The sequence below is a fragment of the Pseudomonas sp. NCHU5216 genome, assembly GCF_052156495.1.
GTDB lineage: Bacteria > Pseudomonadota > Gammaproteobacteria > Pseudomonadales > Pseudomonadaceae > Aquipseudomonas.
This window is the reverse complement of sequence record NZ_JBQLIX010000002.1, coordinates 1-54,674: the sequence shown is the minus strand read 5'-3', so window position 1 is coordinate 54,674 and position 54,674 is coordinate 1. Positions and strand designations below refer to the sequence as shown.

Annotated in this window: 65 protein-coding genes; 54 read left to right on the top strand and 11 right to left on the bottom strand. The window is 56.4% G+C overall.

Annotation, left to right across the window (positions count from 1 at the left end; translation table 11 throughout):
* The first annotated feature begins 85 nt into the window (after window positions 1-85).
* The 12 genes from ACSVIK_RS01780 to ACSVIK_RS01725 all read left to right on the top strand — a co-directional run bounded on the left by ACSVIK_RS01780 (window position 86) and on the right by ACSVIK_RS01725 (window position 6,886).
* Complete coding sequence (locus ACSVIK_RS01780; protein ID WP_442442655.1) at window positions 86-265, top strand: hypothetical protein; 180 nt, start codon at window positions 86-88, stop codon at window positions 263-265.
* 34 nt (window positions 266-299) lie between these two features.
* On the top strand, window positions 300-683 hold the full coding sequence (locus ACSVIK_RS01775; RefSeq protein WP_442442654.1) for a hypothetical protein: 384 nt from the start codon (window positions 300-302) through the stop codon (window positions 681-683).
* Window positions 684-749: 66 nt separating this feature from the next.
* Window positions 750-938 carry a hypothetical protein gene (locus ACSVIK_RS01770; RefSeq protein WP_442442653.1) on the top strand — a complete coding sequence of 63 codons (189 nt, stop codon included), beginning with the start codon at window positions 750-752 and terminating at the stop codon, window positions 936-938.
* The gene (locus ACSVIK_RS01765) at window positions 935-1,339 is read left to right on the top strand and encodes a hypothetical protein (protein WP_442442652.1); all 405 of its coding nucleotides are present in this window, start codon (window positions 935-937) and stop codon (window positions 1,337-1,339) included. The genes ACSVIK_RS01770 and ACSVIK_RS01765 overlap by 4 nt, the downstream gene beginning before the upstream one ends.
* The gene (locus ACSVIK_RS01760) at window positions 1,323-1,634 is read left to right on the top strand and encodes a hypothetical protein (protein WP_442442651.1); all 312 of its coding nucleotides are present in this window, start codon (window positions 1,323-1,325) and stop codon (window positions 1,632-1,634) included. The genes ACSVIK_RS01765 and ACSVIK_RS01760 overlap by 17 nt, the downstream gene beginning before the upstream one ends.
* Before the next feature lie 138 nt (window positions 1,635-1,772).
* Window positions 1,773-2,423 carry a hypothetical protein gene (locus ACSVIK_RS01755; protein ID WP_442442650.1) on the top strand — a complete coding sequence of 217 codons (651 nt, stop codon included), beginning with the start codon at window positions 1,773-1,775 and terminating at the stop codon, window positions 2,421-2,423.
* Window positions 2,424-2,490: 67 nt separating this feature from the next.
* Window positions 2,491-2,721 carry a hypothetical protein gene (locus ACSVIK_RS01750; protein WP_442442649.1) on the top strand — a complete coding sequence of 77 codons (231 nt, stop codon included), beginning with the start codon at window positions 2,491-2,493 and terminating at the stop codon, window positions 2,719-2,721.
* Between the two features lie 3 nt (window positions 2,722-2,724).
* A complete protein-coding gene (locus ACSVIK_RS01745) occupies window positions 2,725-3,078 on the top strand; it encodes a hypothetical protein (protein ID WP_442442648.1) in 354 nt (117 codons plus the stop codon).
* 30 nt (window positions 3,079-3,108) lie between these two features.
* On the top strand, window positions 3,109-3,810 hold the full coding sequence (locus ACSVIK_RS01740; protein ID WP_442442647.1) for a GNAT family N-acetyltransferase: 702 nt from the start codon (window positions 3,109-3,111) through the stop codon (window positions 3,808-3,810).
* A 216-nt stretch (window positions 3,811-4,026) separates the two neighbouring features.
* Window positions 4,027-4,581 carry a helix-turn-helix domain-containing protein gene (locus tag ACSVIK_RS01735; RefSeq protein WP_442442646.1) on the top strand — a complete coding sequence of 185 codons (555 nt, stop codon included), beginning with the start codon at window positions 4,027-4,029 and terminating at the stop codon, window positions 4,579-4,581.
* Between the two features lie 224 nt (window positions 4,582-4,805).
* The gene (locus tag ACSVIK_RS01730) at window positions 4,806-5,684 is read left to right on the top strand and encodes a hypothetical protein (RefSeq protein WP_442442645.1); all 879 of its coding nucleotides are present in this window, start codon (window positions 4,806-4,808) and stop codon (window positions 5,682-5,684) included.
* Between the two features lie 107 nt (window positions 5,685-5,791).
* Window positions 5,792-6,886 (top strand): hypothetical protein, encoded by a 1,095-nt coding sequence (locus ACSVIK_RS01725; protein ID WP_442442644.1) that lies wholly within the window; start codon window positions 5,792-5,794, stop codon window positions 6,884-6,886.
* A 58-nt stretch (window positions 6,887-6,944) separates the two neighbouring features.
* Here the strand turns inward: ACSVIK_RS01725 and ACSVIK_RS01720 are convergent, their stop codons facing one another.
* Both ACSVIK_RS01720 and ACSVIK_RS01715 read right to left on the bottom strand, forming a co-directional pair.
* The gene (locus ACSVIK_RS01720; protein WP_442442643.1) at window positions 6,945-7,379 is read right to left on the bottom strand and encodes a hypothetical protein; all 435 of its coding nucleotides are present in this window, start codon (window positions 7,377-7,379) and stop codon (window positions 6,945-6,947) included.
* Between the two features lie 25 nt (window positions 7,380-7,404).
* A complete protein-coding gene (locus ACSVIK_RS01715; protein WP_442442642.1) occupies window positions 7,405-7,683 on the bottom strand; it encodes a hypothetical protein in 279 nt (92 codons plus the stop codon).
* A 214-nt stretch (window positions 7,684-7,897) separates the two neighbouring features.
* Between ACSVIK_RS01715 and ACSVIK_RS01710 the strand changes: the two genes are divergently transcribed.
* Window positions 7,898-8,947, top strand: a complete 1,050-nt coding sequence (locus ACSVIK_RS01710) for a hypothetical protein (RefSeq protein WP_442442641.1) — start codon at window positions 7,898-7,900, stop codon at window positions 8,945-8,947.
* Between the two features lie 413 nt (window positions 8,948-9,360).
* On the opposite strand, the gene ACSVIK_RS01705 is transcribed toward ACSVIK_RS01710, so the two are convergent.
* From ACSVIK_RS01705 to ACSVIK_RS01690, 4 genes are all read right to left on the bottom strand, one after another.
* A complete protein-coding gene (locus ACSVIK_RS01705; RefSeq protein WP_442442640.1) occupies window positions 9,361-10,128 on the bottom strand; it encodes an abortive infection family protein in 768 nt (255 codons plus the stop codon).
* A 502-nt stretch (window positions 10,129-10,630) separates the two neighbouring features.
* The gene (locus ACSVIK_RS01700) at window positions 10,631-11,089 is read right to left on the bottom strand and encodes an RES family NAD+ phosphorylase (protein WP_442442639.1); all 459 of its coding nucleotides are present in this window, start codon (window positions 11,087-11,089) and stop codon (window positions 10,631-10,633) included.
* Window positions 11,089-11,565 carry a type II RES/Xre toxin-antitoxin system antitoxin gene (gene parS, locus ACSVIK_RS01695; protein ID WP_442442638.1) on the bottom strand — a complete coding sequence of 159 codons (477 nt, stop codon included), beginning with the start codon at window positions 11,563-11,565 and terminating at the stop codon, window positions 11,089-11,091. Before parS ends, ACSVIK_RS01700 begins: the two co-directional genes overlap by 1 nt.
* Before the next feature lie 122 nt (window positions 11,566-11,687).
* Complete coding sequence (locus tag ACSVIK_RS01690; RefSeq protein WP_442442637.1) at window positions 11,688-12,179, bottom strand: hypothetical protein; 492 nt, start codon at window positions 12,177-12,179, stop codon at window positions 11,688-11,690.
* Window positions 12,180-12,817: 638 nt separating this feature from the next.
* Here ACSVIK_RS01690 and ACSVIK_RS01685 point away from each other — a divergent pair.
* From ACSVIK_RS01685 to ACSVIK_RS01605, 17 genes are all read left to right on the top strand, one after another.
* A complete protein-coding gene (locus ACSVIK_RS01685; protein ID WP_442442636.1) occupies window positions 12,818-13,288 on the top strand; it encodes a DUF7688 family protein in 471 nt (156 codons plus the stop codon).
* A gap of 63 nt (window positions 13,289-13,351) precedes the next feature.
* Window positions 13,352-13,591 (top strand): hypothetical protein, encoded by a 240-nt coding sequence (locus ACSVIK_RS01680; protein ID WP_442442635.1) that lies wholly within the window; start codon window positions 13,352-13,354, stop codon window positions 13,589-13,591.
* Between the two features lie 222 nt (window positions 13,592-13,813).
* Window positions 13,814-14,098: a hypothetical protein gene (locus ACSVIK_RS01675; RefSeq protein ID WP_442442634.1), complete on the top strand. Its 285-nt coding sequence runs from the start codon at window positions 13,814-13,816 to the stop codon at window positions 14,096-14,098.
* Window positions 14,067-14,930 carry a GNAT family N-acetyltransferase gene (locus ACSVIK_RS01670; protein WP_442442633.1) on the top strand — a complete coding sequence of 288 codons (864 nt, stop codon included), beginning with the start codon at window positions 14,067-14,069 and terminating at the stop codon, window positions 14,928-14,930. The genes ACSVIK_RS01675 and ACSVIK_RS01670 overlap by 32 nt, the downstream gene beginning before the upstream one ends.
* A gap of 204 nt (window positions 14,931-15,134) precedes the next feature.
* Window positions 15,135-15,500 carry a hypothetical protein gene (locus ACSVIK_RS01665; protein WP_442442632.1) on the top strand — a complete coding sequence of 122 codons (366 nt, stop codon included), beginning with the start codon at window positions 15,135-15,137 and terminating at the stop codon, window positions 15,498-15,500.
* An 87-nt stretch (window positions 15,501-15,587) separates the two neighbouring features.
* Window positions 15,588-16,460 carry a hypothetical protein gene (locus ACSVIK_RS01660; protein WP_442442631.1) on the top strand — a complete coding sequence of 291 codons (873 nt, stop codon included), beginning with the start codon at window positions 15,588-15,590 and terminating at the stop codon, window positions 16,458-16,460.
* Window positions 16,461-17,705, top strand: coding sequence for a DUF5131 family protein (locus tag ACSVIK_RS01655; protein WP_442442630.1), 1,245 nt, complete (start codon window positions 16,461-16,463; stop codon window positions 17,703-17,705).
* The gene (locus ACSVIK_RS01650; protein WP_442442629.1) at window positions 17,702-18,322 is read left to right on the top strand and encodes a hypothetical protein; all 621 of its coding nucleotides are present in this window, start codon (window positions 17,702-17,704) and stop codon (window positions 18,320-18,322) included. The genes ACSVIK_RS01655 and ACSVIK_RS01650 overlap by 4 nt, the downstream gene beginning before the upstream one ends.
* Before the next feature lie 406 nt (window positions 18,323-18,728).
* Window positions 18,729-19,004, top strand: a complete 276-nt coding sequence (locus ACSVIK_RS01645) for a hypothetical protein (RefSeq protein ID WP_442442628.1) — start codon at window positions 18,729-18,731, stop codon at window positions 19,002-19,004.
* Window positions 19,005-19,054: 50 nt separating this feature from the next.
* Window positions 19,055-19,555, top strand: a complete 501-nt coding sequence (locus ACSVIK_RS01640; protein WP_442442627.1) for a hypothetical protein — start codon at window positions 19,055-19,057, stop codon at window positions 19,553-19,555.
* A gap of 118 nt (window positions 19,556-19,673) precedes the next feature.
* Window positions 19,674-20,369, top strand: coding sequence for a hypothetical protein (locus ACSVIK_RS01635; protein ID WP_442442626.1), 696 nt, complete (start codon window positions 19,674-19,676; stop codon window positions 20,367-20,369).
* 39 nt (window positions 20,370-20,408) lie between these two features.
* On the top strand, window positions 20,409-21,101 hold the full coding sequence (locus tag ACSVIK_RS01630; RefSeq protein WP_442442625.1) for a hypothetical protein: 693 nt from the start codon (window positions 20,409-20,411) through the stop codon (window positions 21,099-21,101).
* Between the two features lie 125 nt (window positions 21,102-21,226).
* Complete coding sequence (locus ACSVIK_RS01625) at window positions 21,227-22,600, top strand: hypothetical protein (protein ID WP_442442624.1); 1,374 nt, start codon at window positions 21,227-21,229, stop codon at window positions 22,598-22,600.
* 147 nt (window positions 22,601-22,747) lie between these two features.
* Complete coding sequence (locus tag ACSVIK_RS01620; RefSeq protein ID WP_442442623.1) at window positions 22,748-24,037, top strand: hypothetical protein; 1,290 nt, start codon at window positions 22,748-22,750, stop codon at window positions 24,035-24,037.
* A 149-nt stretch (window positions 24,038-24,186) separates the two neighbouring features.
* Entirely contained in the window at window positions 24,187-24,681 is a 495-nt protein-coding gene (locus ACSVIK_RS01615) for a hypothetical protein (RefSeq protein ID WP_442442622.1), read from the top strand.
* Window positions 24,682-24,959: 278 nt separating this feature from the next.
* Window positions 24,960-25,346: a DUF5983 family protein gene (locus ACSVIK_RS01610; RefSeq protein ID WP_442442621.1), complete on the top strand. Its 387-nt coding sequence runs from the start codon at window positions 24,960-24,962 to the stop codon at window positions 25,344-25,346.
* A gap of 183 nt (window positions 25,347-25,529) precedes the next feature.
* Window positions 25,530-26,114 carry a glutathione S-transferase family protein gene (locus ACSVIK_RS01605; protein ID WP_442442620.1) on the top strand — a complete coding sequence of 195 codons (585 nt, stop codon included), beginning with the start codon at window positions 25,530-25,532 and terminating at the stop codon, window positions 26,112-26,114.
* Between the two features lie 69 nt (window positions 26,115-26,183).
* On the opposite strand, the gene ACSVIK_RS01600 is transcribed toward ACSVIK_RS01605, so the two are convergent.
* Window positions 26,184-26,462: a hypothetical protein gene (locus tag ACSVIK_RS01600; RefSeq protein ID WP_442442619.1), complete on the bottom strand. Its 279-nt coding sequence runs from the start codon at window positions 26,460-26,462 to the stop codon at window positions 26,184-26,186.
* A gap of 138 nt (window positions 26,463-26,600) precedes the next feature.
* On the opposite strand from ACSVIK_RS01600, the gene ACSVIK_RS01595 reads away from it, so the two are divergent.
* Complete coding sequence (locus ACSVIK_RS01595) at window positions 26,601-26,987, top strand: helix-turn-helix domain-containing protein (RefSeq protein WP_442442618.1); 387 nt, start codon at window positions 26,601-26,603, stop codon at window positions 26,985-26,987.
* On the top strand, window positions 26,962-28,128 hold the full coding sequence (locus tag ACSVIK_RS01590) for a site-specific integrase (RefSeq protein WP_442442617.1): 1,167 nt from the start codon (window positions 26,962-26,964) through the stop codon (window positions 28,126-28,128). Before ACSVIK_RS01595 ends, ACSVIK_RS01590 begins: the two co-directional genes overlap by 26 nt.
* Window positions 28,129-31,268: 3,140 nt before the next feature.
* Here ACSVIK_RS01590 and ACSVIK_RS01585 read toward each other — a convergent pair.
* A complete protein-coding gene (locus ACSVIK_RS01585) occupies window positions 31,269-32,387 on the bottom strand; it encodes a prepilin-type N-terminal cleavage/methylation domain-containing protein (protein ID WP_442442616.1) in 1,119 nt (372 codons plus the stop codon).
* Between the two features lie 221 nt (window positions 32,388-32,608).
* Here ACSVIK_RS01585 and ACSVIK_RS01580 point away from each other — a divergent pair, with 221 nt between their 5' ends.
* From ACSVIK_RS01580 to ACSVIK_RS01515, 14 genes are all read left to right on the top strand, one after another.
* A complete protein-coding gene (locus ACSVIK_RS01580) occupies window positions 32,609-33,361 on the top strand; it encodes a hypothetical protein (protein WP_442442615.1) in 753 nt (250 codons plus the stop codon).
* Window positions 33,362-33,455: 94 nt separating this feature from the next.
* A complete protein-coding gene (locus ACSVIK_RS01575) occupies window positions 33,456-33,962 on the top strand; it encodes a hypothetical protein (RefSeq protein ID WP_442442614.1) in 507 nt (168 codons plus the stop codon).
* A gap of 28 nt (window positions 33,963-33,990) precedes the next feature.
* Window positions 33,991-34,296 (top strand): hypothetical protein, encoded by a 306-nt coding sequence (locus ACSVIK_RS01570; RefSeq protein WP_442442613.1) that lies wholly within the window; start codon window positions 33,991-33,993, stop codon window positions 34,294-34,296.
* A gap of 89 nt (window positions 34,297-34,385) precedes the next feature.
* Window positions 34,386-34,736 (top strand): hypothetical protein, encoded by a 351-nt coding sequence (locus tag ACSVIK_RS01565; RefSeq protein WP_442442612.1) that lies wholly within the window; start codon window positions 34,386-34,388, stop codon window positions 34,734-34,736.
* Between the two features lie 160 nt (window positions 34,737-34,896).
* Window positions 34,897-35,229 carry an Arc family DNA-binding protein gene (locus tag ACSVIK_RS01560; protein ID WP_442442611.1) on the top strand — a complete coding sequence of 111 codons (333 nt, stop codon included), beginning with the start codon at window positions 34,897-34,899 and terminating at the stop codon, window positions 35,227-35,229.
* A gap of 190 nt (window positions 35,230-35,419) precedes the next feature.
* On the top strand, window positions 35,420-36,271 hold the full coding sequence (rpoH, locus tag ACSVIK_RS01555) for an RNA polymerase sigma factor RpoH (RefSeq protein ID WP_442442921.1): 852 nt from the start codon (window positions 35,420-35,422) through the stop codon (window positions 36,269-36,271).
* 242 nt (window positions 36,272-36,513) lie between these two features.
* Window positions 36,514-37,092 (top strand): hypothetical protein, encoded by a 579-nt coding sequence (locus ACSVIK_RS01550; RefSeq protein WP_442442610.1) that lies wholly within the window; start codon window positions 36,514-36,516, stop codon window positions 37,090-37,092.
* Between the two features lie 118 nt (window positions 37,093-37,210).
* Window positions 37,211-39,103: an AAA family ATPase gene (locus ACSVIK_RS01545; protein ID WP_442442609.1), complete on the top strand. Its 1,893-nt coding sequence runs from the start codon at window positions 37,211-37,213 to the stop codon at window positions 39,101-39,103.
* A gap of 585 nt (window positions 39,104-39,688) precedes the next feature.
* The gene (locus tag ACSVIK_RS01540) at window positions 39,689-40,294 is read left to right on the top strand and encodes a hypothetical protein (RefSeq protein WP_442442608.1); all 606 of its coding nucleotides are present in this window, start codon (window positions 39,689-39,691) and stop codon (window positions 40,292-40,294) included.
* Window positions 40,295-40,410: 116 nt separating this feature from the next.
* Complete coding sequence (locus tag ACSVIK_RS01535; protein WP_442442607.1) at window positions 40,411-41,019, top strand: hypothetical protein; 609 nt, start codon at window positions 40,411-40,413, stop codon at window positions 41,017-41,019.
* Between the two features lie 31 nt (window positions 41,020-41,050).
* Window positions 41,051-41,734 (top strand): hypothetical protein, encoded by a 684-nt coding sequence (locus ACSVIK_RS01530; RefSeq protein ID WP_442442606.1) that lies wholly within the window; start codon window positions 41,051-41,053, stop codon window positions 41,732-41,734.
* A gap of 49 nt (window positions 41,735-41,783) precedes the next feature.
* A complete protein-coding gene (locus tag ACSVIK_RS01525; RefSeq protein WP_442442605.1) occupies window positions 41,784-42,041 on the top strand; it encodes a hypothetical protein in 258 nt (85 codons plus the stop codon).
* A gap of 88 nt (window positions 42,042-42,129) precedes the next feature.
* On the top strand, window positions 42,130-42,627 hold the full coding sequence (locus ACSVIK_RS01520; RefSeq protein WP_442442604.1) for a hypothetical protein: 498 nt from the start codon (window positions 42,130-42,132) through the stop codon (window positions 42,625-42,627).
* Between the two features lie 107 nt (window positions 42,628-42,734).
* On the top strand, window positions 42,735-43,496 hold the full coding sequence (locus tag ACSVIK_RS01515) for an N-6 DNA methylase (RefSeq protein WP_442442603.1): 762 nt from the start codon (window positions 42,735-42,737) through the stop codon (window positions 43,494-43,496).
* A 4-nt stretch (window positions 43,497-43,500) separates the two neighbouring features.
* On the opposite strand, the gene ACSVIK_RS01510 is transcribed toward ACSVIK_RS01515, so the two are convergent.
* Complete coding sequence (locus ACSVIK_RS01510) at window positions 43,501-43,794, bottom strand: sulfurtransferase TusA family protein (protein WP_442442602.1); 294 nt, start codon at window positions 43,792-43,794, stop codon at window positions 43,501-43,503.
* A gap of 1,555 nt (window positions 43,795-45,349) precedes the next feature.
* Complete coding sequence (locus ACSVIK_RS01505) at window positions 45,350-46,465, bottom strand: replication protein (RefSeq protein ID WP_442442601.1); 1,116 nt, start codon at window positions 46,463-46,465, stop codon at window positions 45,350-45,352.
* Between the two features lie 424 nt (window positions 46,466-46,889).
* Between ACSVIK_RS01505 and ACSVIK_RS01500 the strand changes: the two genes are divergently transcribed.
* Window positions 46,890-47,762 (top strand): hypothetical protein, encoded by an 873-nt coding sequence (locus tag ACSVIK_RS01500; protein WP_442442600.1) that lies wholly within the window; start codon window positions 46,890-46,892, stop codon window positions 47,760-47,762.
* Between the two features lie 1,087 nt (window positions 47,763-48,849).
* Here ACSVIK_RS01500 and ACSVIK_RS01495 read toward each other — a convergent pair.
* Window positions 48,850-49,539: a YcbK family protein gene (locus ACSVIK_RS01495; protein WP_442442599.1), complete on the bottom strand. Its 690-nt coding sequence runs from the start codon at window positions 49,537-49,539 to the stop codon at window positions 48,850-48,852.
* A 598-nt stretch (window positions 49,540-50,137) separates the two neighbouring features.
* Between ACSVIK_RS01495 and ACSVIK_RS01490 the strand changes: the two genes are divergently transcribed.
* From ACSVIK_RS01490 to ACSVIK_RS01460, 7 genes are all read left to right on the top strand, one after another.
* A complete protein-coding gene (locus ACSVIK_RS01490) occupies window positions 50,138-50,689 on the top strand; it encodes a hypothetical protein (RefSeq protein ID WP_442442598.1) in 552 nt (183 codons plus the stop codon).
* A 63-nt stretch (window positions 50,690-50,752) separates the two neighbouring features.
* Window positions 50,753-51,247, top strand: a complete 495-nt coding sequence (locus tag ACSVIK_RS01485; RefSeq protein ID WP_442442597.1) for a hypothetical protein — start codon at window positions 50,753-50,755, stop codon at window positions 51,245-51,247.
* Window positions 51,248-51,403: 156 nt separating this feature from the next.
* On the top strand, window positions 51,404-51,706 hold the full coding sequence (locus ACSVIK_RS01480; RefSeq protein WP_442442596.1) for a hypothetical protein: 303 nt from the start codon (window positions 51,404-51,406) through the stop codon (window positions 51,704-51,706).
* Between the two features lie 473 nt (window positions 51,707-52,179).
* Window positions 52,180-52,710: a hypothetical protein gene (locus tag ACSVIK_RS01475; RefSeq protein WP_442442595.1), complete on the top strand. Its 531-nt coding sequence runs from the start codon at window positions 52,180-52,182 to the stop codon at window positions 52,708-52,710.
* A 76-nt stretch (window positions 52,711-52,786) separates the two neighbouring features.
* On the top strand, window positions 52,787-53,110 hold the full coding sequence (locus tag ACSVIK_RS01470; RefSeq protein WP_442442594.1) for a hypothetical protein: 324 nt from the start codon (window positions 52,787-52,789) through the stop codon (window positions 53,108-53,110).
* A 371-nt stretch (window positions 53,111-53,481) separates the two neighbouring features.
* A complete protein-coding gene (locus ACSVIK_RS01465) occupies window positions 53,482-54,180 on the top strand; it encodes a hypothetical protein (RefSeq protein ID WP_442442593.1) in 699 nt (232 codons plus the stop codon).
* Window positions 54,181-54,288: 108 nt separating this feature from the next.
* Window positions 54,289-54,674, top strand: a 386-nt coding sequence (locus ACSVIK_RS01460) for a nucleoid-associated protein (RefSeq protein WP_442442592.1), incomplete at its 3' end; no start/stop codon positions are given.

The following is a 54,674-nucleotide window of genomic DNA, read 5'->3' as shown; positions in this document are numbered from 1 at the left end:
CAACCTGCTTGGCCTGAACATGGCACTGCGCTTCAGAGATACCGAGATGAGGCGCATAACTGAAACTGATCAACAGGAAGCCGCCATGACTGAAGCCCAATGGAAAACTGAAGCCTCCCGCCTCAAAGGCGCTATTACGCGGGCCAGAACGAAGGTGACGAAAGTAGTGACACTTGCCGAGAAGATCGAGGCAAAAGCAGTCCAGAAAGCTGCCGAGGAAGCCCTGCGCCAGCACAAGCTGAACTACCACGAGTTGGTAGCCTGATTCCTCTCGGCCACGCCTTACAAGAAGTCTTCACATGGACGCCAATATCAAACCAGAACAAAGAACCATTGACCGCTGCCAGTTCGACAAGGTGCTCTCGACTGTCTGCGCAGGCGTATACGCTCGCCAGGTCGGTACCGGCGGCTGGCGCCTTGTCGGCCCACTTGCCCCACTCACTCCAACCTCAATCGGCCGCTTCAGGACTGAGCGCAAGGCCCTGGAGCAGCAGGTATTGCACGCACTGGTACGGTTACTCGGATGGGAACACCAAGGCGAGGAGCACTATCAGGCAACACGCCGCATCCAGCGCCAGCTCAACGCCATTAAGTCCGACCTTCCGACTGCTGAGCAGGTATTACTCGAGCAACTGGCCCTGGAAGGCTGCATGGTTTCCAGCACGAAGGACGTTTCGGCTTAGTGCTGCGTAGGCAAACCCCCAGGTCATCCTTTCACCACGTCCAGTTAATTGCAGGAGTGTCACTCGATGAGTCAGAGCCTTGATCAGTTCGTTTCAGAGGTTAAAACCGACATCGAAGCCTTCGCCGCAGAGTACCGTAAGCAGCACGAGGCGAACCCGGAGCACTACCCGTTGGTACTGGGTGATGACAACGCGGGCCTGTGGATCGAGTTCTTTGTGGACTTCATGACCCGCGGCAACGGCGTAGCAGAATGAGCGTGAAAGCGTATTGGAATACCTGGGACAGGCTTGGCCATTTAGGCGTAACCCTGATGGTCTTTCCCGGGGCCCTGATCGGGGTGAGCTTCGTTCTAAGCGCGATAGGTATCGTGCGGCTAGGCAAGCCGTACCAAGACGCCATTGGTACCGGACTGTTTTTCTTCGGGCTGATCGTTCTGTCCGTTGCGTCCACTGTCCTGCTGGCCTGGCTGTTGGCGCCGGTGTGGGGCTGGTACTACCTGCGCAAAATCGAGTCGGACTACGGCCCGAAAACCCGTGCCAGGGTTTGGGAATGGTTCGGCAAGGCTCATGAGCAAGACGCTAAATTGCTCAGCATTCCCCAGCTCGCCGCCGAGTGCGGTGAACGCCAGCACCTCACACATGAAACTTCAGCCTGAGGCCTGTCCGATGCCAATTGAGTTCAAAGCCAGAGAGGGGGACGTGTTCCCCCTGAACCGCCCCCAGCAAGTCTGGTATGGCTCAGATCCGCACCTGATGCAGACAGCACGCTTCGCCGGCCAGGAAATGTTGGCCATCACCGACGATGCTGGTGCTTTCGATCTGGACTACATGGGGCACACGGCCGGCGGATTCCCTACTATCGAGGCGGCTAAAGAAGCAGCGCCTGAGTTCGCCAGGGCTGTGCTGAGCCGCCTACTCACCCTCATCACAGATCACGTTCAACCTGACTAGGATCAGATATCCGGACATTCTTTTGCGCTGAATGTCCGACCCTCTCCCCGGCGCCAATTTCGGCCAACCGCCTGCTTCTGACACACCTCACCTGCCCTGACCATAACCCTATCGAATGAAACCGACAGGGCTATCGTCATGACCAACACCACCAATAATCCCAACGGCCTGGAGCTGAACCAGGAGATCAACCGCTACTCCAGCCATGAACCTGAGCGCAACGCATACGAACGCATGCAGCGGGCAGGCTTCAAGGTGGCAGAGGTCCTTATGGGCATGCCACTCGGCACCATGGCAGATATCGGACAGGGTGAAACCCTGTTCGTGGCACCTTGGGAGGGGAAGATGGACGTCTTTACCTCTCCGGACTGGGAGGACAACTGCCGGTGCCAAGACATCAACTTCTTCCACATGAACAGCTATGAAGGGCTCAGCGCCGTCGACCTCGACATGCATCGAGTTCAGTTGGAAACCTGGCTGGGCAATCCAGTCTTCAAGCAATCCATCCCAGCAGACAACGCCTTTCAGGTTGTCGCAGAACTCGAAGAGTGGTGGCAAAAGGAAAATCTCACCCGCCGCGGAACTGAGACGCCGGCACTCAACCGCTTCGAGCACGAGAACACCAAGAACCTCATTGACGGTTACATGGTTCCTAGTCGCGCCACCCCACAGGAGTCCCGCGAGCAACAGTTTGATCGCGCCAAGGGCGAGTTGATTGCTCAGCTTGAACGCCAGCTCGAGCAGGTCAAAAGCTTCAGCTACATCGATATGCAGAAGAAAGTCAGCTAGCCGCTTCTGACACACCGGTATCGCCGCGACCATTGCCCTATCGACTCACTTCGACGGGGCACCCGCCATGAGCATCTCCAACCAGATCTTCCAGGCCAACGACACGGTCGTCAGCTGCAGTACTCCGTTCTGGATGACTGTACGTGCTGTGAACCCGTCTACCGGCCGCTGCTGCTGCTACTTCGGCGCCAGCAACAACTACGCCGGCAGCTTCAGCCAGAACGAGTTGGAGTTTTACGGCGGTACCGAACTGATCGGCGCAGCGAGCCATGCCGTGCTCCTCGAGCAGCACTCATAATTCATGACCAACCAGGAACTGCCCATGCAGCCCACACCGCACCTACTGACAGCAGAAGAATTCGCTGCAATTGCCGTGGCCCACCCTCTGACCAACCATGGCCGGCGCTGGCAGGTCTGCTACGGCCCACCAGGGCACCACGCATTCTCTGACGAACAAACCGCAGAGCAGGCAATTGCAGACGTGCACGAGGCGCTCGTGAACAACGCAGTAGCGCGCCACATCTTCTGTTCGGACGGGATATTCGAGACTTCGCCAGAACTGCCGCCTGACAATGTCCTGGCCCAGTATCCGCGTGTAGTCGATCGCTTCCCTGAACTCGGTGCCCGGGGTCTCCAGGGAACCCTGAGCTTCTGACCACTCACAGATGACGCAGTAAGGATCAACATGCACATCGCACATTACCGCCGCACACCACCGTTCCACGTCCTGACACAGGTTGCGGATATGACCGCGGCCTACGTGAGTGACCTTTGCCTTGTGCCGGTACCGCCAAGCAACCACCTTTGGCCACTCTACAGCTACGCGCTAAAGACCGAGCTGGAGATCTACATGGACCGGATGGGGTCGGCCAACTTGTCCACCACCGGCCTGATCGTTGCCGAGGACCCCGCCCTGCCGGGCAAGGTCACGGGTTATATCCTGCACATGCCAGTTGTCGGTGCACCGGATGCCTCAGGCCTGGCCTACATCGCGGTCGATGCCGCGTACCGGCGCCGTGGGGTTGCTCGCCTGATGGTCGAGCATCTCCTGAACGAGTTTCCGCACGTCGAGTTGAGTTGTCCGGTCGATAAGGTGGCCATGTACGAGCGGCTGGGCTTCAAGGTCATTGGCGTTCGCGACAACCAGGTGCGCCTCAACACCCGTGACTACACAGCCGATGGACGTATCGGGACGATCGACGTTGCGCCAATCTTCAACTCCCCAGAAGCATCGATGATCCGGCACCAGCAGTTGCAAAAGTACGGACGCAAAGCAATGGACGGTGCAGCCAAGGCCGTCCAGAGGCTCTATGACCAAGGCGTATTCAAGGCCAAGCAGCTAGTCGCGCAGCGGGGCATCGTTCCAGAGGACACTGCTGCAATCTGAGTACTCAGCGGGGCTCTGTAGGAATTCAGCTCGAGCCCCGTCATTTCACATCAATACCGCTCACTAGGCCTGCCCCTGAAACGCACTCAAGCGGGGGTATCTTAGAACCTGGCATACAGGAACCTGAAACTTTCTCAGAGTGCCGAAAACTCTCGCCAATTTGCTCTAAACGCACATTAAGCTTTCGGCGTTTTCCGCAATCAAGCAATCCGCAAAATGTCAGACAAAAGCGCTCGGTCAGCTCCCAAAAGTCCAACCCACAAAGCTATGGGCGAAATTCTTCGGGCCATTCGGCTTAAGAAGAATCTCACACTCCAAGAGTTGACCCGTGACCTGCAGATCGACAACAGCTCTCTCTCAAGAGTTGAGCGGGGGCAGCAAGGCCTACCGCAGGACACTCTCGCCAGCCTGCTCGAGTATTACGGGCTTTCGTTGCCTAAATTGCTGATCCAGGCCGCTGGCCTAACGGAAGGTGACCTTGCCAAGGCACGCGCTAAGACCAGGGTTCGGCAAGAAGACGAGCTTTCAACCCCTAAGGAATCGCAGTCAGTCTCTGACGATGGCTGGGTGACTCACAACCAGGTGTTGTTTAGCCGGGTGTATGCCTCTCACCAGATGCTGCTCTGCAGGACGTCATTTGAGAACCCGGAGTTCGAGTTGATCTACATGGGGCGGACGCTCGGAGGACTGACTTCCTTACACGCTGCGAAATTCACGGCCGCGAACTTCGCCAGAAAGGTACTGAGGGAAGAAGGCCAGAAGATCGTGTGATACCCCTGCCACAGGTGGCTTCTGCCACCGCCGCCTAAGACAGATATTGATCCCGTCTCGAAATCCATAGATCACGGAGATCATCATGGGCAAAAATCCAACACGCCTGCATACCGCGGCTTATCGATCGGGCGGGGTCTAAGGCGATGACCAGGTCCTTTTCTCTCAAGCGTGGCGCCCTCTCACCAGGTGTCTATTACCGAGGGCTCAACTTTCGGAACCATGTGGCCCATGAAGCCTCGACAACATGCAGTGATCCGATCATTGCCGCTTGTGTTGGCGCCACCGTGGCCTATGGCCCACTGTTCGCATACCTCTTTCGCCGCTTCGGTTATCCCAACGCTGGGTGGGACGACTACAAGGAGATGGCTAAGTACATCCTGACAACACCGCACCCCGGGATGATGCTGCAGATCGTTCCGCACGCCGGCGACTGGTCCTCAATGGTCTTCACATTCTTGGTTCAAGATGAAGTAGCCGATGCCATCTTGGAGCATGACAAACGCGACCAGGAAGCATGGAAGTCGAGGGCGTACGACTGGGCGGAATCCCAAGGCATACCCGACTGGATGGATGATTGGATCAAGATCTATAGCCAGGAACTTCGCCAGGTGTTCGGAACCCACGCAGACGAGGCCGACTGGCGCGAAGCGATAAAGTTCTGTCTTCCTATGGGAAGCGAGGGTGATCCAAGCTACTCAATTAGCCGGAAGGCATGGAGCTTCAAAGAGGGAATGTTCAAGGGCTACGGCAAGATCGAGACGCGACCCGAGGACGTGAAGCGCTCCGTTCAGCCTCAAGAGTGGGCCGACGACGATCCGCTAAAACCCCTTGCCGATGCTGCAATGATCGCGCTCAAGGATCTTCTACGGCCCGTTCGAGTGCGCGACGCTGCAATCAATCTGGCAGGCCCAGTCGAACACCCTCGCAATGCTGCCAAAGAAGCGCCCGTTTCTGGATACCCGTCCGGTGATCTGGGCAACGCTGCGCCTGCAGACTTCGCCCAGCTGCACCAGCTCATTCTCCAACTTGGGAAGGGGAATGCACGCAAAGGTATCGCCAAGGCTACGTCGCTACTGCGGGCCTCTGTACGGCTGAACTGAGCGATTGCGGCCAGGATCAGGATCGAATTCGGTTGCATGGTTTTGGCGTGCAGCACTGAAGCTGGGGTGATTCACTCCAGCCATACCCAGTGCGCCACGGAGCCCCCATGCACATGCACCTGCCTGTCCAAGCCGCCGTCCCCCCTGTCGCCGGCGCCAAACCTTCCGTTTCGTTCTCCCCCACCCTACTGGATGCCGATTTCAGCCTTCACAAGGCCCCAGAGGTAACTGCCCACGCGCTTGTCACTGGAGCGACAAGCGAAAACAAGGTGGCTGCCGTCACCAAGTTGCTGGAACTCCTCTCCCGTGACAATCCTGCCCTGGTTTGGCTGACCGATGATGGCAGTCTTGAGCACGAAGCTGCTGAGTGGGGGTTGCCATATCTCAATCTTGAGCCTGCAGGCGCAGGTAGCTGCCTTAACCCCTTCTGGCGCCCAGTAGACCGTGACGGACTCCTCTACCGTCCCAGCCTCGACGAAACCCTCAACCTGAGCCTGCTCCTGCTGCAGATGCTCGAGGAGGTGGGTTACCGCCCGCAGGATGAGCATGTGAGCGCAATCTTGCCGCTGCTGTTCAAGGCTGTGAGCCGGACCTACTCAGTCGCGATAGTTCAGGACCCGCGCAAGGAAATCACGCTCTCTGACTTCATGGTCCATCTCAACGAGATCCAGGTCAGCGGTTTGAGTGGGGCCGATATCGGCCAGCTGCTCAAGCCGTACTACGGTGACGGCCAGTTCGCCGGGCTGTTCGATGGGAAGCTTTCCCTGCAGCAGACAGAAGACGCCGCGATATTCGGCACTCAGGCCTTGGCCGGCACTCCCGCGATCTCGCCGGCAGTCAGTGCGCTGCAGCTCCATTGCCTCAAGCGTTTGATGTTCGAGTTCCCCAGGCTGGAGCGGAAAGCGTTTGTGGTCAGCCACGACTGGAAAGCGCATCAATGCAAGCACTTCGGCCGCATCCTGGAAAGTCTGTTTCGCGAATATCGACGGTATGGCGCCAGCCTGATCCTCATGACCGATAGCTGCTGCTCGCTGCAGTCGGCAATTGGTACTTGGGGTCTGGGCAACGAAGAAGACGGCCTGCTTGAGAACCTATGCCACCACCTCGAAGTGGTTGATCGTGCTGGCCATCTGGAGCTCAGCTACTCGGCTATGGATGACTCGACCGCGGCCCGCGAGTGTGGGTTAGTAACCGCGTCATAGCCCCATGCCGGCGCTACGCAATGTGGCGCCGGCCCGCAAGGAACTGCCGGGGTAGAGGTCATTGTGACCGCGTGCGACTCAAACGGAAGTGAGACCAGCAGAAGCGCTTAACCAGGGTCGCACTTAACCAAGCAGAAGCAGCAATCGTCAGCGCCACACTGAGGATGAACTTCGGATCACCTCCCTGCGATATCGAATCAGTTGCCGACTGGGATGTTGAGATGGTGCTGATGTACACCGTCTGGCATAGCACTCCAATCCCAATCCTCACCAGATCAGCCGGCCTGCTCAGCTTCAGGCCATGGGCAAGAAGCGGCATGACCAGTGCCGTTGTCAGGGGCAGATAGGCATAGACCAGGTACAAGTCATACGGCCAGGTCACAACGCCCCCGAGCAGCTGCACCAGCAGGGACATGCTTAAGCAGTACACGCCATAGGCGACTATTGAACGCCGCCCGTCCAGATCGGGCTTTTCACTGTCTTTTTGGTGCATAGAGGGAATTGGATTCCTTTCTGGTTCAGAGCTGAAAATTGGCCAAGAACTGTTCTACAGGCCCGTCGATCTCGTGGTGGAAGCCACGATCATCAATCATCACCGGACTGCCGTTCCGCTTAGCGATGTAGAAGGTAGAGCCTTCCACCTCTTCAAGATCGCACTGCGTTTCCTTACAAACCGCCTGGAGCAGCTGCTTTTCATCTTCGAAGAAGCGGCAGCTCTGAAACTGGTCCTTCGACACCTCGACTTCCTCGGTGTTGATTGCGAAGTAGTGGCCGCGTTCGTTCAGCATGTACAACATGGAGTAGTTCCTAACGCTATTCATAGTGAACTCATCATCGAGCTGACTCTGACGTGCCACCACCCAGCCAGGAGCCTTGAGATGGAATTTTCTCACATCCCGCTCTTGGAGCCTCGATGCCCAATGTTGAGTCGTGATCAAACGCTTCTGCCACACCTTTTCTGGAATGAAACTGCATCCATATCAGCACGTTATCCAATAAGGAGAGAGCTCAATGGGTGCAACTGTTTCCACCGGCAAACTGGCCGCAGCATTCCGCGACACAGATGGTGTCCCCTTCTATCTGTTGTTCGAGGAGACCTACGAAAAGAACGTGTTTCCCCATACACCACGCTGGAGCTGCTATGCGATGGGGAGACTCCAACATGTCATGGCCGCTGTCTTCCGCGCTGGCGCTGCCTGCGAAGGAGGCTCTCTCCAGGGCTCTGGTGGGCGGATCGTTACGTCGAGTGGCTATATCGCCGGCTGGTTGAAGGAACTGGCGAATCCGGTTGAATTCAGCGACATGTTGATCACGCTAGAGGTGAGCGACAGCTTCTATGCGACCGTACCGAGTGAGAAGCTAGAGCCTGCTGTGGCAGCGCTGGTTGGCATTGGTCGAAGTGATGTCGCCGATGCCCTGAGTGCGGGGGAGTCCATTGAACTATCCCTGCATGCCGAAGCTGACCTCTTTGCCGCACTGGGCAACGTTGTCGCGCCGTGGCGCTTAATCGGCTCTGGCAGAACCCCACTGCATCGCACTCGCCGCCAGGACCTCGGCTACGACCCTGCAAAGACCAAGGCTTTCGACCTGCCCTCCCCCAAGGTATTCAGAATTAGCGACCGCGACGATTCGTTGCTGATGCTGGGGGAGGATAAATGCTGGCGCTGCGTGGGGTGGCAATACTCGGTCATTTCCGAGTACGTCAGGGCATATGGGGAAGTCGAGTTGCGCGAACCAGTCACGTACCGTTCGCGTATCAAGGCCTTCCGCAACGCGCTAGCTTCAGCACCGGTGCTACCGGGTCAGCTGGCCCGCATCATCATAGATACCACTGTTGAGCTGCCTGGCTACCTAAAGAGCAGCATTGAGCGTGCGGCAGGAGCTTTTCCGCACACCATCACTGATGGAGTGTTTCAGCTGGAGGTCGATCTACCTCTGAGCGATGACCAGCTCTGGGTTGCTACCAACCTTCCCAAAGAGTGCACAACCTGGGAGTTCATGACGGCGAAGGCCACGCAAAAGCCTGCACCAGTCCAGCAGTTGAGCCTCTTGGCGGGCTGAAAGCTGGAATAGTGGATGGCGCCGACTAGCCCCGCCATCCACTCAAACTCGTCGCCGAGCTGGGAGTCCTTATCCTTCTTTGCGCTGGTCGGGAACAGCGCCCTGCTGCTTTCTGGCCCGCGCCGCTATATCCCTCTGAGTTGCCCCGTACTTCCCTGTAAAGGGGTCACGCGTGAGCCCTAGGCACTCATGAGCACGCCCAGCTAACCCGCTCTTCCCGGCGTAGTAGGCCCAAAGCCCATTGAGGAGAATGCCGCCCGTAATGAAGGCTACTGCCAAGACACGTGCCGCGCCGGTGTCACCGAAGGCAAATGGGACAATGCCGGCACCGACCATGCCAAACCCGAATGGCCAAAGCAGGAACACCGCAAACAGCAATCGTCTGGCCTTCATGTGACGGGCCCACCTGCAGCTCAGTTAGCCTTAATCCTAGCCTCAATAGCCTTGATGAACCGGATAGACGACGCAACGTGATTGAACACCAGCAAGGCCTCGTCGTAGTTCAGGATGGGATTGTCGTGGGCCAGGCTCTTGTTGTTCCTGACGTCATTGAATGCCTCGAGCACCGAGATTGAGGATCTGAGTATCCGGTCGGTCATGACGGACTCCAGGTGGCCACACTCGCGCAAGGCCTTCACATACTCACCGAAGACACTGTGCAGCGGCTTATCCCTGCTGACCGTGATTCCGTGCGGCTCACAGATAATCCGGACGAACTTGTTCACGAAGGTGTGAAGGCGATCGAGGCCACCTTCTGGCTGGTTCTTTTCGATGGCCTCGCGCACGTGCTCGGCCACTACTTCAAAGTCTCGCTCATCCGCTATAGCAGTCAGAGCATCCAGGTCAGCTACTGGGTTTCCAGCCATGAGCCGCTGTGCCGCCCTACGACAGTCATCAACAAGCTGTGGGCTGCTGTCACCCAAGGACTCCGTCTCGAGGCCGTAGGCGATCAGACCCTCAAGCACCTTGCCTACGACGTTGTTAGGAGCGATCGACCAGAAGACCCGCATTCGCTTCGCTTTGGACACGCCCCCAGTCAGGAACTGTTCCGCATTGATGTCTATCCGGTAATCCAGAAAGAACTCAGCAAACGTGCGATCCGAGAAATTAAGGACATAGCCCTCTCCCATGCGTAGCAGTTTCTCAAGCTTTCGCCGCTCGAAGGCGTCTATCTCGGCCATGATCAACCTCTGAATGCCTACAGACTCTTTCTGTACTCGGTCACCGCGGCGCTATAGCCGTCGTGGGGATAGCACGGCCAGTGCTCCGGCATACATGCCCCGGGACGTGGATCTTGTTCAGCGAACCGAGCATGCCACTCGTTACCCCGCTCAAAGACCCAACCGCGCAGACCTGTACCGTCGAATTGATCATGCGTGATGTCTACCAGGAAATCGCCAACTTCGTACCAGGCGTGTGTTTGTTCAGTGCCCAGCTGAGGATGTGATTCGCCGCAGACGTAGACGCCGGCGTAACCCAGCTCTTCCAGTAGGAGCCGCCCGAGTATCTCTGAGGCGGGCCCGCACGCACCTCTTGGATAGCCGTGAAATACCGAAGCATCGTCTCCCGACAGGCTCAAGAGTCCGCGGCGACAGGCTAAAGCAGCGCGCTCCAGCGCATCACGCTCAACAGTCATTTCTACCTCAGATGGTGGGATGGAAAGGCATCACCAGGCTCTGGCGGCTACTTGAACATCCGCGGGTCATACATGAAGTCGTACACATCAATGACCTGGATCTGTTTCACGGCAGGATGGCTTGGGTTGATCACCACATTGCGTTCCAGGGGCAGCACCGCTGAAGGCACGATCAACCCGAGGTGAGTGTTGGACTTCAACCAAGCCGAGCCAAATTCCATGCTAGGGCGATCGGCCGGCAGGTTGGCCCAGCCGGCCGGGAGCGACGAGCCACTCACTTCAAGGAAAAGCGACGGTTCGGAGGGCAACTCAAAGCAGGTGATCTTCAGCGGTACAATTGGCTCGCCATCGGCATGGACAAAGGTCTCCAGGCAACAGATGGCAGGTGTTAGCCCCATGTAAACGGCTGGGATGTCTTGATCATTCCAGCGCCCACCCTCAATGGCAGCCCCTCGGCCAGATAGGTCAGTGGCTCTGGAGGCCTTGGCAATGCGCCAAGCCAGCATCAAGCGACACCACCCCATTCCAGGGCATGGAGAACCCTCCGAACCTGCTTGGCTCCGATTTCCGTTTCGCACAGCATGATTGGCGCGACATCACCAAGCGCCTTGTTTGGTCTAGACATCCACTGCGCAGCACCATCGCGGCTTTCAAACACTTGTTCGGCCAGGTGAGATACCGCAGCGATCCTATCTAGTCGCTCTGACGCAACGGAGTCGAGGGGCTTCTTGTCGCGTATGCGACGCTCAAGCGTGGAAGACGACGCATTGAGAAGTGTGGTCAGGCCGGCCTCTTTGAGGCCGAAGACGATTCGAACGGCGACAATGAGACTCGACGACACGCCTACTTTGATCTGGCGTAGCCGTTCGGACTCTTCAATCTTGTCGCGGTCAGAGGTGAAATCCCAAAATGCGGCCACTTCCACACTTCGGGATTCATCCTTCTTCCGGGGTGACCGGCTTTCAGCTGCAGAGACGCTCATGGCTTACCTCAGTCATTTGACTGTTTTCTATCGTCAAATGAAGGATAAGCCTTCCTGCGGATAATGGGTACTGGCGGCAAGACGAATGACACGTTTATCGCCGCACTCGGAAGATCGTGGGGTTACTGCTTTTCGATGGTGAAGATGACTCGCGCATCTTTACTGACGCCGTCGACGAGCACGTTCGGCGCGTTCTCTTCGACTGCAATCTGAGAGCCGGCGGTGATAGCCCGTACATCCGGCAACTTCATATCCACGTCCCCAATGGGGATCTCGCGCATCTGCTCAAGACGGACATCTTCATAGTTGAAGTCGAGGAAGATGTCGCCGTTCATCTGCAGGTGCGGGGTAGCTCGAAAATCGAAGCCTACCTTCATCGGCATCAGTGTCTCCTTCGACTTGCCATCAGCCGTGGTGAGCACTTCCTTCGTGATGTCGATGTCTTTCGTTTCGGAATAGCGGAATTCCTCGCCATCTCGGACGACGGTGGTATAGGGGGCGAGGATCACGTCACCCTGAGTCACCTGGACGGTCACCTTGAAGGTGCTATCGCTAGCGGCCAGGGCGTGAGTGCTAAGCAACATCGCCGCCACAGTGAGGATCTGTTTCTTCATCGAGGGGTATCCTTTATGAGGGGGTTGTCTGCTGCGTTTTGGTTGGGCTAGCGCAGCGGATCGGTTGCACAGATTAACCGCAGGGCGGTAACCGGCAAGTAGAAACCCCTCCGTGATTTCCAAGAACAGCGCCTGCACCTCCGCGCGACCTCCCGGTGGATATGGGAGAATCCTTGGAGCGTTTGAACGCCTGCAACTCCAGTACAGGAACCAAGTGATGCCGCAACACCAACCAGTTATTGCCCAGAATGAGCCTGTCACCCTGGCTAGGTGCCCTGCATGTCGGGGCTCGGCGCTCTACAGCATCGCGCGCTACCTGGGAGAAAGCGATCGCCTTGAGCTGGAGCGGCTTGAGGCCGCCGGCTACGTGATTGAAGAATCTACGCTGTCGCGGGTTAGCGATGTAGATGATTGCCGTTGCCGGCCTCAAGATGTCGCCCAACATCGAAAGGCCCCCACACAACCCCAACGCACAGCCCCACAAAGCAACCGCCCGATCCTCTCGCTGAAACGCCCACGCACCTGAAGGCCGAAAGGGCTACACCCGCTAGCCAGCCGGCTGGTGGCACAGGTGAGGGTATTGACCATAGGCACGTACTCGGACAACCCGAGTTACTCCACCTATGAGGGCTATCTCTGTGAGCAGCAAATCCGACAACCAGACACACGCAATCGAATTGAACGGTGCGTTCCTCATCCGTGGTGATGAAAGCTCTATCAAAGTGATCTGGAAGAACCTCACTGGCGAGAACTTCAAGCAACCGCGGCCCTGGAACATCGATTACACCCATGACGCTTACCTGCGCATGGTTGAGCGCGAGTGGCTCGCTGACCTGTCCGCCGGCGGCGTGATCACTCTTCACCAGATTGAGGGGAACGCGGTGCTGGCAATTCACACGATCGGCACTTCTGGCATGGCCATGATCTGCCCCACCGGAAGCGCCCCTGAGCTGGCCGCTGATGGGTACAAGATGCTGCGGACTGTCGACGGTACCGATGCCAGCGTGCTAGCCGAGCATGCTGGCCAGGACGTTCGCCTGTTTCGTGGCTGGACAATCTTCGGTGAGAAAGACAAGTACGAGTTTGCTGTCATGGCGAAGGTGTCGTGAGCGAAGTCGATCTGAACTCCCTGGTTAACCCTACCCCCGACACGGACGCATTGGAGCCTCGATATGAGCAAGCCATACCCAACCCCACATGAACTGAAACTCCTCTATGCGGAGCGAGAAACCGCAGTGGCTTGCCTTGCTGCCAAAGGCAGCATCGGTGCAGCAGATCTGCAGGCGCTAGATCGACTGGGGCGCTGCAAGGTTGCGAATGAGCACTGGGGCCTCTGTGATGAAGCGGCCCGCCATTCGCTTCTCAATGACTCGCACCACTTCGTGCGCAGCTGCGCCAGCCTAGCCGCCTAATTACGTTCAGTCGAACGCGGCGAGCAATGACTGAGGCAGGTCTCGGGGCCTGCCGGTTACACCGAGATGCCCTAGCTATGCCCAAGGCCGCAAGGGACCATCAGGCATTGATGGCGACCGGGGATAGTGGCACAGCAGCACTGGCTTGAAGATGGGTTTGTGTTCGCGGCGCACAGCAGCCGCACTTCATCACTGCCCCTTGGAACCATGCCGGAGACTGACATGAGCATCGCCACCCTCGAGACCCGCTACGACGAAACCATCAACGCAATGGCAGCCCAGGGTCTCTGTGAGCCCGGCGAGATGCCATCCTTCCAAGACCTGATCCAGACCGTCAAAGACACTGTCGATGACGAGGCCCTGCAATTCAGCGACTTCGAGGCGTTCTTCGGTTGGTGGGATGTGACCACCGCATTCGACCAGATGGACGCCGAAGAAAGCGCTGAGCACCACAAGCCAGCCCTCGAGATCGTCTATGAGGCGCTTGTCCTGGAAGGCTTCTTCTGAGGCAAGCGGTCTGGCTTATTGCTGTGCTCAAGAGCAGGATTTGCTGGCACCCAATGAGCGGGACGATTCGATGATGGGCCGTATCATTACCCCCACTAACGGATCTCAAGGCTTTCCCATGTTTACGATCACTCACTACCGCACGCCGCCACGACAAGAGCTCATGCAGCAAGTCCTGAGTTTGGCCGCGCAAAACACCCCAGAGATGCACATGGTTCAGCCAGAACCAAGCAACCCCATGTACCCACTCATTGAGTTGAACATGGTGCTGGAGATTCATCTGTACATGGATCGAATGGGGCCAGATGACGTACGGAAGGCAGGGCTAATACTGGCAACTACTGGGCCCGCATCAGAGAACGTGGTTGGATTCCTACAGTACGTCAGCTCCACTGATATGGAGTCCGCCTGCGCGGTCACATACCTCGCCGTAGACGCGGCTCACCGTCGCCAAGGCATCGCTCGTACGCTAATTGGCGAACTGAACAAACTGCATCCACATGCGGCCCTAACTTGCACGGTTGAGAAGGTTCCCTACTACGAGGCATTAGGGTTTGAGCTCCTCGGCCCCAGGGGCACCCAGATAATCATGACCTCTGGCGGGTATCGAAACCAAGCTCGATGCACCCTGACTGACGCAAGTCAGTTCCTCAATCATCCGTTGGCACTCCGCCTTCAAAGCAATTTGCTCGCGGAACATGGGGAGGAGAGAATCCAGAGTGGTCAGCTTCAGCTGAGCGTAGGTGTATCAAGACTGGAGTCCGCGGCGACCAAGTACGCTGCAGCGCGCCTGGCCGGGATCAACCACATCGAAGCCAGCGGCGGTTTGTAAGTCCCGGCCCAGATTCCGCATGCAGAAACATCCGCTGCATGCTTGATCCAGCTGCCCGACTTCACTCTGCGGCCCTGGTGGCCGCTTTTCTAGCCCCTCTACTGCGCCCGCAAGGGTTGGGCTGGTAACCGTTTCCCGGCTGGTGGTGGCACAAACCGGTCCGGTTGATGATGGCCTCATTGAAAACCGTCATCAGGGCCAACTATGTCATATCAACCGCTGACCACCGCCCCCATTCGAGTTGGTGCAACCACGAATCTCATTGATCTAGGGGTCAAACCTGGTTGGTTTGTCCGTAAAGGCGCCTGTTCCATCTGGCAGGAGGTCAAGGATGTCTGGGATACCTGGTTGACCTGCGCAGCGCGCGACCCGAAACAGATCACAGACCACGGTCACGTTGGCAACGCCTTCTCGGCAATCGATGAAGTGTGCGAAGTGCCGCCGCTAAACAGCTCCTGGATCACGCTGAAACGACGCAAGTCTTTCTACGACAAGTTCCACCCGGAGTTGGACAAGATCACCCCTGGCGCATACATCCCACCGCACGCGCTCACACCAAGCTCCACCTGAACTTGCCGCGCCCTATATGCGCTAGTGGCTCCTCGACGGGCCGTTAGCATCAGTTCATAGCCTGACCGAACCATTGAAGGTACCTCCATGACTCAGAGCAACACAGCGCCAAACGCTGGCGCCCAACAATCCGCCTCCAACGGCATCGCACTGAACGGGCACCAGCTGCGCGAGGCCCTGACTTTGCTGGCGCCGGATAACACCACAGATCAGCTGGATGGTGACCTGGTGATCGAGCTGCACCACGCGGGCCAGGATTTCCCGGTAGCAGGGCTCTACGCCTATCACGCGGCTTGCCCTGAAGAGGGCGCGATCCTGCTGGAGGGTATTCCTGATGGGTGGGCTCCCTGCTCGCCCGCTCTGCTGGACGCCGGCGTTTGCTGCGCCACCGCCCCTCGCATCGCAGGCCAGCCGGGGTCAGGTGTCTCCCACTACCATCCACTCCCCCAGTCTGTGAACGAGCCTACCGATGCTCAGCTCTTCACATTCGGGTGCGAGTACGGGTTCCCAATGCCCATGCGGCAAATCAACCCGGTAGAAGGCCCTGTTTTCTGGACCTACGACTCAATGTCGGATGACAACTATCCAACTGCTCGTGAAGCAATAGTCGCCGAGTTCAAGAAAACTCAGGCACCTGTCACTCAAGGCACAGCTCCAGCTGTGCCGGCCGCGCCGGTGGCCAAGCCCGAGAGCGAGGACCTCCTCTTCATCGCACGTCAGACAGGACTGCGCGGCTTTATCCATGGCGTCAACGCCACGGACACCCGGGAGATGCTTGCCCGCTTCGTTGAGGCGCTGCCTGTTAGCAAAGAAGCGCAGTACCTCGAGCAGTTCTTCAACACAGCTCAACGGATTTCGGTCGAAGAATCGGGAAGCCCGGCATCTGCCATGGCCAAGCTCAGCGAAGCGATCGCCGTGACAACCACTCAGCGTATGCGTTGCCTGCAGGAGGGTGAGTAGATGGCAGGTAAGACCGATATCGAGTGGTCGGAGGCAAGTTGGAACCCACTGCGCGGGTGCAGCCGACTGACCCCCGGGTGCCAAACTTGCTATGCCGAGACAACGGCAGCAAGGATCATCTCGATGGACCGAGGCCGCGGCGTCCCCGAAGGCCTGGGCAGCTATGACGGACTGCTCGCCCGCGGTGGCCAATGGAACGGAACGATACGCGAGGCCACGAATGTCCTGGATCAGCCACTGCGCTGGACTACTGGCCGCCTGATCTTCGTCAACAGCATGTCAGACCTATTTCACGAGAACGTTAGCACCGAAACGCTGGATCGCATCTTCGCGGTGATGCTGGCGTGCGAGGCATTCGGCGATCGCAAGCACATCTTCCAGGTCCTGACCAAGCGCGCAGAGCGAATGCTCCAGTACCTCCAGAGCCGAAGCGACGTAGAGCATCTTCAGGCCTGGGCGAAAGCTGGTGACACCTTCATCAATGTTAAGGGCCGTGCTGACTCCTTCAGCCAGCTCGTGTTCGACCTGGCCGCGCGTGAGCGCAATGAAGACGGCTCGGCTTCGAGCGAAGGTCCGGCGATCCCTTGGGGCTATACCAAGAACTTGTACCCGCTCCCGAACCTCTGGCTTGGCGTTTCGGTCGAGAACCAGGCTTGCGCGGAGGCGCGGGTCCCCCTGCTGATGCGCTCACCTGCAGCGGTTCGCTGGATCAGCGCGGAACCTCTTCTTGGGTCGGTCGACCTTTCGGCCTGGCTGGAAATCGGTTCACTGGCTTCCGAACTGGGGCTTTCAAACCCTGGAATCGACTGGGTTGTTGTTGGTGGCGAGTCCGGCGACAAGGCGCGCCCAATGCACCCAGCTTGGGCCAGGGGACTTCGCGACCAATGCGCTGCTGCGACAGTCCCGTTCCTGTTCAAACAGTGGGGTCGCTGGTTCACCAAGGCCTACACGATGAGCGATCGCAAGGCGGTTTTCCGAGAGTTCACCTCTTACCAGCAGTGGATCAACAAGGCCCAAACCTGGGTCAATGGCGGCATCTGCCTTGATAAGCACGGGGTTGAACTGCGAAATGGTGCGGACATGGCGCGTGCGCGGGATGCGGATGGTTTCCCGGTGATCGTTATGCACAGCGTAGGTAAGCGCAACTCAGGCCGCGAGCTCGACGGGAAGCTGCACGACGAGTACCCACCCAACCACCTGCGCGGCGCCCCAGGCCTGGATGCCGACAAGGAGAACTGTGCATGAACACTCTGTCCAGCAATCAGGCCCGCAACCTTGAGCAGCGTGCTGAACTGGCGTTAGAGGCCGGTGAACCGATGTTGATTGATCCCTTGGAGTTGCTTGCTCTCCTCAGCGGACAACCTGGCGTTAATGCCTCTAGCGCCGGCCGGGCGCCTGCCAAACCAAAGACTGACAACGAGGCGGTTACGGAAACGGATTTGGTCAATCTATTGGGCAAATGTGTTGAGGCCGCGGGGGTTGGATACCTACTAGGCGAGGTCTACCCCGAGGAGATGGAGGTCTACGGCGAGCGCCTGCTTGAGTTCTGCCTGGAGGCCAAGAAAAAGCATCAATGGCCCACTGAGCGGACAACTGCGCGGCTAGGAGATATGAGCCCTCACGCATACCTCCGGATCGACCTCGATGCCGACAATGACGCCTGCCTCAGCATCTGGAATGGTAGCCATAGCGCTGATGTCGAGTTCTGCTGTCCAGGCGCCGGCGGCGGGCAATCTCGCTTCACCAGAGAAGCGCTCATCAACCTGATGCTGGCGATGGAGAAAGACAACGCTGAGCGACCGTCCCGGGACTGGATGAAACAGAGCAACCCAGGAAAACCCACATCAACTGAAGGTGGCTGACACGATGAACTTGGTTCGGGCTTTTTGCCTGGTCAGAATTTGAAGTGCCGTTACAGTGATGTTGTCCGTGGACGCATGCGGATAAGGCCCGTGACTGCAGTGCCCCCCGTACCGTTCCAGTACGGCGGAATCGGGAAATGCGTAAGCCAGACTCAGAGCGCTGTACCAGTCCTGCCCTGGCGGTAACAAGGCAGGCCAATACGTCCCAGGGCGTATTGGGCAGCGGTTGGGGTTGAGGAGCGATTGGGTGTCCTGCCTCTGCCTCGACTGCTGCCCAATGCGCCCGAACTGCATAGTTCAAGAACGACCTTTAGCCCGGCATTCGCCGGGCTTTTTTTTGAGTTTCATGGCTACTGACACATCTGTCCCAGCATGAAACTTGCGCTCAACAACCAGGAGCGCCCCCATGAAACGTTCTGCCCTACCCTTCAGTATCAGCAGCTTCGCCGAGCTCCCCCCGCTTGGCCGAAGTCTAAAGATCCGCTCCGCGGTTCATTCCGTGGCGGCGAAGCTCGCTCGTGATGCCGGTTACTGCACCGAGCCTTACCTGACCTTTCCTGAGCGGGCTCCTGGCGTCAGTGAGCGCCTTTCAGCCGTTGTGAACAACGACGCCGCGATCACCGAGATGGTCATGGTGCATAACAGCCTGTGTTGTAGCACCACCCGCCCCCATCTGGCCTGAAGGCCATCAAGCAGCTAGAGTCCGGCCAGCAGGCCCAGCCGAGGTTAGAAATGCGGAAATCCGAGATCCAGAAAAGCAAGTTTTTCACCGACAACAAGAACGGTCTGCGCGAGGTCCTGGACGTTGGCCCGCAATACACGCTCCCTGACCGTTCTGAGGATGATGATTGTCTGCTGTATCGAGTGCGCTGTGCTCGGGTTGCCGCTGAAGTTGGCAGCGAGAAGTCGTCCACACGTATGAGCTTCGCCGCATGGGCCAAGGAAGAAGTACCTGCAGATGAGGTTCAAGCCTTCATCCAGCACCAGCGGGCCATGCAGATCGCCTCCAAGCTCTCCGAGACGCAGCGTCTCTTCCTCGAGACTTTTGACCGCGACCTGGACGAGGGGTCTTCTATTGAGTGCGCTCGTGATGAATTTCGCGTAGCCAAGGCCTGCCGAGAGAAAGGTCTGATCAATGAGATGCCGGACAAGCTCACCACCGAGTGCCGGCACTTCGATGTGAAACTCTCCCAGCTCGGTATCAGTGTCATCGAAGCAGTTCACACCCGCTGAATGCATCTCCTCAGGCGGCGTCTTGGCGGGGATTCATAGAACTTGGTTAGCCGGGTTTGGCTTGCTGGAGCCTGGCTAGACGGTACCGTGGAATCCCCACTTCGACATTGGAGTCGCCATGCTCAACCGACTGAAAGCACAGGCCCATTTGGCCATCATTCCCGTCACAACCAGCCTGCTCGTGAGCTTTACGCTTGGGATCAGTAGCACGATCACCATGCTGCTGATGGCCATCCTGACATCGGCCGGCTTCTACTATGTGCGCTTCAAGCATCTCGACCGCCTACAGGCCAAAGCGAGCGCAGCCGAATCCGGCACTCTGGAAGTATGGGCAAGCACTGGAAAGATCGGCTCCATCACCGAGGCCGAGTATTCTGCGTTGGAGATGGGCATGGGCAACGACGCCCCGCTGTTCTTCCGACAAATAGCCAACGTCATCGGCGTGCTCTGGCGCCTCTCCTACAACCTGGTGCTGGCTTTGCCAGCTGCGGTGTTCTGGCTCGTTCTGGTCTTCGGCATGATGGAGCCGGAAGCTATCGCACAAGCAGCCCGCAGTCTCACCACCATGACCGCGGCCGATGTGAGCAACGTGATGAACGTGGTTATCACCCTGTTCCTGACAATGCCGCTCATGATGTTCGGCATCTCTGCCGTAATCGGATGGCCACTTGGCTCGTTCGGCTTCATCAACTTCTACTCGCAGGAACGCAACAGTTTGCTGCTGAAACACTGTGGCGCTTCGGCAGTTGTTGACGCCCATATCCGCGTGCCAGCTGAAGTTGCCGTCACGCCAACAAATGGCGTCGAGGGCTAATCGCCCGAGCATTGATCCACACAACCACAGGACCAACTCATGCTTTACCTGATTCTCTGCCTGGCACTGATGGTGCTGGCTACCTTTAGCCAGTTCTCATACATGACCCGGGCTGCTCAGTTCGCGAATGAACCCTGGACCAAATGGCGGCTTCCCTTGGAGCCGCTGCTGCTCGGCGTAATCAGCTTGCTGTTCATGGCTCCGGTACTAAGCATGATCTTGGAGATCGATGCCCCCACTTCTTTCGACATACCCACTGGCCGCACCTCCGTCTATCTACTGGGGCTCGGTGCAGTGGTGTGCACTGGGTACGCAAGCTACTGCTGGCAACGAGCAGCTTCCGCTGAGGGGCGTCTGTTCTGGCCGACAGGAAAAGTAGTCGTGCTGTCGTGTGCAGCGGTGGTTGGCATGGTCTCGGCATTCCAGCATCTCTCGTTCTTCTCGAACGACAAGGCCGGCTGGGCCGACGTAAGAGTCCTCAAGGAGATTGGTGACATCCAGGATATGCAGGCCTGTGTTTCCCCGGTTGCGCTGGTGCAGTTCGAGGACGCAGCGCCTTTTGGGTACCGCTGCCCAGAGAGCGTGATGTTCAACTCTTTCGCCAGCGAGCCATTCGTTCCCTGGCCTGACTACGTGGATGGTGAAAGCGAAGCCCTCGGCAACGCCATCATCCAGATCCAAGGTGATTCCCGTCGTGAGACCGCTTCGACCCTGAGCGATTCATCTCAATAAGTGTTCGCAGGCCCAGTGCCTGCAGCACTTACGCATTTGCGCCTAGAGGCCACAGAGCCGCCCCTGCTGGTACTCTTCACTCCGAACCTGGTGTGTATACCACCCGATCACAAGGAGTGACCTTCGTGGCCATCGACCCAATCAGCAGCCTGCAGATTCGGCGCAAGGTCGCCAGTCTTTGGAGAATAAAGGCCAGGGCCGCTACTTCCCCGCTGACAATCCTCTCGCCCTTCATCACCGGGGAGCTCTGCACCAGCCTGGTGGAAGGTAAAGCCAACGCCAGGATTTACACACGCTTCGACGTACCGCTCTTTGCATCGGGCGGATCGAGCTTGGATCAGCTCGAGGCACTGCTCAGAGCCGGTCATCAGCTCTTCAAGATTGATGGCCTTCACGCCAAGGTAGTGATGGACGAGAGCAGCTTCGTCACGATCGGCAGCCAGAACCTTACAAAGCGCGGAAGACTTCATAACAAGGAGCTGTCTGCCGCGTTCACCAGCGACAAGGTTCGCGACGTGGTTAGGGCCCGGATAGCTCCGTGGCTCGAAGAAGCCGAGCCGATTACGGCTGAGATGATTCAATGGATGCGGGACAACGTGAAAGACCCTGCAGCTCTCCACAAGGCCTTTCGTGAGGCATGTGAGACGGTCGAACTCAGTTTCGCAGCTCAATTCAAGCGCCAGGCCGATGTTCTCCCCCTGACTGAGGATGCGGATGGCTCGGCCGTCAAAGTGGAGCGCGAGCGTCGACTACAGGCAATCAGGGGGAAGATCAGCGAACGAATGACACCTCTGAAGAAAAGCTTTCCAGCACAACGATGCAGAGTCATTCAGCCCAAGAAGAAGAACCACAGCCCCTTTCTCTCCGTAGGGTCCGGTAGCTTCACCAACTGGCAGATCGAGCAGAAGACTATCGAGCTTGATCAAGGTAAGCGCTACCTCTGCGCCTTAGAGTCCGGAGATATTGGCTGGGTGAGAGTCGCATCCGGGCGGATCACCAAAATCTCTCGGGGCTTCGCTAGCGCGGATGGCATTTTGCCAATCGATCGATCTCTTTCCCTGGAACTTTCAGGTGACCTGACTGATCTGCGGCGACTGCCTCCAGGCGCAAATCTAGCCGCCATAGTCTGGCGCGGCGAGACCAGGATCTGCACCCTCCCCGTTATGTTCGACCTCAAGGAATGCGAGGTTCAGGACCCTATACACCCGAACGGCCGGCCACTTCGTCTCAGACCTGGTGAGAAGCGCACCGATGAGGTCGTTGCCTGGCTGAGCTCGCAAAAAGAAGAGACCCGTCGAATCATTCTCCGGGAGATCTTGGGGCCATTCGACTTTCGGGAACGGCTGCTAGGAGAGAACGCTGACAGCTTCTTTGGTGCTCCCGGTTCCTACTGCTTTGCTTCAGTAGCAGAGGTAGAGCGAAAGCCAGTGCTACTGGTCACCTTCCCTCTCGGCCACAAGCGCAAGCGCCAGCGACATACACCGACTAAATCGGCCTGACAGCAAGGCTGATTCGCGTCACCACCACACGGAGGCCCTCAGCAATCGGAACCCGGTGAAATCGCTTAACTGGGTTTGGGTTGCGCCACACCTGATCGGCGGTACCGTGGCTCAAAGCCCATCCTGGGCATGATTACGGAGAGAGTCATGCAGTACGCCGTCGATATCGGTACCAACAGGCTTCTGAATGCAGATGGAACGGAGGTCGGTACCGCGGATACCGACAGGCCGACACTTCATTTGCTACCTGAACTTCTCATGCCCGTTGGCTGCCACTTCAAGCTTGAGGATATCCAGCTCGAGGTTAAGTGTCCCCCTGAGCTGCAGAAGCTGCTCCTGCCCCAGTCTGGGATCACCATACGCCAGCCATACCCCAATCCACGCTACGTGATCGGTGGCTCTGTTGAGTCTCGGAATGGCTGGTGTGTCGACGCCTCAAATCTACCGAAGGGCCTGCTGATCGAGTTCCGCTGGACGATCTCCGGAGATACCGCAGAGGCATGCTCAGGCAGGCGCCTATGGGTTGTACGCCATGTATTGCTTCTGACCCTGGAAGAAGGGGCACATCGCACCTACACGATGTCAGTGAGCGACTGGCGTGTGCGAGCTGCGCCGGCGGCGCCGATCTTTCTTTCGGCCATTGCAATGCCACGAGCCTCGGACTTCACACCACAGTACATGCAACGAAAGATCACCCGACTCACTGAGCTTGAGCACGGACATGTTTGCGATGGCTCAGGCCTGCTACTCGAGGAAGACCTTTCGATCCCGCCTATCCCGTTCGAACAGGCGACCGGCATCAACGCGCACCAGGATCTCCAGCTACACGAAATGACCCGCCAGGCATCTTTCGAGGCCGGCAACTCTGAGCACCACGCGCTGGCTCACGTTCAGCTCCCGCCTGAGGTGCTGATAAAAGCGGTATGCCTGGCCCAGACGCTGCCTTTCGACACCCAAGAAATGGATGATGGACTTGATCACACCGGTTACCTGGAGAACCACCCAGCCTTGCAGGTGCTACGAACTTGGTGGGAGGACAATAAACCGCAATGTTCTAGCGCGCTACCGTTCGGTTTTGCGATGCCCTACGTTCGTGTCGCCGATGGCGGCGACTACCTCTGCGGCTATCGAGAGATTCCAGATGCCAGCCTTGAGCACATGCAAGGGCTTGAGGATACCTGTGCGAGTTGTGGCGACGCGGTCATTTTGCAGTTCATGGCCAGCCAGCGACTGCACAAATACGACGAGCACGGCTCACTAACCATCCAGTTCTCCAATGGCCAAGAGGCGTCCACTGTCGGTGTTGCTCGGCAAGATGTCGTCTCCGGCCGCTATGACGAGGCCTGGTACAGTCTCCAGGCCCTGGCCATGCTTCCAAGCAACTTTCCCGAGGCCTACGCGGCGCTCGAGCATCAAGCAACGCTCAGCGCGGACTGAACGCCATAAGCCGGCCAGGCAGCAGGTTGCTGTCTAGGCCGGCGCTGATGAAAAAAGTACCCGGTATCGGGTTCTGCCACTCCACTCCTCCCCTTTCAATGCCCTCCTCTCTTCGCACATCTGCGAGGACTACTCACCTAGGAGCGGGCATGCAGGACTACACAGTGGTACCCAACGAGGCGGCAATCGAGCGGATGGTGCGCCTAATGGGCATGCAGTACATCAACTACGATGGAAACCTGTTCAACACCTTCCGCGCGCTCGCCGGCGAAGCCTACACCGGCGGGCTCTGGGAATACCGTGAGTATCCGAACGGGATTGTCGTCATGGTTTACCCCAGCCAGGATCTCGTAACGTGCACTTGTCATGGGCTCATGAAGGACATCGAGATGAGCCTGGAAACGCTGTCCCTGGTCGCCAATGGCTATGTGCTGGCCGGTCTTCAGAACCTGGCAGAGACGCACAACGACCATGAGAGTTCCGAGCGCCTACACGACCTGTACTTCGGTGTGCGCGATGCGGTCTCAGGCCTCATGAATTTCGTCATAACCGATCAAGGTATTCGCGAGCCGGCAGAGCAGGATCTGCTGAAGCCGCGCAGTCGCCACCCCGAAAGCCAGAAGTTCTTCGACATGCTGAGTTGAGGGTCTGGCTTCATGCCTGCCAGCCTCATTCACGCATGCAGTTGACCCCATCTCCCCTGGCCTTTCGGAGTAACCGATGCGATCCCACACGCTCGACATAACGCTAGACAGCGACATAGACCTTAGACAGCTCGCCTGCAAGCGAGTGGCGATTGAGCAGCTCCCAAATGGTCGCTACCGCCTAACCTCCGCCTTACGCCTCTATCGCTGCGAGGGTGCCACGTTTGCCTATCGGCTGCTGAAACGCCGACGTCCTGGAATGCAGGCTTACAGCGGGAATGCTAGCCGGCCAACAGGATACTTCTGGCGCCATGACTGGCAGCTCAACCGCTAATTTCCAACTAGGAGCCCCCATGGAAATCCTATCGCTGCCTGTCATCAGCACTCAGCACCTCACTGCGGGTGTGGCTGATCAGCTATCCAAACTCGGCAACAACAACACCTGGTGCCCTTGCGCTGCCTGGCCCAACGGCTTCTTCATCTGTCTAGACGATCTGGAAGGTCGCGTAAACGCCCCCCCACAGTGTCTGGTAGATCTGCGTGACTGGCTGAAGGCCAAGAACCTGACAGATGTGGATTCGACAGGGCAACGCTCCAGATCGTGTTGGTTGCGCCTTGACTCCGATGGGGAGGTACAACCGGACATCCCGGTATACGAATGGTAGAAGCTCGCCTGGCTTCGAGCGCAAGCTGGGACTTTGAATCAAGCGCCTCCTCATAAGGGCTTGATAGCCCAATCAGCACCACCAGCTTGATTCGCCCGCGAGGGAGTTTCCTTGCGGGTGGTTCTGGCACACCTTGGCTGGCCGCACACTAGCTCTATCGCATTAACAACCGGAGCTAGCACCATGTCGATCTCGTCCACTACCAAGCTTTTCGTCAAGGCAGACTGCATCGCATCCAGCATCGTTCGTTTCGCCGCACAGGTGAAGCAACTCGACTTCTGCTGCATCGACATTCAAGAGAACAGCAAGCTGGCCAACAGCGTTGGCGTACAGCGTGTGCCAGCCCTGAGCGACCGCTATGTGACTGTGAGCGACCTCGATATCGTGCTTGAGTATCTGGAAGAGCAGAATCCAGCCATCCCGCTGCTACCGGCAAACGTTGCCGACAGAGCGATCTACCGGAGCGTGATTCGAACGCTGCACAGAGAGGTGTTTCCGCTTCTGGACGAAGCCATTGCCGCCAACGCTGATGCCGTTCAAAAGCTGCGTCAGCAGTTGCAGGAGTTCAATGCCACCCTCGAAGGCCGCACCTACTTTGCTGGGGAATCGATCTCGTTGATTGACATCACTCTCGCTCCCTGGCTCCTACGCGCTATCAGCAAGGGGCTTTCAATCAAATCTCTCCCCCACCTGAGCGCCTACGTTGACCGGATCAAGCGTCTGCCGGCTTTCGCAGAAATTGCTGTTGCATCACCAGTAGCGGCCTAAGTCATCCAGACAAGGAGCATTCGCCGCCGCTGGTGCGTGCTCCCTATCACTGGCTGCTTTGGAGAATTGCTAGTCAGCGTGGAGATCGCGCTCTGCAAGGGCCAATCGGCGGCCATCGAACATCTCGATCAGAAGGCCTGTCCGGCGCCCGGCTCTGCGACCCGCAATCACCAACACGTCACCGTTAAAGCGCCCCAACTCGATGCTGAAGTCAGGCTCAAACGAGCCCGTTGGCCAGGCGTACAGCACTCCGTCCAGCAAGCACCCCTCAGGGTCCTCAGACTCAAACAGCACGTACTGCAGTGATGGGTTGTAGGTTGATTGCGCCAGATGCTCGCTTGCGTTCATTGATGCCCCCAGCAGGGTTATGAATGTGAGCGTCCAATCGTACCTGATAGAGCGCACAGGTTTTTGCACGCCAGTACTACCATCATTGGTTATAGATTGCTGACCTCTTAGACCGAAATTAGTACCCTGCGCGATTTTTTGGCCATCGGCCTAAGACTTGGCAGCGGTGCGAAATCAAGGCTCTGCAGAATATACTCCGCAGACGACTTTACTCTGCAACTCGACAATCCGCCCCACTACACATGGGCCGGTGCGTTGAACAGTCGAAAGCCAGATCACAACTATGCCTTCGGCCTGGTTCTACGAGACCTAAGGCTGCAGTCTGGCTATTCCCAGGAAAGGCTCGGCTTTGATGCCGGGTATGACCGTACCTATATCAGCTTGCTCGAGCGCGGCCTGTGCTCACCGACACTGGACACTGTCGTGTCCCTTTGCTCGGTGCTCAACGTCACGCTGATTGAGGCTTTCTCCAGCGTCGAGTCTAAGCTGGAGGAACTGGATGCAAGTCGACCTGACCCTACGTGATGGGTTGATCAAGTACCAACAAACGATCTCGATCCTGAAGAAGGGATACGCTCAAGAGTCGTATCGAATCAGGCAACTACTTCGTTGGGCTGATGCCGATCTCCTCATGCGCGAGATCGGCAGCCCCAACATCGCGAGGTATCGGGACGAGCGGCTTACCCAGTTGAACCCGAAAACTGGAAAGCCCATTTCACCTTCGACCGTTCGGCTAGAGATGTCGTTGCTGAGCTCGCTCTTTGACATCGGCTGCATTGAGTGGGGCTCGTGCGACCAAAATCCAGTCAAGAACGTTCGCAAACCACCGCCTAGCCCAGGCCGCGACCGCCGCATTTCACCCCGAGAAGAGCGGCTTATCCTGCGCTACTGCAAAAATCACGCGACGACAGATCTGTACTCGATCTTTGTACTGGCATTGGAAACCGCGATGCGGCAGGGGGAACTGCTGAAGCTCGAGTGGGATCACATCAACCTACGCATCGGGATTGCCCACTTGCCTGAGACAAAGAACGGCACAAAGCGGGATGTACCTCTGAGCATTAAGGCAAGAGCTGCGCTGCTTCGCATGGGTGTGAAGCAAAAAGGCCGGGTTTTTAGCTACACCTCGAATGGCTTGAAGTCAGCCTGGCGAATCATGATGCATCGCCTTGGTATCGAAGATCTGCACTTCCACGATACGCGACATGAAGCGGCGTCGAGGCTGTCAGAGCTCGGCCGGCTCGACATCATGGAGATCGCCGCCATTACTGGCCACAAGTCCCTCGCGATGCTCAAGAGATACACACACCTGAAGGCTGCAAAGCTCGTCAAAAAGCTCGAAGGAAATGGCAACCGCGGGCGCCAGTTAGTGCTAGGCCAGCTGATTCCGTACCCTGCGATCACTGAACGTTCTGCAGAAGGAGAGTTCCAGGTGCGACTGCTGGACTTCGACGATATGAGAGGACAGGGCTCGTCCGTTCAGCTCGCGCTGCAGAGTGCTCAAGATCTCCTACTGCGACACCTGGTGACGGCTCTTCGGGATAGGGTACCGGTTCCCCCACCCAACCAGTACCTAGACGATGTCGATGACAGTTTGGTCTTCATGCTCGACCCTCTGGGGCAATCAGATATCACTGGCGAACCCCTCACACAAAATTTTGGATGATGAGTGAGGTGAAATCCTAGGAGAGCCTTGGAAACACTGAGTCTTGCCAATCCGGCGTGTGGCGTGGGAATAGTGGAGTAGGTGCTTGTAGTCGAGTTGAAAGTACTAGCGCCGGATCTGGATCATTGCACTCGACCAGCACCTGCCCCGCCAGCTACACCATGACGGGCCTAGCATGTAGGACGACGGATACTGGTGGCGACAGCGTTCAATACGACGCTATGCCACGAGTAATCACGAATAACTCCGTCACATGCTCGCGGATTGGTGCTGGCTCTACTGTAGTGATAACTGCAACAGCCATTTGCTGCCCTTCCTGATTGCCAATCCGGCGTGTGGAAGGGAGCTGCTTCGATAGGTCCAGTAAGCAGGTACACGTTAAGCACAGGTTCAAGTAGCACACAGAACTCTTCAATTGGTCAGCATGCATTTTGTGCGATTGGATACTTCACAACGCCTCAAGACAATGGTTTGTGCAGTGTGGCAACAAATGACGGAATTACATGGACTCTTTCAGCGAGATCATCTTCAGTAAGTGGGGATTCAGTAACTTGTAGGGCTAACTGCATAGACTGACCATCATTGCCAATCCGGTGTGTGGACAAATGGTGCAGGAACACCAGATGTTCGAGTGGCAAGCTGTACCTGTTACTCATCTGGTTGCGGTTGCAATCCGAGTTGCCCAGCCGGCTATACACTAATAAATCGTGCGTTTTCTGGCATTGACTCAAACTCTCACAGAAATAACCGGGTGCATACAGGCCTGTGTGCTAAATAGTTACTTGCCAATCCGGCGTGTGGGCTGGAAGTGCCGCAGAGCCAGGTGGCGGGTTTGCAACTGTTCGAGCAAATGGAGCGTGCAGATGGGTAAATCCAAGGACAGGAGCCTGCACCTGCCCACTAGGGACAATGGCAATACAGGTCGGTCAGATGTTTTATTCGTCCCAATGGGATACGAACGGCTTCGTGTGTAACTAGCTTGCCAATCCGGCGTGTGGAAAGGATCGGGAGCAAGTGGCACGTGGGGCGGAAGTTTCTGGTCGCAATCGGGCTCATGTATCAATGGCAATCCACTAACCGGAACTTGTAGCTGTCCCGCCGGTTACAGCACAAACGTACAATTTGATATTTGGGTTAACGGCTGCTGGCCATGCCGATCTTTCAGTTGTTATAAACCATGATTGCCAATCCGGCGTGTGGCTCAGCTCAGGTTCCGTTATAGGCGATCCTGACGCTGGTTGGTCTGAGCTCTCTAATGGAATGATTATGAACTGGGGAACCACCCCGGTATTAGGACGAGACGCAAGAGTTAACATCTACTTCGCTAGACCATGCAGAAAAAGTTATCCGAGCGTATCGACATCGACAGCACGGGATACCACTGATTCAGCTTCGACAACACATGTCGTACCAGTTGTTGGTCTGAATTATTTCCAAGTTAGAATCTCTGGCGATAGCCAAGCAATTCGTTGGACAGCGATGTGCAGTTAGTTTTGCCAATCCGGCGTGTGGCGCTCTCTTGGCGGAGGCAAGCCTAGTACGCTTGTAGTTAACGGTCCCGCAATTTCACAAGGAGTCAGTACAGTGAAATGCCCAGCTAGTTATCCGACTGTTCTGGAGTGTGGATACAAGCTCGACGCACACTGGGGAGCAAATTATCTCGTCGAGAGTTCCTACACAGATGGGAGCAACTGTGTAGCGGCATCAGACATAATTGGAAACTCCTACCACAGAACATTCCACGCTGTTGCACTATGCGCCGACTTCTGACCATCTTGCCAATCCGGCGTGTGGTCTGCGCCGAGCAGTGGAGGCTCTTGGGGCGGGTCATACTTTTATAGTCCGGGGCATGGAGGCTGTTATGTAGGAAACCCCATCACAGGTGGTTGCAGCTGTCCTGCTGGTTTTACTAGATATACGGCATTTTCAATTGCAGTTGGTGGTTGTTATCCATGCACACTGTATCAATGCGCCAAACCATAACCATCTTGCCAATCCGGCGTGTGGCTTGGAGAAGGCCGTGTAAGGTTTGGGGGGACATACCTAACAAACCACGGGGCCAATAATGTGGGTATGCCAGCTGGCTGTGGTCAGGCAAACATTGTTACTGGAAACTGTTCTTGTCCTGCTGGATATACGGCCAGACGCATTTCAATAGGCGCGTATTACTGGTGGAGCCCTTGGGATGGGTCAACATTTGGTTACTCATGCGAAGCGGCAATGTGATTGCCAATCCAGCGTGTGGGCGAGCAACGGTGGGGGACTGCAGTACGCACGGGTTTACCCGGCCAACTCAAGCTATGACCTTGGGAATGGCAGTAAAAACCTATTTTCGTGGGTTCCTACTAAAGCCAAGTGGGTCGAGGTAAGTGGATGCGGCTCATCATTCACAGTAGGAAGTGAGTTGATCGCTTGGACTTCATCGGCTCGATCTTGCGGTAAAGCAACTGTCGCACCTGGTACTTACAGCATTTCAGCGGGAGACTGGTGGACAGTTACCGCGTACTGGTACTAGCTTGCCAATCCGGCGTGTGGGTTGGCGGCGAAAGTAGGTTCGGAGGGGCATACACAAATATCGGGGCGAACGCTGAAACATCCTGCGGAATAACGAACCCACAGACAGGATGGTGTAGTTGCCCCTCTGGATACCTGTCTTATCTGACTGGTTTCAGTTATTCCGGAAGTACGCCTTACGTTTGGTATCGCATCTGTCAGAAATAACTAGTTTGCCAATCCAGCGAGTTGGCAGGATATGGCGGCCTTGGTTTCGGGCAGTCTTGGATTAGTCTCACTGGTTGTCGTCTCGCAGATACCCAGTATCAAGACAATACGACTAAACCAATCTATGTCTCAGTATCAGGTCATTGCGGTTCTACCGGCAGTGGGAACTATGTACGCCTGTACATAGACGGTATCTATATTTCCGGTTGGCACGCATCTCTTAGCAACAATAATGCTGGCAGTAACGCGGGCGGAATCGTGCCTGTCAGTAGTGCATATTATGTAACCGACAACAATTCGTTGTGCAAATTTACGAATTGAGCAGAGCTACGCTAACAAATATTCTAACTACTGGAAAAGGATATTGGTCTAATTGTGATTACTGCGGCCACTCCCAGTATAAGTGGCCACATGGCATTTCAGTCATAACAGATATACCCACAGCCCACATAGCTTTGCTGTGACCTATTGAAATACCAATTGCTTCCGGATTTATAGACTTGGCATAGACCATCGTCGCCAGAGTCAGAGCGATAGCTGCCTAGAGCGCAGAATTTCTTTGGACCAAGATTTGTGGTGCCGCTTCCGCCCATAATTACGCCGGAAGCGTATATATTGTTAACGTCCCCAGAGGACGAAGCCCACACACCGGATTGGCAAGAGAGTGTGAGGCCTGTTGAGTTTCTTGCGATCGCCCCTGTTGGCGAGCAGGACGTTCCCTCTGTTACCACCTTGTTCAGCTTCACGATGTCTCGGAAGTCGGTCTCACCGTTGAATCGGGCATCTGCGTTCACTGTCACGGCACCGTTCAGTGCTGTCGTGCCAACTACGCCCAGGTTGCCGCCGATTAGCGCGTTAGTCGAAACCCCCAGCACGTTTGTGACGGTTTGCCCTGAGACGGTTGCATTACCAGTGACACCCAAGCTCCCAGTTGTAGTTGCCCCTGCAACGTTCAAGCTGTTGGCATCGATGTGCGCTACTTCAGTGATGTTGTTCCCACCCAGCAGCAGAGTGGTCTCCATGCGATTGAGTTGCGCGTTTGTCTCGGCGACCCGGGAAAGCTTGCTGTCCAGGGCTGGCTCGCTTCCTGGCGTGCCGATGGTGGTCCTCACACCATTTGCTGGTGTGGTCAACGTCACCGTGTTTGCCAACCCATTCGCCACAACACCGTCGTAGTCGGTCGCGACGGTCTGGTCGATGCTGAATGTGGTTGCAGTGCAGGAGGTCGAGAGCGTTTGGTTGAACTTGTTGATGTTCGTGACGCCTGCGAGCAGTGGTGGCGTTGTCCCCTTTAGTGCGTTGACCGCACTTATGCAGGTAGCACCGCCTGGCCAAGATCCATTCTGTACTCGGTACTTTCTTGCCGCGTCGAGGATTGACTGCGTCTCCTCGATGGTGAGTTTCGCCCGGCCTTCGTTGTACTCATTGATCCAAACCGGGGTCATGGCTGCTGCGAGCATCGACATGACTGCAACGGCCACCATCACCTCAAGAAGGGTGAACCCCTTTTGCCGGGATCGGGCTTGGCGCTGATCCATGATGCTGAACTCCTCTTCCTGTATCGCAAAGGCGGCTGCAGGACGCAGCTCGCAGGTATGCGGCGACACTATCGAATGGAGAAATGGCCAACAAACCAAAATGAGGTAACGAAATTCGGGGCCTCACGCGTCGCTTGGCAGTGACAGCAGCTGCTCAGTTGTCTGTGCCGGTCGCGAGTGCGTGATTCGTTATAGAGAGCTTCTGGCACAGCGAGCCGAGGATGACGATATCCAAATCGTCGACTCCAGAGGCCTCGGATGCCATGAGCGCAATGAACCAAGTGGTAGAGCATGCCCAGCCAGCTACCGCACCGACACTTAAGCAAGCCAAGCTCAATGGCACCCTCAGGCCCCTCGATAAGCTACGACTTCGCTCACAGTTCGGCTTGATCGAACAGGCCTCCGCAAATGACATCCGCCGCGCGGCCGGTCTTTTGCTGCAGCGCATCACTGATTACTACCAGGTCATTCAGTACACCGGCCCAGGCTATGTTTACGGCCGGGTCGACTCGACATGGCCATCAGCCCTCTACGCCGAAGCCGAGCTCAACTACTTAACCAATCAATGGGACCATCGAGAGATGGGGCCATGCCATCCATCCTGCCCCATCTCGCGTGTTCATGACCTAGCCGGCTGGGCCTGCCTTCAAACAGCTCTGCTGCTTGCGGTTGAAGAGATGACAGCAGAAGTCCCTGAGGCCAAGCACGCATTTGATCAGGCGCGATACCTGGTCGACAGCATGGTTTCAGTCCATGAGATTTCAGGTGTGCAATGGAAGGATGCTCGCCGGCGGCTCCGCACCTCAGGCATTCGAAAGGTCCTGACTCGGCTTCAGCAAGTGCTTCCCCAGGTTTCCTTTGGACTTGGGTGTATTCGCCCACTTGTATTGGCTCCAAGCCAGGTAGCGGCTGCTGGGAACATCAGCGGTATCCGTGAGTGGTCCTTGCCTGTACCGGGTTCCGCGGCCGCCTAGTCATTAATCGCATTGGCTTCCTGGCTTCTGACACGCATCTGCGCGGCAGAGCATGACGGCATGAAATCAAGCAACACAGGACTTTGAACACAGCATGCTCATCACATTATTCAAGATCATCGGCAAAGGCCTTCGTTGCGCCACTGCGGAAGTGAGTTCTGCAACAGCTGCCAACCATCACTACCGACGCCCTCCCCTGTCGACCAGTGAGAAGGCTTACTGCTGGCTGATTGGTCTGTGTGAAGGTCTCGCCCAGGGCATGCGAGATTCCCGAAAAAAGAACCTGAGAATCGCCCAGTTCGATTCGTCAGCCTTTCCCCAGGTTAGCTTCAGCGTCCCCGCCTCAGCTCCGGAAATCATGCTTGTTGAGGTGACTAGGCCAGACGGCTTCGGGGTGCCTATGGATGTCTGCAGCACACTGAGCTTTCTCGAAGCACAGGCTGTTCGGAAGGGAATTCAGATCCTTCGCGATACCGGCGTCTTCAGCCTCACAGACCGCGAAACGCAAGAATTACTTCGCTGCACCGGTTCCATGACTCTTCCAGCTTCACTGAATGATCGATCTGATCCGCGTGTCACCTACGCGGACACCACCAACTGAACCTCAAGAACACTCCAAGGATAAACCTATGCGCAAGCCTCCGATGCTCACCTCCACCAACACCAACCTGGCAGCCGTGTTCGCGTGTATGGACAACATGGCTGTCGAGTTACTCGATTCCGCCGAAACCCTTCGTACTTCGGCACTTGCCAGCGTTGCAGGCGACCGCATTTCGAAATCAGCAGCGCAAATGGAGTCTCGAGCTGGCCAGATTCGTCTTCTGGTCGAAGACATCCGCGCGACTGGTGACCTGCATGGTTTTGACATGGCTTGTGACATCGCCGGCTGGCGCCCGAGCCAGCAAGCATTGGCCAGCCTGCAGGTGGCTCATTGAGTCCAGGTGAATTTTCACCTGCTGGGTTCTGACACACACCGGCCAGGCCTACCTTGAGCACATCAAACAAGTGCAAAGGAGCACCATCCATGAATCGTTCTATCAATCTCGTGACCAGTGACGGCCAAGCATCTGCACCGCTTTTCGCAACGTTCGATCAGGACATTCAGGGGACCCGGTACACCTTTGGTGTCCATCGCAATTTGTCCTGCTCGAATCACCACAAACTGTCCGAGTTTTCTACCGGCATGGGGATTGCGGAGATCCAGGATCTGGAGATCAGCGATATCGGCGCCGAACCAGTTGCTTACGACGACCTCGTGAAGTTCGGCCGTCAGGCTCTGGATGCAGTGATCTGCAAGCATGGCATTGATGCAGTCAGCCAGATCCTGAACCAGAACCAAGCATCCCGCCCGGTTGTAAACCGGCTGAATGGCTAAACCAGGATTTTCATTCATGGCTTTCGGCCTAGGTACCTCTCTCTGGACCGATAGACTTTGACTTTCAGTACGCCGGTGAACCCGGCTCCAATGAGTTTTCAAAGGCATGCGGTTGTTGTACCGCAGCCTGGAATTGATAGGCCCCGAGGCAAGGAATCACATGTCTACTACTCAGTTTCCCAAAGCTTCATCTCGTACTGCTGACAAGTTCGTCCTTCGCCTGCCTGAAGGTATGCGTGAGCGTGTAGCCGACGTAGCCCGTGACTCGCATCGCAGTATGAACTCGGAAATTATCGCGCGCCTGGAGCACAGCCTGTGTGGTCAGGCGACGGTTCTTCCGTTCGAAGCAGTAGATCCAGGATCGCTCAGCGCAAGCGAGGCTCAGTTGCTGGCCCGCTTCCGAAAACTGACCAGTCGTCAGCAGGAAGCACTGATCGATGTTCTCGATCCTGAGGTCGACGCGGTACGCGCACCAATCGCTATGAGTGCGTAAATCAGCTACCTCGCCATTAAGCACGCTAGGCCCGGCTTGAGTTCCACAGCCGGGCCTTTCATTTAGAGGCATCTTCAACCCCACGCATGGGTGAAGCGCGCTTCTGCCACCTATAGGGCCAGGCGAGGATGATCTCCTCAGTTCATCTCGCCAATAGGACAACATCTTGCCGTCATCCAATCCTACTCACATCCCCTCCAGCCAGTTCATTTTCGCCCCTGGCTCCAACATCGATGCGTACCTGGCCGCGATCAACAGCTTGACGTTCTACTCCGCTGATGAGGAAGCAGAGCTTGCTCGGCGGCTACACGAGGATAAGGACCTCAATGCGGCCCGGCAGTTGGTGATGTCCCAGCTACGACTGGTCGCGAGTCTCGCTAAACGCTATATGGGCTATGGGCTACCGTTGGCCGACCTGATCCAGGAAGGTAACGTAGGACTGATGAAAGCTGTAAAGCGTTTCGACCCCAGTGTGGGTGTCCGCCTGATGTCTTTCGCTGTGCACTGGATCAAGGCTGAGATCCACGAGTTCATACTGCGAAACTGGCGCTCTGTCCGTGTTGCTACGACTAAGGCGCAGCGAAAACTGTTCTTCAACCTTCGACGCCTGAAACGCCAGACTGCTTGGCTGACCCAGAGTGAAGCGCAGTGCGTGGCTACCAACCTGGGCGTATCAGTTCGCGATGTCTTGGAGATGGAAGGAAGGCTTGCTGGCAACGACACATCCTTCGACCCCGCGGCCGAGGCAGATGACGAGGAAGCAGCTCGATCTCCTTCGCACTACCTTGAAGACCAACGCTATGACCCCGCCCACCAGTACGAAACGGCAGTTTCCGAGGAACAACGGTCACAGGATCTTCATTCAGCGCTGGCTCTACTCGATGCGCGCAGCCGGGACATCGTGACGAAGCGCTGGCTGAGCGGTTCGAAGCCAACATTGCAAGACCTAGCGGCTGAGTACGGCGTTTCGGCAGAGCGTATCCGTCAGTTGGAGAAGTCTGCCCTGGCCGCACTGAGGCAAGCCTTGCCTCACGCCGCCTAGATCGAGGGTAGAGGTTATAGGTTTATTGCGCCCTATCCTCCATCTCGGATTCCATCTTCAGCGCGCCCGCGGTGTAGGGCCCGCCACACCAGCCCTATGTACAGGTCAGCTGCCGAGCAAACCATGGAAAGCATTCCTATCCATGTCCATGTTCGGCATAGCTTCAATATCGTCGGGCAGCCGCTTCTGCCACATCTCCAGCGCCCTGAATCTGATCCCAGTTCAACAACTGAGATCTCACCATGGAAGCCACTCCGGAACATAACACCGAGACAACTGACGCTCTGCTCATCGTGCGCCTCATCACCCAGGACAGCTGCGCCGGTACTTTCACAGTTCAATCACAGGGCGGCATGCGGCGGCAAACCTCCATTGACTGGCCAGGCGGCATGTCGGATCTCCCGACCGCCGAAGTGCAACTGGAGTTGAAGCGAGACGGTGAGGAACCGGTATGCCAAGTCATTACGGGTGAGCTATGGCGCGATCTAGAGTCCGTTGACCTTGAGGATGAGTTTCTTGATCGCGTGCTACACGGCTCGGCTGTAGAGCGCGCAGCAACTGAACTACTTGGTGTGACCATTCCGTTCAGTGGCACTCATGCACAGGCATATCTCATCGGCGCCGAGCATGGCTTTGACGACTACGACGTCATCGGCCATCCGGTTGTCCATCGCATTACGGTAGGACACGGAATCAAGCGTGGGGACATTTTCAACGTCTACTGCTCGGAGGCCAGGAAGGTCGGTGGGAAATGGACCGGCAGCCTGGTGACCAGTTTCGCGTCTGTTCTCGAACAGATGGTGTCTGAGACGGCCGCTTAACACTTTGGTCGAGCTAAGAGGAAATGCGGCAGGACCTTTGGCTTGCCGCGCCCTATTGAGCCTGTAGCGTGAAACCCTACTTTTTCCAGCAGCACCCCGGCTTGAGAGATTCAGTACCATGCGCAACGATAAATCCAGCCTGAAAGCCTTTCGACGCCTCATGAAGCGTCACTCGCAACTCCTCGCCGTTTTGCTTATTGCGGCTATGGGCCTGGCTGCGTGGGGGGTTCGCGTCACTGCCAGTCCTGAAGTGTCTGAGACAGTGACTACCCAACCGATGGCCCAGCTTGTGCAAACCCGACCAGGCCAGTGGACGGAGAATATCAAGCCATTTTCTGATTTGATGGCCGACGTCGACGCCGGTGTTATCGAAGAGGTGGTTGTCGGATCGATGGACATCTTTGTGACCCGCAAGGATGGCTCGAAATACGCGGTATCCGATCAATTTATGTTGGGCGCCAGCAACCTCTTCAAACTCGCAGTTGGAAAACCTGACCCAGGTTTTGCGTACTCAACGGCCGAAACAGTTGATGAGGTCCCTCTCACCCGGGCTGAGATTGCCGATCAAGTACTGCGTGTACTGGTCATCCTCGTGATAACCATCTCTGTCTGGCCGATGATCAGTCCGTGGCTTCCGCGCCTTGGCCGAAAGCCTAAGCCGAACAAAGTTTCGTTCGACGACGTAATCGGGTGCGAAGAGGCGAAACGCGCTCTGCTCGACATCGTTAGCTCGCAGCGCGACGCGCGCATGTATCAGCTGATTGGTGCAACACCTCCGCGTGGAGTTCTCCTCACTGGCGATCCCGGAACAGGAAAAACACAACTCGCGAAAGCGTTAGCGCACGAGTGCGGGATCGACTTCATAGCGGCAACCGGCAGCGATTTCTCAAGCATGTTCATGGGTGTTGGAATCATGAAGGTGCAGGCGCTGTTTCGCCGTGCACGCCGGAAAGCACCTTGCATCCTATTCATTGATGAGATCGATGGTGTTGGCCGCCGGCAAACCGAGGCCCGATTCGGCGAAGCCGAGACAAACCGGATAGTCAATCAACTCCTCACAGAGATGGATGGCTTCGGCGCAAGTTCCGGCGTCCTGGTCGTTGCTGCAACAAACCATCCTGAAGCTATTGATCCGGCACTGCGTCGGGAAGGTCGCTTTGATCGCACGATTCACGTTCAACTCCCCTCGAAAGCGGAGCGTCGGCAACTGCTGGAGCTCTACCTGGGCAAGCTGAAATCTGTCGGCGCCATGGATCTCGAACGCATGGCTGCTGCTTGCATTGGATTCACCCCCGCGGCAATAGCGACAGTAGTGAACCAAGCGGCAATCCTCGCTATTCGAGGCAAGGCCGAGGAAGTATTGGAATCCCATCTGCGAGATTCGATTGAGTCGCACCGAATTGGCGAACGCCCTAAGGGCGGCGCACCGATCCGCTCAGAAGAGCGTGAGCTGATTGCTCATCACGAGGCAGGTCATGCACTTGCCGCTGCGCTTCTGAAGACTGGCCAGCTGGATCTGGTGACCATTCTCCCGCGCGGCTCTACCCTGGGGACTACTGTCGTTGTGCCTGTTGAAGACAAACGAATTCAGCTGGCAAGTGAAGTTCGAAACAGCGTCATGGTCCTGTTGGCCGGCAGAGTTGCCGAGAAAATCGCGTTTGGCGAAACGTCGTCCGGAGCTGCTCATGATCTTCGAGAGGCCACCAGGCTTGTCGGCAACATGGTTGGGATGTTCGGGATGTCCAGTTCTGGACGACTTACCTCTCTCGCTGGCCTGGCCGATTGTGGTGTCCCTATCGATGCCGAATCCGTCCAACTACAGATCCAAGTCGAATTACAAACCCTCAGCGACAAGTGTGAAGAACTGTTGATGAAGCACGAGCCAGCCATGACGGCAGTTGCCAGGCTTCTTCTGCAGGAGGAAACGATTGAGGGGCAGGCAGTCCTGGATCTTCTTGATGAGTACGAAGTGGTACAGGCTCAAAGGGTCAAGGCGGACGCATGCGTGTAGTGGCGGCGGACTCGAAAATGAGTACTCCTGATTCAGCTTGGCTATCCAGCTGCGCGATCAAGAAGTGGCTATCCTCCGACCACAGAGAAGGCATTGTTGCCTGTCTTGCGATGGTCGGGGGCCTCGATTACAGCGCGGCTAAGGACCTTGTGGTACGTGCAGGCTATTCAGCGCGGCGTGGCACGAGCAAACCGTTCTGCGTGAACCGCACCGAAATGTGCGCCCTGTTCGGGATGGCGGGTCTGACTTACGCACCAAGGCCTTGGAAAGGCTGGGGAGCCTTTCAGGGCCTTGGTGTTATCAAGGTCAGGCCTCAGCACGTAGAGAGCCGGCACTATTTCTACTATGCAGTGGCTTTCACTCATCCGGCCTACGGCGTCGTGATTTTCGACCCGTATTGCCCATACCCTGCATTTCAGCACGCACCACTGGATGTGCTCTACACCGACTTTGACACCCTAGTCCCAGTACGGAGCTGGATTCAGGTCGGTTGGCCGAATCATAGCTAAACGCACACCACATGCTTCTGGCACAGCAGCCAAGGCACGAAAGTCTGCTCATTCACGAGCCTTAAGGACTTTGCCAATGACCGCTTCAACCAACCAAGCTGCTTCAGCACTGCATCAGCACCAGGTGCAAAGTATTCGAGCTTGCGCCGCAATGATCCAAGCCCTAGCTATCGGTAGCAAAGGCTTTACCCGGGCCGGTGTTTCCTTTGAGAAAATGGGTTCCGTAACCCATGCCATGCATAGCGGAGAGATTGTTGCTGTTCTGCACGGCGGTTTCTGCATGCAGAATGTTTTGAATGGTGTGAGATCCAACATTGCGGATCACGCCCAGGAAATGGCGCTGATCCTAAGACCTGTGCTTGATGGTCTTGAGCTCCCGGCCGGGCATACCTTGCGTCTGGATCTAGCTCAAAACCTGGCGGAAATTCTGAACCGCGGTAGCTGTCGCCTCTCTGCACAAGTGCACGCTACCACCAAAGACATCCCCAACCAGTACCACGCAGATTTCCAATTCTTTCTCGGGGAGTGCCGTCTGCTGCTGCGAGTCAAAGCGGGTGACCGCTTCGACGCCGGCGAGATACTCGTTAGCGAAGAAATGGTCGCAGAGACATATAGCGAACTAGCAACCAAGGCCGTTGCTGCTGTGAACGCAGCATTTGCAAGCAACCAGGCTGCATCGTGAAACCGATCCGGTGTTGGCTTTAGGAATTGGTTGGCTTGGTTTGGGCGTAGCACCCTCCAATGTGACGCTATTCTGGCCCAGTCAGCAGTACTGACCGAAGGCGTTTCGCGAACGGTTTGCTGATCACCCCCAAACGTGGACTTCTGGCTGAACTGTCGACCGCCATTCGACAGTTCAGCTTTTTTTTGCTCCAGCGACACATCTCGCAGGTTCTGGCACACCCTCAGGCAGCCGAACATAGCTCCATCGTCAACGGAGCAAACGACATGCAACATAAACCGATCATGTTCGCCTATCACCCCGTCTCTGGTCTTCAGCTCACAGCCACACTGGACTACGTGCCTGGCCTAGTACCACGAACCATTCAGAAGATTGGCGGTGTGTTTGAGCTTGGCGAAGCCTCTGAAACAGACGTCGACTGGAATGCTGCAGAACAACAATGTCAGCAAGGAGATGTCTTCCTCGCCGACGATGCCGGCAATGTCTGCCTCCAGTCTGAGGTCGTGTGGCGTCTTAATGAGTTCCCACGTATCGATCCCCGGAAAGGTGCAATTTCCACTGCTGCTGCATCCCCGAATCAGCTTCGTCAGACGCTACTGGAGATATCTAGCGCCGCGCGTGAAGTATTCCTCGATCTGGATTCTGGCAAGGACGCAATGGAGTCAGCTCTGCAACTCAAAGCCCTTCTTGAAGCGAAGGGCCTTTGGGAAGACTTCACCGATTAATCCAAGCACGATCAGACGAAGGACAGAAACCATGTACAAGAAGCTGCCGGCACCTAGCCGGTTTGTTCAACGAGAAATCGGTGTAAACGGTCAGACGGCAAAGGCTGTGTGGGTGTTCGAACGTGGTCCACACAAGGTGCGGATTACTGTCTGCTCAGATTCCGTTGAGTCGCAGTGTTTTGCCCGAGCAGAGGTGTTCACTTCTGCAATGCAGTGGAGCGTTGTCTCTTTCCTGCAGCGCTCACAGATGAAGACGCCAATGTCTCTGGCTTATCGATTGCCGGCGCCGGTGTTTGCTTTTTTTGAAGAGGACTACCTCACGCTTCTCGGTCAGGTGGATGAGTTGCTGGGGATCACGCAAGATTCCCTGCCGCGGGAGAACTTCGCACTGGTATTTTTGGATGCAGATGTCGACGACTCCATCGATGATGCCTTGATCGGACCAACCTTCTTTCCGGATGAGCAGTCCGCGTTACTGAAGGTTGGCGGTTACGTGGCCCGTAAGGCGTCCCAGGACCCGGAGCTGGGGGGAATGATCGCGAACCATCTCGGTGCTGCTACGCAGGCATCAGCTGCGTTGGATGAAAGTTGGTTTATTGCATGGTTCGAGCAGCTCAGTTGTGATCATCTCGCCAGCGTCATTGAAGCCTTTTTCGAACATCGAAGCCGCAGTGGGCGCATCGCTTTCTACCGTACTGAACGTGCCAAGTATTGACTGAGCTGGCCGGTGGCTGCACGTCGCCGGCGCCAGTTATGGGGGATCTATGAATAGCAGCCTGACAAGTTTTCTGGAGCGTGCAGGCACCATTGCTGGCATTGCCGGCGCTCTGCTTCTCTCGCAGAACAATGCGCACTCAGCCTATGGCTACGTGCTTTTTCTGATTAGCAGCCTGTGTCTTGCATTTCACGCTCGCCGTATCGGTGCACGCTGGCTGCTCATGCTCCAACTCACATTTCTGGTAGCGAATATCAACGGCCTTTACCACTGGCTGCTGGCGCCGATGTTGATAGCTGCTGGCTGAACGGGCTTGCAGACTTAGCTGCTGGACTGCTTCTGCCACACCTGTGCCGCCTCGAACCTGAACTCCCAACCACAAGGGAGTTACTACGATGTTCGAGAGTCTCAAAGCTGCAAATCAAGCGTCATTTACCCTGTCCAAGTTGAAGGGGCCGTCTGCCCCGAGCAGCCATCGCGCCTGGTCATGCGAGATTCAGTTTGAGGGTCTGAAAGTTGGCAGTGCCTCTGGCGATGATCTCGGCCAGGAACTGAAGCTTGATCTCAACCCCGAGCTCCAGGCTCGTATCAGTGATGCGCTGAAAGCCAACGGCTTTGTTCTGGATCTGAGCAAGAAGCCTCGGGATACCATTCAGCCGGATTCGATCTCCAACTTCCTTCGGCTGGCCATTGCGCAAATCGCCGATGAGATGGACCTGGTGAAAGAGCTGAAGGTTTCCGCGCGCACTCAAACTCTGGCGCTGATGCGCAGCGACCCAGCCAAGGTAGCGGTCTTCAAGGAGCCATACAGCACGGCCGTAAAAGCTCGTTTGGTCGAGCAGTATGGCGATGAGCTTCTTGAGGTGGTGAACGAGTCCCTGAAAGGGCTGTAGTGGCTTACAGGGGCGCATAGCGCCCCTACCCTCCCGTCTGCGTGCCCCTGATGGTGGCACAGCGCATTGCCCTTGATTCTGTCCTCTCTTCGACAGAGGTATAGAACATGGCTGATCTGAAAGAACACATCGCTAGACTGCAGGAACTTCTTGGGAAGGTTGGCTATCACGCTAGCCGGCAGGTGTTCCGGGACTTCGTCGAGGTCTACGCGATTGCTTTAGCAAACGCGCTAATGGTTTGCCCGGAGAGGGAGAAGCGCTACCAGGTCCTGATTAACAAATACCGTGAAAAGGACAGGATCGTCTTTCCGCGCTTGTTCGAGCTATTGGTTGCGGTCCTGGAGCGTCACCCTGGGGAGGATTTCCTAGGCCAGGCGTGGATGGCTCTGGACGGTGGGAGCGCCAAGCTCGGACAATTCTACACCCCGGCCTCGATCACCGAGCTCCTTGCGCGACTCGGTACACCTGAACCTGCAGACCTTCGATCCAAAGTCGCGGAGACGGGTTTCATCACTATCCATGAGCCTGCAGCAGGCAGTGGCGCTATCGTGATTGCGCAGGCCCTTCATCTGCTCAATGCGGGTATCAACTATCAGCAGCACATGCACGTGACTGCTTGGGATATCGATCTGACGGCGGTGCACATGGCTTATGTGCAGTTCACGCTTTTGCATATCCCCGCAGTAGTGGTTCACGGCAATACGCTGACCCTGGTTGAACATAGCCGCTGGCCTACCTTGGCTCATCACACTGGTGCGTTCGAACACAAGCTTCGCAGAGGGTATGCGCTGGGATCATTGATGGACGAAGCCAGTATCGAGATCTCTGGTCATAGCGCTGTAGATGCCCCGGCTTTGGCTTTAGCGTGACCTGTTAGAGCTGGAATTGATCAGGTTCCACGGCTTCGGTTTTGAGCGTTCTGATTCGAAGCCAGAACCTGAATTCGCCATCTGCTGCAGTCTCACGGATCACTTCATGATTCGCGCTGGCAGCAAACGACCGAAAATCACGCTGAGTTCCGACATCGGTGGCTTCGACTAGCAAGACCTGACCAGTTTCCATGCGCTTGATCTGTAGCCGTGCCATCAGCAAGGGGATTGGACAGGCCATCCCCTTTGCGTCGACCAAGACATCATGCTGAATGGCCTGATTCGAGTGGAGTTGCATCACGTTACTTCTGCGTCAGTGGGCTGGTACTGATTCTAAGGCATAGGGTGATCTGATCTGCTTCTGGCACATGTCAGCAAGTTCGACCATGTGCTCACTTTGACGGCAGAGTCTCTTTCCTGCAGTCGATCGAGCACATAGGAACCACTTAGATGATTCAACAGCCTACAACCCCAATGATGTCCCATCGTGAGGCCCTTGCTGAGGCGAATAGCGAACAGCTTGCTGAGCTTCATGCTGACTTGAAGAGGAGGCTTCTCCGCTCCGCCTATACGGATTGCTATTCTGCTTCTGAGCGGTCGGAGATGAGGACTGAACTGAAGGCGCTGAGCGGACGTTTTCGTGAGCTAACCGGCAATCCTCTATTCTGACGTTGGACCACTTACTCCGCTGGGTGTCGATAGCTCTTTTTCCTCCCCAGGGGCTTTTGATTGCGCTCTACTTTGGTAAAGAGGGTGGTTTTGCACAGCTCAGTGCTTCCTAGGTTGCGGCAGCTGGCTTTTGATCCTTTTAAGAGGTTAAGAGCGGCTAAGAACGGATAGGCAGCTAGTTTTGGGCCTGGAAGCACCGCAGGTACTAGGAATGGCTCAGATTTCAGGCGCATCAGACCTACTACATTGAGCGCAGTGAACCTACAAGTTAGGGCGCAATGAACCTACAACCTCTTGTTTTCACAACGATTTATCCACAACTCTATCCACAGAACAGCTCATTTTCCCCGGTTTTTTGGGGTGTAGCGCATCGAACCTACAACGTTGTGGGTCAGGTTGTTCGTTCCTGGCCCAATCCCCCGAGTTAGAGCGCACTAAACCTACTACCTTGGTTCGTTTCTCTGCCTCATCTCAGCGGTAGAGCGCAGTAAACCTAGAACCTGGCTGAAGTCGGGCGCAGTAAACCTAGAACCTGCTTGAAGTCTGGCGCATCAAACCTACAACTTTTTCTTTGTTATTCACAGGGTTACGCACAATACCTCATGTGCTGACAGGCTGTATCTGCGATGAAGCTGAAGAGATGTAGGTTGAGTGCGCCCTTTCTGGATCAAGGAGGCCAGAACACCCGCGATCTCTGGATTGGTTGTAGGTTGGATGCGCCGGATCGTAGCATCGATCCCGCATTCATTGGCGTGGGCATGATCAGGGGGATGTAGGATTGCTGCGCCCTAACAAGTCATCCCTGGTTGTAGGTTCAGTGCGCTTCATCTACTACCGCTGTGGCATGTCGCACGGGTTGTAGGTTTGATGCGCGCTATCTCTCCGCGTAGCGATTTGTCTTACTGCCGGTGTAACCAGCAAGGAGCATGTAGGTTTGCTGCGCCCTTTCTGGCTGGGCAATGCTCTCTGGAAGGGGATGTAGGATTAGTGGGCCTGATCTTCATGCCCTTGTTGTAGGTTTGATGCGCCGTACATTGCAGCATGCCGTTGTAGGTTTGCTGCGCTCGATTCAAGAAGTCGAATGAGTGATGTAGGTTTGCTGCGCCGTATCTGCCTCAGAGACGGCCATGTAGGTTTGCTGCGCTCTACCCCGCCATTGGCGTTGTAGGTTGAATGCGCCCTACCTACTCTTGCCCAAAAATGTCATCACCGTCTTCTGGCGTAGTTGCCCCACCGGCGGGCTTGCTACCGCCCTTGAGTGCAGCCTTGGCTGTTATCAACTCGGCCTGGCCACGTATGTCGCTCTGACGGCGGTTCGCCTTCATCATGAATTTGATGAAGCTCTCTGTTGGTAGGAGGCGGAAGCCAACATCATCAGTAACCCGCTTGTCTGCAGGGTTCTTGATCATGATCTCTTCCCATTCTGGGAGGATCACGTCCTCTTCAACCAGGCACGTCAGCGCGTTGCGAACAGCGCGAAGATTGTCCTTCATCCGCTCCGAAAGGCCCCGGGGGCTTTGGGATAGGAAGGTGGTCAGCTTGAACTCGTAGGGCTTGTCCAGCGAGGCCTGTACCCAGTAGTGAGAGAGCCTCTTGTACATGTAACGGCCAAGGTCAGACTTCATCGTCATTGAAACGCTGTAGTCGTAGATGCGGAACTGCTGGGTCCTTATGCCTTGCGTCACCAGGGGGTGGAAGGTCGCATAACACTTAACACCGGAGTTCTCTAGATACTGCTCTCGGCTCGCAAGGAACATCGAGCCCAGCATGTTGCCGCGGATTGTTTCACGAGCACGATTTCGGCCAGTCTGACTAACCTCGATCAACGACGAGCTCATGATGTCCAGGGCTTCCAGGATCTCCTGAGCGCTGTACGAGTGCCCAGTCCTGGCAAGCTCTTTACGGAGTTGGTTGACTGAGAAAAAGACCCCGACATCCTTCGAGCTGTTGTCTGACTCGAAGCCCTGGCCTTGAACAGCGAATTTTCGCAGACACTCTTCGATCAGTTCTTCCCGGGTACCAGGGAACATCACCAGGGTTTTGACCTCGCCAGCTTCGTTCGTACGTTCGATGATCGCCGGCTTGACCTTCATCTGATAGCTAGTGCCGCGAGACTTGAAAGGTCTTGTGATCACCTTTGGCACTTCACTCACTGCGACCTCTTGAGATGCATCGCCGTCGGCATCCTTCTTGCCGCGTTTCTGCTTCCCAGACCAAACGCCCTTGGGCAAAGCGTCGTACAGCTCAATCGTGTTGCTGTACTCGGTATCCGCAGGATCGAGGAGTTCGAATAGAGCCATTTGAGAGCTCTTGGCCCGTGCAGAAGCGTTCGTTGGCTTCTTTGTGGGTTCAAGGTCTTTACTCGACGACATCGGACGCCCCCTGGTCTTGGTCATAGTTTGTGGTCGTGTCCCCCAGTCTTTTCCGGCGCTGGAGGTGTTCGGGATTCTACTCCGTAGAAATCCCCAGTCGCACCCTGAATGTCTGGCTAGAAAAGGCTTGGCCTGATGGGTTGCAAACCTGCAGCTTATTCTAACGGGCGTTTCGGAGTGAGCTGCTCGCCGCAGCGTTACCAAGTCCAGCGCATTAAACCTACAACTTGTTCGCTATGAGGCCCGGTCTAAACACCTCATGTGGGCTAGGCATGAGTGTCGGTATTGAATGGGCTCCTGCCACATTCACTTCCCCCTCAAGCTGCGGACTCCTGATCTGGAGTCTCAAGGCATGTCGCCCTCTACCGTTCTACTCGAACCAAACCCCGTATACCAGGCGCCGGCCTGGCTTGAACCCTACAAGCGCGGGGAGCGCATAGGGAAGTCCGCCTCTCTACTGGCGTATGCTGATTACTACTGTGTCGACGGCGCTGCAGATGAGGCACCTGATATCGAGGAGCGGATAGCTATCGGTCGAACCAAGATGATTCCGTACGCCAGCCGTACAGGTACACGGCAGAATCTGGCGGCAATGCGCGCCAATGGTTGGCACCTGCTCGTCTCTGCTTCCGGCGTGCTGAGAACCGAAGGCATGCCATATGCGCTAGACAACGGAGCCTGGAGCGCCTTCATTCAGGGGAGGCCATTTGATGAGCTGGCTTTCGACAAAGCGTTCAGCCTGCTTGGTGAAAAGGCCGAGTGGGTGGTATTGCCTGACATTGTGGCTGGCGGGTTGAAGTCTCTGGAATTCTCGCTCCTCTGGTTGGACCGGTTACGTGCCTCTCCTGCGCCCCTGCTGATCGCAGTGCAGGACGGAATGACCCCAGATGATGTGCGTGAGTACCTTTCTCCAGCTGTCGGGATCTTCGTCGGCGGTTCTACAGAGTGGAAGCTGAAAACCCTGCATTCCTGGGGAATTCTGGCGCGACGTCGCTGCTGTCATCTCCATGTTGGCCGAGTGAACTCTGCTAAGCGAATTCTGCTCTGTGCCGCAGCAGGTGGAGCCCATTCTGTCGACGGAACCAGTGCATCGATGTATGCCAAGACGATTGGGCCTTTGTCTGAGGCGGTGAGGCACACGGAGATCCAAACCGATTTCCTCAGTCCCAATGGGCAGGACTTCCACGCCACCGACTATGACTGCGCCTGGCCCTCAGACCTGTAAGGACTGGAACGGATCTACAGTGCCGAGAAATGTTCGTTTCACCGGCGTGGTTGAGGTTGGAATTTCGTAAGCAGATTTTGGCTCGATGGAGGGCAGGGGGTGGGTCACCATTAGCACAACGCGCTATGCAATCGCTGCGCCCTACTCTGCTCTCAAACTGATGCCGCTCACTCCTGCAGACATCGTGAATCTTCGTGTCGCCGCAGCTACCTTGATCAAGGCCGGCGGCTGGAACGTGACTACCTGGGGAGGACCACCCTCTGCTGGTAAGGCTTTGCGATCCCCGGCGATATGTGCAAGGCGCGGTCGAGTTACTGTGTCTGTTGAGGTGCCTGCAATGAGCACTTCCATGGCCGATATCTTGGCCCGCCAGCGCCAGTACGACAGAGCCAAGGTCAGATGCCTCTGGCTTATGGCAACGCCTGACTTCCCAGTTCGGCAGGATCTGCCCGCAGTATTCATTGATCGTGATCGAGCAGGTCAGTTTATTGCTCGCCTGCCCGGCCAAGGTGCACCTGGTTCTCGAAGAAGTGCCCTTCGTGAGGAAGACTGGCCGCAAACGCTACCCCTACCTGGATTCCTCAACGCTGCTTTTGGCGGGATGTTCTGGTACGGCACTGTGCGCGAGGGGCGGAAGGCAACAGTCAGATTGGATGGCGAGTTTACGAAGTGTCCAAACTGTGGGGCTTGGACGAATCTTTGCCAGGCGGTTGAGGTTCTTTCGACTTACCCCGAGTCAGGCTTCGCCGTGTACCCGCTCGAGGCGGTACCGCCAGGGCTTTTACCTGACCTTGTCCCGTCTGGCCTTGCAGCCGCCAAGGTGGGCCCCATCCGGAAGCGGTACATCCCAGAGGAGAAAGGATCTCGGATCGCCAATAGCTGCGTTAGCTGTCAAGCAGTTCAGCCACCGATGCTGGGCGGTTCCTTGGTTGGCGAGTTGAACCCAGTCGCGCAGTTTGAGATCGACGTCAGCAAGCGCCTCGCATCCGTAACAGCACTTCTTCCTTCAGCTCGCTGGCGAGTATCAGTGTCCGCCGGCGGATGAGCATCATTGGCGGATATGGATTGGGAGTAGGCCTTCTCAGGGCTAGGCGTAGACGATGTGGTTCATGTCCGGCATTCCATCGAGCCTGAGAGTCTGATCGATATGATCAGATGAATACTCCGCCAGCCAGCTTTCATCTGCAGGCATGTGCCATTCAGCCCGCCAGGTGCGAATCCTGCCGATGTCGACGTGAATGAAATTCTTGGACGGATAGATCCCAACTCCCCCAACGCCAATTGCTTTAGCGAGCTGGGCGATCTTCTCAGTGCTGACACCAGGAATACGGATATCGGCGGCCATCGCTCTCACATGCATGGAGTTCTTCGCAGCTCCCTCCAACTTGGAGTTGTATTCGGGGGTGCGGTAACCACTGTTGATAGTGATCGCGCTTGGGAGCTTATTGAGCCGGAGCCAGGCCTGAATAAGATAGAGTAAGTCTATCAGTTTAGGGCTCATAGCCACTGTTCGCTTAGACGCGACGTCACGTAGCAGCGAACAGGCCATCGAGTAGCCGCGGCGATCCCAGCCGCTGGCCTTGCGGTAATAGCAGAATGTAGCCGCCTCCCCCGCTTGAGGCCTTGATAGCTGCAGCACACGATCACGATCAAGGATCACCGCGCGCCAGTCACGCTTTTGGGGCGCGGAGTGTGCTGGTGCTGCCAAAAGCGCCACAGGGGCGGCAAGTGTGGCGAGCAGAATTTGTCGACGTAGCGGGCTGTGCTCTTGCTTCATACCGGAGATCTACATTGGTCCGGTCACCGATGATATGGATCTGCGGTCTTGGTGCACGCCATATTGGGGTGAGGAATTTCGTGAGCTGTTTTGGCTTGATGGGGCTACTGGCCGATGCTAAAACAGAACTGCTCTATACCTTTGCTCTACCTGAACGAAGGTACCCTGGTTACGGTTGAGCCACTACTCAGCGGTTTCCAGGGGCTTGTCCTAGGCGCTGCTACTGCAGTCATCAAGGCAAGCCGACCCCGCTGGAGAGTCACTTTGCAGATGGGTAAATCCACTCTGCATCTCTGTAAATCACACATTTCGCAGAACACGACAGAAATGCCGTGTGGCTAATCCTGTTCAGGATTGGCTTCCTTGACCCGTCGAAGTGTGAAATTTCCTGCCCGACGTGAGCCGTTTGATCGGTCTTACTGACGGCAGAAATTCCGTTGCACCGTGAGCGTTTGTGAGTATCGGGTGAAGTCGAGCGATCGGCTGCTGCGCGTTCTTCGGAGCTGCGCGCCCAAATGCTCTACCTAACTACGATCTTACCCACCCTAGGGCATACCTTGCCCTAGGGGCATGGATGCTCCCCTTGAGGAGATGCGCCATGTACGCACACCCCGCAATAGAACTGAAAGCTGTTTCACGCCTCATGCTGTGCAGCTCCTGTAGTCGCTTGCCTTCCGTAACCCGCGGGCCGGACGGCGAAGGATTCAGTGCTGCATGCGCTTGTGGCGTAGAGACTCACGCAATCTCACTGACCTTACTCGTGCTGTCCTGGAACAGAGGGCACGCGGGTGTTACGACTGGTCGGATGGTGCGTGGAGAAATCTACGACGTATACGAGACCGAGGTGCCTAAAGGCAGCTCGTTCCGGGTACGGCTCACACATGGCGACTTATCTACCTTCAACAGGTGGCTAGCCGCTGTGTGTGGTGTGGAGGCTAGGTCAGCTGATCCGGCTGAACTGGATTTCTACTACCTCCTTCGAGCACCTGACCGTACAACTGATCTGCCTGGCGGATTGGTAGTTCGGAACGGCAGCGTTGTGGAGATACAGCATTCCGAATTCATCGCGGCCGAGATCAACATCCATGCGCAGCGCGCGTTGGACGAGATTCAGGTTCTTGTGGATCGAGCAATGCTGGCCGTGTCGTGAAACAGTTCATTTAACCCGACCGGGGCACATGCCCCGGGCATGGCGTCCCTTCAGGAGAAGCACATGCATAAACGGGAAAATTACCGCGCAGCCATAGTCGAGCAGATGGACAGTGTCCGTGCTTTAGTCGGTCAGGAACACGACTTGATCCGGGAAATGGAGTCGAAGAATGATCGGTTGCAGGCGCTTTACGCTGAATACGACAGGTCTGGCCTTGGAATGATCGTGGCAATGGACTCGGGGGAGTCCCACTGTATTGTCATGCCTGATGCTTCGCACCCAGGTAAGTACAGGTTCACGACGTTTCGATCGATCGGTTGGACTGGGCACCAGACCTATGGAGACCCGGAGGAGGCAATCTACCGGGCATTCGAGGCTGGATATCGCAAGCTGGTACCGCGCACCTACCTTGATCAGCTGGCTGCCACTCCTGAGTGGCAGAAAGGCTGTGCGAGGCTTCCGCTCATTGAAAAGATGAATGCGGGCGAGATCAGCTACACCCAGATGCTGGAGGAGTTCGCCAAGATCGAATCCAGTTTCACTGCGCAGGCAGCCTGAGTTCGCTCGGGCCTCCGGCGCCTGTTGACTCTCTAGCTCAATGAAGCCTCCGTACCTGTTTGGGTGCGGGGGCTTTGTTTTTTCTGCTCGTGGCACATCTCACCTGCTCATAAGGTACTCATCATTCAACGCATCCTTGTGGGCCAGGAGAGATCGATGTCCGCTAATTCCGTCGTCAACCAACCGCAGTACAAAAGCACCTCCGAACTGAGTCGAGGCGATTTCGTGATGCAGCCAGGAGAGAATGTACTGCTCTCTGTCGAGGACGTTCCGCGGCGCGGACTGCCGCTGATCCGGCGTGTTGAAGGTCCCTATGCTGGAACAGTGTTCACTGCGACCAATCGGTTTGGGCGCCGTTGGGTTGTCGTCACCCAGGATGAGGTCGCCGAGCGTATGCTTGGCCGACTGCTGGAGCGAGCGGCTGGCGCGATTCGACTTGAGCAGGCCGTTGGACTTTAGTCGGATGCACGGGTGTAGTTATTGACAGTCGCAGACTATATTCTGCACGCGACACGTGCAGATTCTGAGCGGTACGTGCACGGAGAATGAGGTGGAAGCACGGATGTAACCCATTCAGTGCTTCTAAAATCGGCCTACGGATGGCATCTTAGGTTGCCTGCTGAAGGCCTGGGGAGCCAGGCTCCTCATGTAGACCAAGACCGGTAGGATCTTGCCAAGCTGGCTAATGACCTACCTGTGCTACTCGTTATGAGCCGCGAAGACCAATGGATTCTGGAAAACCGCATCATTGCGCTGATCGGGCGGAAGTCGAGCTTCAACCTGCCAGCCACATCGAACTGATCTATATGCGTCGGAGGGCCCATCTCCCTCGGACGAAATCTACTGACAACCCAGGCGGGTTATCGATCGTCGAGGGTCTCCCCCCTGCCCATACGCGTTCCACGCGCTGGCAATCTGACGAAGCCTATGAGATGCGAAGGATCAACCCTCTGCACAATAAGGCTGGCGAGCTGATTGGCTATCGTCCCATGATCCAGCAGGGACATGGCCCGGGCAGTCAACGCTTCCACAAATCCTTCCGGGCTGCTGACTTCAATGGCGCTCTCGATGAAGCTCTTCAGCATGCGAAGGAATGGCGGGACAACACTGAGGCCAAGCTGGGTATTACGGCGGGTAGTTTGAGGGTTCGCTCAGCTGTACGGCCGTGGTCTGGGGTTTCCTTGATCGTGTCGAAAGGCGCTGACTGCAGGGCCTACTGGGGGAGTAATCGAACAGCGGATAAGCCAACGATCCGGGTGTATATCGGTCAGAAGAGTTACATCGACGCCTATCAAGCCCTCATCAAGAAACTATCTGAGCGTGACGGCATCCCGCTGCCTGATGTCTTGCCCATGCCCCCTCCCCCACGATCTGAACAGTACCGTCGGATGATCAAGGCCGGCTTATCTGATATTCCCGCGCCAGTTAAGAAGCGTCAGCGGCGATCCAAAGCATCGAAGTGAATTTGGTCGCACCAGTTTCGCTGGTGCGTTCCCGCCGTTCGGTTAGCGTAGCGTCTCCTCTACCAGAGACGTGCAGATGCGAACTCTTTTCCGTGCAGCCCTGTTGATGTCGCTAGTGACCATTTCCGGTTGCGGCGAGAACTTTACTGGTGCCTACGAGGCATTCATCCAAATCGGTGATGAAGAGCCGCGAATGGTTGGCGTGGCAGTCATCCAGGAATCTCGGATTCTGGCAGACCGTCAGTCTGTCGATGTAATCGAGTGGAAAGCAGAGAAGGATCAGCTCACCGCGTACGGCAATGATGGAGTTCGCCTTGCTCAGTTCAAACGAGTTGGAGAAGGCACGCTGGTGCAGTCCCTGCCTCAGAGCAAGGTCATCTACAAGCGGATCGATATGTAGTGCGACTTCCCATGACAAGACGAGGTAGCCGGTACCGAGTTGCCGGGCTCACTGCAGCCATTCTGTTTGCTCTTATCTCCCAGCCGGTCACGGCTGCGATCAGAGTTGTTGAGGCCCGCCCTGACCAAACGTCGGCGCCTGAGATTTATCTAACTGGTGAGATTTCTCATGCCACAGTGGACGAGCTGAAGAGGCTTTCTGTCGGGGGGCGTCTTAACGGTGCGATCGTGTACCTGGACTCTGTTGGTGGCGATCCACAGGCTGGACTGTCTCTAGGAAGCCTTATTCGCGAACAAAGCATGAACACCGCAGTTGGCCGGGTCGGTTCTGCGGCTGGTAGGCCTGCGAAAGGGAGTTGCTTGAGCGCGTGCGTGCTTGCCTACGCAGGCGGCACCTTCAGGTTTATTGATCCGGCCGCGGTGCTCGGCATCCATCGCTTCTATAGAAAGACAGTATCTGCAGGTGATCTTGCCCTGGCCCAGGTGATGTCAGCGGCGATCACGTCCTACCTCATTCGCATGGGCGTTGATCCAGCATTATTTGCCCGGATGGCGGGAGTAGACGGAGACAAAATGTTGGCCCTCCCCCACACAGAGGCGATCCAGCTCAATCTCGTGAACAATGGGGTGCTGCCTGCTGAATGGGCCATTGATGGGAAGAAGGGAAGCGTCTACCTGGTTGGCAGTCAGATGACCTCGAACGGCACTGGAAAGGTGACCATGAGCTGTGCGCCAGGGAATCGGATACGGTTTTCGGCTTTGTACGACGCTGGTTCAAACAACCGCTACGTTGCATCTCGGACCAATCAGTACAGCTTGCGTGTGAATAACCAGTTTCTGCCGATCGCCCACATGTCTGCTCCTGCAGCCGTGTCGGGGGGCTATGTCACAGCCAGCTTTCTACCGGATCTGAACTTGCTCTGGTCTTTATCGGGCGCAGAGCAGATTGGGTTTGGGTTTCACACGGGAAGCGCAGATACCTTCTTCGGGTTTCTTATCTCCGCCAGCGGCAAGCAGGACATGATCCGCAGCTGGATTCGCCATTGCACCGAAACAAGTGCTGGCGCTTGAGATTGTGGTGCTTCTGCCACTTTCGCGTAAGGGGGACTCTGCAGGCTGCCCTGGGTGGGCAGTGTTCACCTGCCCGGGTCATTGATCAAAAATCCAGGAGTAAGCTGCATGCCCATTCGTCATTGCATTGTCCACCACATCGATAAAAAACCAGATGGCTCACCAGCAGTACTGCATGCCCGTGACACGGAGATCTCCGAGTCCCAGGCCATGGAAAATCTGCTTGCTGACCTCAACGAGAGCTATAACGCCAAGCAGGGCAAGGCATGGGGACTCTTTCATGAAACCTCCGGCGCCTACCCCTTCAGTGGATGGCTCAAAGCCTTCCTGGACGGCACGCTGGACTTCGTGTCTTTCACCCGCCAAGCCGTGGAGCAGCTGCAGAAGCTGATGGAGGAATCCAACCTGTCCACTGGTGGCCACGTGCTGTTCGCCCACTACCAGCAGGGCATGACCGACTACCTGGCCATCGCCCTGCTGCACCACAGCGAAGG

Excerpts from the sequence above, each read along its gene's own strand:
- ACSVIK_RS01550 (WP_442442610.1), top strand. The coding sequence starts at position 36,514 with ATGGAAGCCACTCCGGAACATAACACCGAGACAACTGACGCTCTGCTC.
- ACSVIK_RS01560 (WP_442442611.1), top strand. The coding sequence starts at position 34,897 with ATGTCTACTACTCAGTTTCCCAAAGCTTCATCTCGTACTGCTGACAAG.
- ACSVIK_RS01545 (WP_442442609.1), top strand. The coding sequence starts at position 37,211 with ATGCGCAACGATAAATCCAGCCTGAAAGCCTTTCGACGCCTCATGAAG.
- ACSVIK_RS01525 (WP_442442605.1), top strand. The coding sequence starts at position 41,784 with ATGAATAGCAGCCTGACAAGTTTTCTGGAGCGTGCAGGCACCATTGCT.
- ACSVIK_RS01680 (WP_442442635.1), top strand. The coding sequence starts at position 13,352 with ATGAGCAAGCCATACCCAACCCCACATGAACTGAAACTCCTCTATGCG.
- ACSVIK_RS01780 (WP_442442655.1), top strand. The coding sequence starts at position 86 with ATGACTGAAGCCCAATGGAAAACTGAAGCCTCCCGCCTCAAAGGCGCT.
- ACSVIK_RS01620 (WP_442442623.1), top strand. The coding sequence starts at position 22,748 with ATGCAGTACGCCGTCGATATCGGTACCAACAGGCTTCTGAATGCAGAT.
- ACSVIK_RS01585 (WP_442442616.1), bottom strand. The coding sequence starts at position 32,387 with ATGGATCAGCGCCAAGCCCGATCCCGGCAAAAGGGGTTCACCCTTCTT.
- ACSVIK_RS01500 (WP_442442600.1), top strand. The coding sequence starts at position 46,890 with ATGTCGCCCTCTACCGTTCTACTCGAACCAAACCCCGTATACCAGGCG.
- ACSVIK_RS01565 (WP_442442612.1), top strand. The coding sequence starts at position 34,386 with ATGAATCGTTCTATCAATCTCGTGACCAGTGACGGCCAAGCATCTGCA.
- ACSVIK_RS01655 (WP_442442630.1), top strand. The coding sequence starts at position 16,461 with ATGGCAGGTAAGACCGATATCGAGTGGTCGGAGGCAAGTTGGAACCCA.
- ACSVIK_RS01515 (WP_442442603.1), top strand. The coding sequence starts at position 42,735 with ATGGCTGATCTGAAAGAACACATCGCTAGACTGCAGGAACTTCTTGGG.
- ACSVIK_RS01635 (WP_442442626.1), top strand. The coding sequence starts at position 19,674 with ATGCTCAACCGACTGAAAGCACAGGCCCATTTGGCCATCATTCCCGTC.
- ACSVIK_RS01470 (WP_442442594.1), top strand. The coding sequence starts at position 52,787 with ATGCGAACTCTTTTCCGTGCAGCCCTGTTGATGTCGCTAGTGACCATT.
- ACSVIK_RS01495 (WP_442442599.1), bottom strand. The coding sequence starts at position 49,539 with ATGAAGCAAGAGCACAGCCCGCTACGTCGACAAATTCTGCTCGCCACA.
- ACSVIK_RS01720 (WP_442442643.1), bottom strand. The coding sequence starts at position 7,379 with ATGCACCAAAAAGACAGTGAAAAGCCCGATCTGGACGGGCGGCGTTCA.
- ACSVIK_RS01505 (WP_442442601.1), bottom strand. The coding sequence starts at position 46,465 with ATGGCTCTATTCGAACTCCTCGATCCTGCGGATACCGAGTACAGCAAC.
- ACSVIK_RS01750 (WP_442442649.1), top strand. The coding sequence starts at position 2,491 with ATGAGCATCTCCAACCAGATCTTCCAGGCCAACGACACGGTCGTCAGC.
- ACSVIK_RS01715 (WP_442442642.1), bottom strand. The coding sequence starts at position 7,683 with ATGTTGTACATGCTGAACGAACGCGGCCACTACTTCGCAATCAACACC.
- ACSVIK_RS01640 (WP_442442627.1), top strand. The coding sequence starts at position 19,055 with ATGCGGAAATCCGAGATCCAGAAAAGCAAGTTTTTCACCGACAACAAG.
- ACSVIK_RS01760 (WP_442442651.1), top strand. The coding sequence starts at position 1,323 with ATGAAACTTCAGCCTGAGGCCTGTCCGATGCCAATTGAGTTCAAAGCC.
- ACSVIK_RS01570 (WP_442442613.1), top strand. The coding sequence starts at position 33,991 with ATGCGCAAGCCTCCGATGCTCACCTCCACCAACACCAACCTGGCAGCC.
- ACSVIK_RS01490 (WP_442442598.1), top strand. The coding sequence starts at position 50,138 with ATGTACGCACACCCCGCAATAGAACTGAAAGCTGTTTCACGCCTCATG.
- ACSVIK_RS01770 (WP_442442653.1), top strand. The coding sequence starts at position 750 with ATGAGTCAGAGCCTTGATCAGTTCGTTTCAGAGGTTAAAACCGACATC.
- ACSVIK_RS01700 (WP_442442639.1), bottom strand. The coding sequence starts at position 11,089 with ATGCTGGCTTGGCGCATTGCCAAGGCCTCCAGAGCCACTGACCTATCT.
- ACSVIK_RS01755 (WP_442442650.1), top strand. The coding sequence starts at position 1,773 with ATGACCAACACCACCAATAATCCCAACGGCCTGGAGCTGAACCAGGAG.
- ACSVIK_RS01725 (WP_442442644.1), top strand. The coding sequence starts at position 5,792 with ATGCACATGCACCTGCCTGTCCAAGCCGCCGTCCCCCCTGTCGCCGGC.
- ACSVIK_RS01675 (WP_442442634.1), top strand. The coding sequence starts at position 13,814 with ATGAGCATCGCCACCCTCGAGACCCGCTACGACGAAACCATCAACGCA.
- ACSVIK_RS01520 (WP_442442604.1), top strand. The coding sequence starts at position 42,130 with ATGTTCGAGAGTCTCAAAGCTGCAAATCAAGCGTCATTTACCCTGTCC.
- ACSVIK_RS01630 (WP_442442625.1), top strand. The coding sequence starts at position 20,409 with ATGCTTTACCTGATTCTCTGCCTGGCACTGATGGTGCTGGCTACCTTT.
- ACSVIK_RS01475 (WP_442442595.1), top strand. The coding sequence starts at position 52,180 with ATGCGAAGGATCAACCCTCTGCACAATAAGGCTGGCGAGCTGATTGGC.
- ACSVIK_RS01670 (WP_442442633.1), top strand. The coding sequence starts at position 14,067 with ATGAGGCGCTTGTCCTGGAAGGCTTCTTCTGAGGCAAGCGGTCTGGCT.
- ACSVIK_RS01580 (WP_442442615.1), top strand. The coding sequence starts at position 32,609 with ATGACGATATCCAAATCGTCGACTCCAGAGGCCTCGGATGCCATGAGC.
- ACSVIK_RS01645 (WP_442442628.1), top strand. The coding sequence starts at position 18,729 with ATGAAACGTTCTGCCCTACCCTTCAGTATCAGCAGCTTCGCCGAGCTC.
- ACSVIK_RS01530 (WP_442442606.1), top strand. The coding sequence starts at position 41,051 with ATGTACAAGAAGCTGCCGGCACCTAGCCGGTTTGTTCAACGAGAAATC.
- ACSVIK_RS01575 (WP_442442614.1), top strand. The coding sequence starts at position 33,456 with ATGCTCATCACATTATTCAAGATCATCGGCAAAGGCCTTCGTTGCGCC.
- ACSVIK_RS01485 (WP_442442597.1), top strand. The coding sequence starts at position 50,753 with ATGCATAAACGGGAAAATTACCGCGCAGCCATAGTCGAGCAGATGGAC.
- ACSVIK_RS01590 (WP_442442617.1), top strand. The coding sequence starts at position 26,962 with ATGCAAGTCGACCTGACCCTACGTGATGGGTTGATCAAGTACCAACAA.
- parS (WP_442442638.1), bottom strand. The coding sequence starts at position 11,565 with ATGAGCGTCTCTGCAGCTGAAAGCCGGTCACCCCGGAAGAAGGATGAA.
- ACSVIK_RS01745 (WP_442442648.1), top strand. The coding sequence starts at position 2,725 with ATGACCAACCAGGAACTGCCCATGCAGCCCACACCGCACCTACTGACA.
- ACSVIK_RS01775 (WP_442442654.1), top strand. The coding sequence starts at position 300 with ATGGACGCCAATATCAAACCAGAACAAAGAACCATTGACCGCTGCCAG.
- ACSVIK_RS01665 (WP_442442632.1), top strand. The coding sequence starts at position 15,135 with ATGTCATATCAACCGCTGACCACCGCCCCCATTCGAGTTGGTGCAACC.
- ACSVIK_RS01740 (WP_442442647.1), top strand. The coding sequence starts at position 3,109 with ATGCACATCGCACATTACCGCCGCACACCACCGTTCCACGTCCTGACA.
- ACSVIK_RS01605 (WP_442442620.1), top strand. The coding sequence starts at position 25,530 with ATGTCGATCTCGTCCACTACCAAGCTTTTCGTCAAGGCAGACTGCATC.
- ACSVIK_RS01480 (WP_442442596.1), top strand. The coding sequence starts at position 51,404 with ATGTCCGCTAATTCCGTCGTCAACCAACCGCAGTACAAAAGCACCTCC.
- ACSVIK_RS01610 (WP_442442621.1), top strand. The coding sequence starts at position 24,960 with ATGCTAGCCGGCCAACAGGATACTTCTGGCGCCATGACTGGCAGCTCA.
- ACSVIK_RS01690 (WP_442442637.1), bottom strand. The coding sequence starts at position 12,179 with ATGAAGAAACAGATCCTCACTGTGGCGGCGATGTTGCTTAGCACTCAC.
- ACSVIK_RS01540 (WP_442442608.1), top strand. The coding sequence starts at position 39,689 with ATGACCGCTTCAACCAACCAAGCTGCTTCAGCACTGCATCAGCACCAG.
- ACSVIK_RS01735 (WP_442442646.1), top strand. The coding sequence starts at position 4,027 with ATGTCAGACAAAAGCGCTCGGTCAGCTCCCAAAAGTCCAACCCACAAA.
- ACSVIK_RS01660 (WP_442442631.1), top strand. The coding sequence starts at position 15,588 with ATGACTCAGAGCAACACAGCGCCAAACGCTGGCGCCCAACAATCCGCC.
- ACSVIK_RS01615 (WP_442442622.1), top strand. The coding sequence starts at position 24,187 with ATGCAGGACTACACAGTGGTACCCAACGAGGCGGCAATCGAGCGGATG.
- ACSVIK_RS01650 (WP_442442629.1), top strand. The coding sequence starts at position 17,702 with ATGAACACTCTGTCCAGCAATCAGGCCCGCAACCTTGAGCAGCGTGCT.
- ACSVIK_RS01710 (WP_442442641.1), top strand. The coding sequence starts at position 7,898 with ATGGGTGCAACTGTTTCCACCGGCAAACTGGCCGCAGCATTCCGCGAC.
- ACSVIK_RS01600 (WP_442442619.1), bottom strand. The coding sequence starts at position 26,462 with ATGAACGCAAGCGAGCATCTGGCGCAATCAACCTACAACCCATCACTG.
- ACSVIK_RS01510 (WP_442442602.1), bottom strand. The coding sequence starts at position 43,794 with ATGCAACTCCACTCGAATCAGGCCATTCAGCATGATGTCTTGGTCGAC.
- ACSVIK_RS01705 (WP_442442640.1), bottom strand. The coding sequence starts at position 10,128 with ATGGCCGAGATAGACGCCTTCGAGCGGCGAAAGCTTGAGAAACTGCTA.
- ACSVIK_RS01765 (WP_442442652.1), top strand. The coding sequence starts at position 935 with ATGAGCGTGAAAGCGTATTGGAATACCTGGGACAGGCTTGGCCATTTA.